The organism is Halomonas sp. AOP13-D3-9 (assembly GCF_052379125.1).
In the GTDB taxonomy this organism is placed as follows: domain Bacteria; phylum Pseudomonadota; class Gammaproteobacteria; order Pseudomonadales; family Halomonadaceae; genus Vreelandella.
Window position 1 is genome coordinate 54,894 of record NZ_JBQSYH010000010.1, and the last position, 56,585, is coordinate 111,478.

Below are 56,585 nucleotides of genomic sequence, written 5' to 3' on the forward strand. Positions count from 1 at the left end.
TGATCCGCGTCAGCCTTTTGAGCACATTGCCTATACCGTGCCGTGGAATATGGGCGAGCAGCCCGCTATTTCCCTTAACGCTGGGTTCAGTAGCGGCAATATGCATATGGGGGTGCAGTTGGTTGGCCCGCGTTTTGCGGATCATTTTGTACTCAAGCTGGCGCGACAGCTTGAAGAGCGCTTGGCGCTACCCATGCGCTGGCCAACGCTGCCAACGGATAAAGTGGAGGCACAATAATGCCGTTTTTAAAAACCGTTTAGAACAACCATCGTAAAAAACGGTTATTAAAAAACTGTTGTTAAAAACCGTCTTTAGAACCGTCTTTAGAACCGTCTTTAAAACCGTCTTTAGAACCGTCTTTAAAACCGTCTTTAAAACCGTCTTTAAAACTTAGGGGAATACTCATGGGACGATTATTGGTGCTGCCTACCTCTCGGACGGGCTGGGGGCTGTTAATCGCGTTCGTGGCGCTGGTGCTGGCGGGTACGTGGCCGGTGATTGGGTTAGTGAACCGGGCCACCTTGGTGATGGGCCTGCCGTTGATAGTGGTGTGGAGCTACCTGGTGATTTTTGCCTGCGTGGTGGTGATGCTGATCGGCAACCGCATTGTGGAGCGAGACGACCATGAGTAGCCCCTGGCCACTGTTGATTACCTTGACCTATGTTGCCATTGCGATGGTGATTGGCCTACGCGCCAGGGCAGGGCGCTCCATGAATAGCCTGGAAGAGTGGGGCGTGGCAGGACGCAGCATGGGGCCGGTGACGCTCTACCTGTTGATTGCCGCGGGCAGTGTGAGTGCTTACACCTTTATGGGTGCGCCCGGCTGGGCTTACTCCAAAGGCGTCGCAGTATTTTATGTAGCGATCTACCTTGCTTACCTGGCGTTGGTAGCGTGGTACTTTGGCCCCAAGGTGTGGCAGTTTGGTGAACAGTTTGGTCACGTGACTCAGGCAAGCGCCATTTCCGACCGCTACCAGAGCCCCGCGCTGGGCGCACTGGCGGCGCTCGTAATGGCGATCGGCTCTATTGCCTACGCGGTGCTGCAAACCATTGGCTCGGCGTATATTCTGTTTGTGATGAGCGGCGGTTTGATTCCGATTTGGCTAGGTGTCGTGCTGGTACTGGCTTGCATAGCCGTTTATCTCTACGCCAGCGGGCAGCGGGCGATTGGCCGTACCAATGCGTTTCAGGGCGTGTTAATGCTGATTGTGGCTTGGGCCGTTGGCCTCTGGGCCGTTCATAGCGCCACCGGCGGGTTGAGCTTTGCAGGCGTGTTCGAGCGTATCCAAGCCGAGCATAGCGAGTTTCTCACTCTGCCCGGCGCAGGCGGCGATATGAGCTTTAGCTTCTGGACGACCTCGATCATCGTTTCGATGTTTTCGTTTATGCCACCGGTATGGACCCAGTGGATGAGCGCCTCTTCGGCGCGCACTATTCGTCGCAGCGCTACTTGGTTGCCCACTTATTATATCGTCATTCTGCCGATGGTTGTTGTTGGTTTTATCGGCATTTTCTCCCTTCCGGAGCTGGCCCGGGCCGATACCGTGGTACTCGAATACGCCATGCAACACTTACCGGTGGCGCTGGTTGGACTGCTCGGCGCAGGCACTCTGGCAGCCTCAATGTCTTCTAGCGAGCCGTTTATTCACTCGGTATCGCTGTCGCTGAGCAAAGATGTGCTTCAGCCGGTGTTAAAACTCTCTGATGGTGTGACCGGCAAACTAGCCCGGCTGCTGATTCTGCCTATTATGTTCTTAGTGGTAGCGCCGTTGGCGATTGCCGAGCCCGGCAGTTTGGTAATGATTCTGTTGGTGGGGCTGGGGTTTGCTTCCCAGGTACTGCCTGCCTTTATCGGTATGTTCTTTTGGCCCCGCGCTTCTCGCTTAGGCGTGATGGCCGGTATCGTGGCGGGCTTTCTGATTACCGTGGCGTTTACTACCCTTTGGCCGCACCCGCTGGGGATACATGCGGGGTTCTGGGGGCTGATGCTCAACCTACCGGTGTTTGTGGCGGTCTCATTGATGACACCGGCTACCCACGAGGAGGTGGTCGAGCGATTTTTTCGTATTGCCGCCCCTCGTGGATTTACTCGCTTGAGTCAATAAGTGTAGGGCAGCCACTGACTTAATCTATTCATGGTTATCGACTACCTTTATAACAAAGTGTTTTTTTGCATCAATTTTTTTGCATTAACTTTTGTGCATTAACTAAGGTAATTCGATGAGTCATGCATTGACTGGACATAACCGCCCTCAGCGGGTAATTGAGGCAACCCATCAGGCGAATAAGACCTTGCCAGCGGCCACCCGCCAAGCCAAGTACGCCAAAATGGCTGCGTCGCCCTACCGCTTTTACCGCGGTAGCAACCATCTGTACTGGAATGATGTATGGCACGATTGGCGCTTTGCCCTGTTTGGCGGCTGGCCGGAAACTCAAACTTGGCTGCAAGGCGATGCTCATGTCTACAACTTCGGCGCCTATGGTCATCATGATGATCAAGTCCGCTATGGCATGGATGATTTCGACGATGCGTTGATTGGCGACTACCAATACGATCTGTGGCGACTGGCCATAAGTGCCGTGCTTGATGGTCGTGAAAACGCGGAGTTAGATCCAAAAGCGATCGATAAAGCGCTTAAAAAGTTAATAGAGGGCTATTGCCAAACGCTGGCTGACCACGTCGACGGCAAGCCGGTGGAAGCGGTCACGCTTGATAGCGCCAAAGGTCCACTAAAGCCCTTTATGAGTAAAGTGGCCGATAAACAGAGTCGTGCTCGCATGCTCGAAAAGTGGACGACACTTGATGAGCAGCAAGGCCGCCATTTCGCTGAGCGGCCTGGCAAGCTCGCTAACCTGCCGGCGGATGTGGCCAGCCAACTCCGCCGCTTAATTGAGCAGGAGTATCAGCAAACGCTGCAACACGCTATTAAAGAGAGCGATCCCCACCATTTCCGCGTCAAAGATACGGCACGACGCTTGGATGCAGGTACCGGTTCGTTAGGTGTGGAGCGCTATTACGTCTTGATTGAAGGTGGTGTTGAACACGAGCACGATGACATCATCCTGGATGTCAAAGAGCAGGTTCCCCCTGAAGCGTTTCGACTAATGGATAAAAACCAGCAGCAGGCGTGGCGTAAGTTGTTTCCCAACGAAGCCATCCGTCATGCAGCTGCCTTCCACGCCATTGCCGAGCACCCAGACGCCTATCTTGGTTGGCTAACCATGAACGGAAAGGTGTTTTCGGTGCGTGAGCGCTCGCCGTTCAAGAAAGACTTTCCGACCCATAAGCTCTCGGGAGCTAAGTCATATAGAAAACTGGCAAAGCAGTGGGGAGAAATTCTCGCCCGTGAACACCTGCGCGGTGCTAAGGCGCTTAACCAAGGTGACTCAACACGCTTTGCAAAGGCCGTTTGCCAACGATTAAAAGGTCGTGAAGACCTGTTTGTTGAGGTAGTGTCAACACTTGCGGTGGCCTACGCTGACTGCACAGAGCAGGATTATGCCGTGTTTATCGATCACTTTCTGGCGACGGGTTCTGCATAATCAAACCAATACCATGAGTGATTATTGAGGCTGCTGTTTACCGAGCATAAACCCCTGCTCTTCAAGTGTCTCTTCCCATACCACACAGCGGTTACGGCCGCTGTGCTTGGCTTGATAAAGCGCTTCATCAGCAAGGCGCAGTAATTTCTTAGGGTCTTGAGAGTGATCAGGATACGTTGCAACACCGCAAGAGAGCGTGATTGTACGTAGTGGGGTGCCTTGATGGACAAATGCCTGATGAGCAATGGATGTTAACAGCGCTTTGGCGCGTGATTCAGCAGCAACTCGAGAGGTCGCGGGCAGCAGGGCAATAAATTCTTCACCCCCAAAGCGACAGATCACGTCCATATCCCGTAGGTGGTGGCGCAGTAACAGAGCGATTTCGACCAGTACAGCGTCTCCTGCATCGTGACCAAAATCGTCGTTAATCTGTTTGAAATGATCCACATCCAGCATTAGCACGGAAAGTTGACTGGCATGCTGCTTAACTCGCTGACACTGGTGTTCAAATGCCATGTCGAAATGGCGTCGGTTATGCAGGCCTGTTAACGGGTCTTTGCGTGAGAGTCCTTCCAGTTCTTGAACTAGCCGGTCAAGGTCGGCGGTTCGCGCAGCCACTTGCTGCTCAAGGGTCTCATTGGCCATCGCAAGCTGTTGCTGTGTATGCCGGTAGTGCCACAGAAAAATAGCCGCGTTAGCCAAAGAAAAAGCCAGTGTGCCATAGCTCAAAGGCACACTACGCCAGCCTACAAAACCGTGGGCGACCGCCATGTCGGCCAACAGCAGCGGGGCAAAAAAGGTAAAACTCACTACTAAAAGCCGTTGTTCAAGGCTGAGCCTTTTAAAACGCATGAGCGCAAGCGCCAACATCACGGGAAGCGTAAAGGCTAGCATGACATCAAAGACCGGGAAGGTTAGTGAAAGGCTCAAGACCCCCAATTGAACCAAACCAATTGCAAGAATCAAGTACGCTAAGTGAATAACCCACAAGTGAGTAATCCAACGCTTAGCGGTGCCTTCCAGCCAGTGGCTGAGTAGCAAGCCTAATGCCACTGGCAAGGTGTAATAGCTACCTGCGCGCAGCGTGTCCCAGGCGAGTGGCCCATCGGCAATGAATTGACGAGCAGGCGTCTCAGCCAGCAGCATTAACCCCGAAGCGTAGGCAAACAAGGCAATTGACCCAAAGCCGCGTCGTTCGGGGCCTATTAGCGCGAAAATAGTGGCCAGGATAGCGAGTACCAATACCAACGCACTGACACCGAGATCCTGGGTGGAGTCGTGGATAACTTGTTTTAGAACCTCAATGCGCTCCATTATCTGAACTTGGCCCCATAAGCCAATACTGGTGTAGTAAGAGTAGAAGCGGAAGGTGAGCGTCTGACCGGCGGCATTCTCGGGTAGATCGATCATGTGCCAGGGCCAACCCGCAAAATCGCCTTTGCCTTGATCGTCAAATTCACCATATTGATAAATGAGCTCGTCGCCTAGATAAACTTGCCCAATCAAATTAATACTGGTGATAAAAAGGACAGGATCGCTCCAATCACCGGCGGGCACTGTAGTGCGTAGCCAGAGGTGTTCGTGCCCGTTGCGACCGGGTGGATTAGAAGGGGTATCGATCGCTTGCCACTCGGTTGAGTCGCTTTGCAGCCATTGGGGGAGGTTATCAGCATCGAAAGGAGAGTCACCCCAGCGATACTCCCAGCTTTGCAGTGGTTGAGAAGAGGTGTCGGCTTGAAGGCAAACAGAAAACACCAACAGCATGACAAAGGCCATCGTTAGCAGAATGCCATGGCGTAAGACTAACCCACAGGGCAGCATGGTGAGAGTCCTCATCTACGGGTAGCGTTCAATCTACTCATCAATGCAGTCACTTGGCTGATTACCTCGCGTGGATGCTGTGGAAGGTCTATAGGCTTGAACCACTAACAGTTTACCTAAAAACTTAGCTTAGGCGATGACATCTACTTCAACGTTGAGCCGCCCGGTTATTTGCCATCAGGGCAAAATAAAACCGAGCCACTCAGTGGCCCGGCCTATCGCTTTTTCAGCATACGCATTGCTAACGTGATTAGTGACCGCTGGCAGCACCGCCTACGATCCCGCTGCGAAAGTCGCTGTCGCTGCGGTTTTTAAGGTGGTTAGCCACGGTATCCTCAGGTGAGCCCGCCATTTCACGGAACATACCCATCGATCCCAGCAGAGCAGAGGACTCGTAAGGTACGAAAACGCGCTCGCCATTTTTTGCCATATTGGGTAACACCTTGATATAACTCTGGCCAAGCAGGTAGCCCACAACTGTGCGTTTATTCTCTTCGCTGTCGCCAATGGCACTAAGCACCAGCTTAATCGACTCTTGCTCGCCCTGAGCGCGCAGAATCGCCGACTCTTTATCACCTTGGGCATTTAGAATTGAAGATTCACGCTGCCCCTGGGCCATGGCAATCGCTGCTGATTTTTCACCTTCTGCTTCGGTAACGGTCGCACGGCGCTTACGCTCGGCAGCCATTTGTAGGCGCATAGCGGTTTCCACCTCTTCCGGCATAGCAATATCCTGCACCTCGACCCGCGAGATTTTGACCCCCCATTTGGAGGCTGGCTCTTCCATCGCCGCCTGGATCTCGTTATTCACTTCAGCCCGGGACTCAAACAGCTTATCCAGCTCCATCTTACCGACCACCGAACGCAGTGTGGTTTTGGCCAGTACTTCTACGGCTTGGCTCATATTTTCTACTTCATAAACGGCCCGCTTAGGGTCGATGATTTGGTAGTAGAGCGCACCGTTGATACGCACGGTGACGTTATCCGTGGTAACGACCGGCTGGCCTGGGAAATCCATTACCGTTTCGCGGCGGTCAATACGGGTTTCGTCTGTGGTGATGGCGGTATAGTCTTCCCCCATTTTGCGATAACGCAGCATGGTGATCGCGCGGGGCTGCTCGATAAACGGAATAATGATGTTAATACCGCTTTCTAGCACGCGGTGGAACGAGCCAAGACGCTCAACCACCATTACTTCAGATTGGCGGATAATGATCAGGCCTTTGGAGATGATCACTACCGCGATCACAACAATAATAAGGCTTATTATTAAGCCTGGGCTAATCGGTAAATCCATTTTTAGGGCTCCTTGCGTTGGGAATTGTCGTCTTGAGAGTCGACATCTGCGGGCTGATGTAGCGTGACCAGTGCAGTGGTGCCCTCAAAACGTCTAAATACGACTGGGGTGCCGCTGGGTAAAGCGGTTTCACCGTTCTCAAGTACACGTAAACGGTAGAAATCGCCGTTCACTTTAATGCCCGTGGCATCATCAAAATCGCGGCGAAGGGTAATGTAGTGATTGCCTTTCTCCACGCCTGTGCCCGTTGTGCCATAAGCCACTCCACGCGGAGAGAAGCGCGGACGAATCACCATGATGGATATCGGCAACAATATTCCGGTAAAAATCGCCATGCTGAGCAGTTGCCAGGGAAGCGTTAAACCAAGTGCAGTAACGGCCGCCGTTAGCGCCGCGGCAATACCCAGTGCGAGCAGCACCATCGCACCAGAAGTTAGCTCTGCCAAACTCAGCAATAAAGCGAGTACTAGCCAGCTATAAGCCGGATTCCAGTCCATGTGCTCTCCTATTTATAATGTTATCCACATCTAACGCTCAGCGTACCGCATTTAAACAGGCGGTGTTCTAAATAGCTGCTAAGCAGTGTTGGTCGAGGTACTGGTCAGTCAGGAGTGCTATCCTGCCTGCCTTCATAGATGCGAGCAAAAGGAGAAGGGCGTGTCGGGCGTGGTCTACTGGCTGGATATGGCGGGTGTCATCGTATTCGCGCTGTCGGGGGTGATTTTGGCGTGCCGGTCGCGCATGGATCCAATTGGTATGCTGGTGCTGGCCGCGGTGACCGGCATTGGCGGGGGCACGCTGCGGGACTTAGTGCTGGGCGTCAGGCCGGTGTTTTGGGTGACCGACCCGACCTACCTGTGGGTAATTTTAGCCACCGTGGGCGTGTCGTTGATGGGGTTTCACTATATCCACCGCTTGTCGCGGGGCTTTTTGCCCATCGCCGATGCGTTTGGGTTGGCGCTGTTTACGGTGATTGGTACGCATAAAGCCCTGCTGCTGGGAAGCTCGGGCACGGTGGCGGTATTGATGGGCATGATGACCGGGGTAGCCGGCGGCATGATCCGTGATGTGTTGGCCCAGCGAGTGCCCATGGTGCTGCGCGAAGAGGTGTACGCCACGGCGGCAATGGCCGGAGGAATTATTTACGTAGCGCTGCATGCGCTGGAAGCGCCACTGACGATAGCGATTGCTGCCTCACTCATCGTCACCCTTGGGTTGCGTTTGGCGGCGATCCATTGGCACTTAGCGTTGCCAGTGTTTGCCTGGGTGACGGTACCGCCGAAATCCCATGATGAGGTGGCAGCACCGCTCTCTACACCGCAAAAAGCCAAAGAGCGGGTAAAGATGATTCGCCGTGAGCGCAAAAAACGCTAGGCAGATTATGTGCATTACCTGCCACTGGCTTTCCGCCAGCGGTCAAACCAGCGGCGCGGTTGAATAATTCGCAAGCTTGGTTCGCTGTCGTTAAGTTCTACCCCCAACCCAAGCATGCCAAGGCGGGCATAGAGCGCGCCGTTGGCATTCCGGTCGGCCAGCGTGACATCCGAAAGGAGCAACAGTGGGCCGCCGGTGAGTGTTAAGTCACTCAGGCTAATTTGCTCGCCGCTGATCGCTAGTTGTGCCGTGCCCTCGATATCGTGAACATTCAACAGTCGCCCGAGCCAGTCGCTATCCCGGGCACGGGCTAGAAATAGCCGGGCCAGTAAGCCGGTATCGCGCATCTCAAGGCGCAGCTGGCTGGCGAGACGAATAGGGTCTTCCCAGTCCAAGGTGGCCTCATTCATTGAAAGCCGCACCCACCAACCAGCATCTGAAGAACCATCTTCACTCTGGCGATTAACGTTCTCCAGGCGTAAAAACGAGTCGTCGGCGGTAAATCGACGTGTTGCCAGGTCACCGTCGGTTAGCTGTAGATAGAGTTGTAAGTCGCCGCGAAGCCGCTGATCCAGCAACGCTAGCTCAGCGCCAAAGGCGCGCAGCGTGATTTCGCCCTGGGCGTTTAACCCCTCCAGCAACCACTCGCTTTCCAGGCTGGCCTGGCCATCCAGCAAGGTAATTCCCGCGCCTTCTGGCAGGTAGCGGTTGTAGCGGGTGAAATCGGGCACCCCGGTAATCGGCAGTGCAATGCGGGTGGTGAAATGCTCGGGCTGGGGGGATTCCAGTACATCGCTAAAGCGCTCAGTTTGCGTGGTGAGGGCAAAGTGGCGTCCTTCCAAGTGAGGGCTGTCATCGTCTTGACGCCTTAGCGAAAAGCGGGGGATGCCAAGTGAGAGTTGAGCCTGCTCGGGGCTATCCAATTGGGCGGTAAGCTCACCACGTCCGGTGGCGGTATAGTCTAAAAACGAGGCCTCTAGCTGGTTGGCGTTGACCCGCAGCCGAGTGGGTGCCAGCAAGCGGTTATCGCGAAAGGCTCCCTGAGCGGAGAGTTGGCCTTCTCCCGCGATACTCAAACCGTGCGCATCAGGTAAAAAAGCATTTAAAAAGCTAAGCCGTTGCACGCTGCCTTCAAGCGCAAACTGCCCGCTGGGTACGTTGTCGCGGCGTTGAAATCGGCCATCGGTCAATACCAACACGCTCTCTAAGCGCTCACCAGGTTGGTCGATATCGGCCACTTGCCAGCTTAATCGAGCGCCACTGATATTCAGCGCTGAGCCATCTATTGCCGCCTGCTCAATGGGCAGTAAAAGCTGCATATCGCTGGTTAAGGTGCCGCTTTCGTCGCCGTGCTGCCAGCGAGTGGTCAGCGCTTCTCCGGCTAAGCGTACCTCGCCGCTGAGCTGTTCTGAAGCGATATTGAGCTGGCCGTGACTGGCGGCTTGGCCGCTAAGCAATTGCAACGGCGCAGGGGCTGGCAGCATGGAACCCAAGTAAGTTTGTAGCACGCTGATATCAGGCAGCCGCGCGTCTTGCCAACTGAGCGTCGCGGATGCATCTTCACGGGCTCGTTGTGCATCGATGGGGCTCGTGGCGACGACATTAATGTCGGCATCGTCAAGCAGCAGGCGCTCTTGGTGATGCAGCGTGGCCTGGCTAAAACTTAGGGTTGCCTCAATCCTTTCTTGGGGGGTTAGCTGGGCGTTTAGTGAGCCGCTGCCTCGGGCTGTAAAACCAAGCGTGTCGGCTGCTAGTTCAGGGGCTTGAATACTCAGCTGGGCATCAAAAGGTCGCGACCCGCGAATGCTTGCATTGGCCTCGATTTGACCATGGCCGGAAAGACGAATGCCCTGTCCGTCCATACTCGTATCCAGGTAGCGGTTAAGCATATCCAAACGGGTAATATCGCCCCGGAGCGCAAGGGTTGCCGCTGTAGGAAGGTCGAGTTGATCCAAGCGCTGATTGGGAATTTGGCTGGCCAAGCGTAGCTCAGCGTGCTCTGCATAGGTGTGTGAGTCGGAGGATGAATCGACTAGCTCTTCTTCCGCTAATACGACATCGGTCAACTGCGTCGAAAAATACAGCTGATCGTTCTTAACCGCCAAGCGAACTTGGCCCTCACCGGTAGCCGTATGGCGTGGTGATGGGTTATCCGCCACTACCCAGCGCGGCGAGTCACTCGGTGCGCGTAAACGCTGCTCATCAACGGCTAAGCGTAGTTCAGGGGCGTTCAGCATAAGCTCGCTTCCGGGTTGTAACTTGCCTGCGGTTAGCTCCAGTTCCCCCGTCAGCGCCCCGCGCCCTTCCAAGGTTAGCCAGGGTAGGGCGTCTAGGTAGGGCATAAAGACATCCCAGGCATCCGCCTGGGCATCCAACTGAAGTTGTGCGGAGAGCGCTGCCAGTAGGTTGGGGTTCAACTCGCCGCTCTCAACATCGACAGGGGTTATCGTTTTGAGCGTGGCATCTGCGTTAAGATTGATAGCGCGCACTAAGGTGGCTTGATCGCTTAGGCGAACTAAACGACCATTAGTGATAGCGAGGGAAACCTGAGGGATCGCTAGGGTGTCGCGACTTAAGGTGGTCTCTGCGACCTGTAGCTCGCCGTCAGCTTCGAGGGCGATGTCACCAACGGTCAGGCGGCGTATACCCTCAGCATCCAGTGCATCGATATGCAGCTCGCCGCGCAGCAGGGCCAGTAGCGACAGCGAAAGGGTGGCGCGTTCGGCCTCAATCGAGATGGGCAGGGCTTTATCTTCACGGGCTAGATAAAGCCCCTCGACTTCCCAGCGGCCTGGGTGTCGGCTGGCGCCTGTTTCCCAGCGGATATCGACACCTTCGAATTGCGAAATGCGTGTCGGCAGCCATTGGCTATTGAGCAGCCAATAGCTGCCTACCACCCAGAACAGGATGAGAAACAGCAGGCCAATCAACACCCGCAGCAGCAGGCGGGGTAGGCGATTTTTAGCAGTGTTCGCGTCTGACATAGTGGCTTCCCTAGCAGAGAACTCCTGTTGGGGCGTGTTTTATGGCATTATGCGCGGCGTTGGGCAGTGACGGGTTTTCGATTTCAACGCTAGGCAGGCAACAAACGCCATGTTCAAGGATTTTTACGCGCAGCGCGGAGAGTATGTAGTGATCTCTGCAGAGCAGGCCAGTCGCTTCGCCAAAGGCGTGGCGGGTGACTACAACCCTATTCATAACCCGGATGCACGGCGCTTTTGTGTGCCCGGTGATCTACTGTTTGTGCTGATACTCACAAAGTTTGGGTTGTCGCGGCAAATGGAGTTTCGTTTCACCAACATGGTGGGCGCTGACACGCCGCTTAAGTTTAGCGAAGCAGACAACGGGGCACTTCACGTTTGCGATGAGAGCGGCAAATGCTACTTGCAGGTGGTGCGTAGTGGTGACATTACTCACGATCCCGCGGTAGTGGAAGCCTTTGCGCGTTGCTATGTCGCGTTTTCAGGCAAGAATTTTCCGCACTATCTCAAACCGCTGATGGAGCAACATGGGGTCATGTTTAACCCCAAACGCCCCTTGGTGATCTACGATAGCATGGGGTTTTCGCTTGAGCGTTTAGATGGCTTTTCGCCGGGTTTAATGCTGAACCACTCTTCGTTAGAGGTTCACGGGAAACGCGCCGATGCGCTGCTGGAATTCTCGATTGAATCCGCTGGGGAGGCGGTGGGCGTCGGATCCAAGAAGCTTGTGGTGAGTGGCCTGTGCGACTACGACGCCGATGAAATGGCCGCGATAGTCGAAGAGTTTTACCGTTTAAAGGCCGCCTACGAGTCGGCCTAGCGTCCCGTCGAGGCCATCGGCGGCATCATAGCCTGTGGCATCACATCGACTTCAACCTCCAATTGATGCTCGCCACCGCCATTCATGACGCCTTTGAGCGGGGCGACATCGGCGTAATCACGCCCCCAGGCCAGCACCGGATGCTGCTCGCCAGCCACGGTGCCGTTGGTGGGGTCGAGGGCCAGCCAACCCCATTCGGGAATCCAGGTTGCCAGCCATGCATGGGAAGCATCCGCGCCGATCAGGCGTGGCTGCCCTGGCGGCGGCTGGGTTTCTAAGTAGCCGCTGACATAGCGAGCGGCGAGACCCACCGAGCGCAATGCGCCAATCGCCAGATGAGCGAAGTCTTGGCACACGCCGCGGCGGTTGGCGAGCACTTCGCTTAGCGGTGTCGCCAGCGTGGTAAAGCTGGGGTCGTACTCAAAGGTTTGGTGAATCAGTTCATTAAGCGCTAATGCCGCTTCAACGATCGGTCTGCCTGGGGTGAAGCAGCTGTGAGCAAAGCTGGCTAGCTCAGCGTTTCGGCGGATAAACGGTGAGTCTAGGCGGTAGAGCTGAACGTCAAAGCTGTTTGCCTGGCTAAGCTGCTGAGCAACGCTTTCCCACGCTGAGGAAGTAGGCGGCAGCGCTGCCAAGGGCTGTGTGCTTAGCGGTGTTACCACCGTCACATCCAACGTTTGATGGACGTCCTCCATAGCGAAATAGAGTACCCGATTGCCAAATACATCGCGGCGCTCCATCTGCACCTGGGGCACGGGGCTGATCTGTAGTTCCGAGGCGCCACACTGCTGGTGCGGCGTTTTACGGGGCAGCACGCGTGCCTCGCTATGGCATAGCGTCACTGGGGCGCTGTAGTGGTAGCGAGTGGTATGGCGCAGCGTGTAGTTCATGTATCAGGCTCCATGCTGACTAACTGGCGTGGCCGTTCCACATGGCTGAAATGACTCTGGCTGATGGCTTCAGAAAGCGCGCTTAAAGGGTCAATCAGGGCATCCAGCAGTTGCTCTAACGCCTCTTGTGCCTCTGGCGTCTCGGCCAAGTGGCTTAAACGATCAATATCCGCCAGGTGCAGCGCCGCATTGGCTTGAATCAACAGCCGTCGCTCAGCGTTGCGGTAGGGCGATGTGCTGCCAGGCAGGCGATCCATCTGGCGCTCAATGCGCTTGAGCATATAGCCCACCGAGCGGGGATTGGTTTCATCAAACAGCAGTAGGTCAAGAATCGCCGCTGGGTGAAGCTCGCTGCGATAACGCCTTCGGTAGGCGGTAAAGTTATCGGTGGTGGCGAGCACCACTTCCCATAGCGCTAAGCCCGGTGTGTGCGGCGCATTGAGGGTGAGCTTGAGCAGTGAGAGCAAGCCCAGCACACGATCCAAAAAGCGACCAATATCCATAAACCGCCAGCCGTAGTGGTGGGGCATGGTTTCGTTGCACAGCCCAAAGAAGGCGGCTAGCTGGGCCGACAACCCTTCGCAGGCGCGCCTTGCAGCGCTGGCCCCTAAGCTGGGGTTAAAGGTGGCCATGCGCTGGCGCAACTGGTGGACTACCCGCCAGGAGTCGTCGCCTAAATGGTCGCGCACGCTGCGCGCATTGCGCATTAGTTGGGCAAACAGCGGCTGCAGTGCCTGGGGGTCCACATCGTCAAATTGGGCCAGCAGTGCGGCACGCTTTAGCTCAAAGCCCATCAGCGGCGCCTGTAGCCGCTGCTCGTCCTCTTCGTTTAGCGTGGTGATATCGAGCGCTAGCAGCAGTTCATCAAGCAGTTGGTCGGCGATCTCGTCTTGGTCGTACTCCAGCAGTCTCAGCAGCGCTTCACGTAGCAGTCGGGCGCGGGTATCTAAGCGCTCACCGTAGCGGCCTAGCCAAAACAGGCTTTCGGCTACTCGACTGGGTAGATCGGTGCCGTCACGGGTGGCCACCACCGGGCCGCGGGCCTGGCGCAACTGGCTAACATGGGGCTGGGGAGCGGCGGCGGTGACCCACACATCCTTAACGATAGTGCTGCTCAGCGATGGCAGACCAGGCTCTCCCACCCAGGCTAAACCACCGGGCATCACCTGGTACTCACTGGCTTCACTGCTTTTGGCAGTAGCGTTGCGGTGGATCGTGGCGCTGGCTGGCGTGCGCGTTATAAAGCAGCGTAGGTTGAGGGTAGTGGGCTCGAGCCGCTGTAGGTAGCTATCAAAAACCGGTGCGGTGGCGGACACCGTCGTGGCATCGGCGTTGGGTAACAGCAGGGTTTCACCCAGCAGGTGTTCGCACAGTATCGGTAAGTTATCGGCTAATACGGGGGCTTCCAAAATGCCCACCCCCAAGGCGTTGGATAGCGCCACGCCGCCTGCGCGCATGGCCTGCAGTAATCCGGGTACGCCTAGCTGCGAATCACCGCGTAGTTCCAGCGGGTCGCAGTAAGCGTCGTCGCAGTGGCGCAGTATCACGTCCACCGGCTGTAAACCGCCCAGCGTACGCAGCCACACTTGGGTATCGCGTACGACTAAATCCTGCCCCTCCACCAGCGCGATATTGAGATAGTTGGCCAGGTAGGCGTGCTCAAAGTAGCGTGGGCTGGCCGGCCCCGGCGTTAATAGAATAAGCGTGGGGTTATCGCGATGCTGATAGGCCATGGCGATCAGCGTACGGTGGTGCAAGTCGAGAAACCCCGCTAACCGTTTTAACGGTGCATTGCGGTACATATCCGGCAGGGCGCGGGCCATCAGGATGCGGTTTTCAAGCGCAAAACCGGTGCCTGATGGCGCCTGTAGGCGGTCTGTCATCACCCGCCACTGGCCATTTGCATCCAGAATGACATCCACACCGTGAAAGTTGATCGCTGCACGGTCATTGGGTAGCGACTGGTGGCAGGGCAAGAGCAAGTGCGGTGATGCAAGCAACGCTTGGGTTGGTAAGAGCCCCGCTTCAAAAAGCGTTTTGGGCCCATAAATATCATTATAAAGAGCGCTCAGCAGGCGACTGCGCTGGATTAGCCCCGCTTCTAGTGTCTGCCACTGTGCTTCATCGATCACCCAGGGCAGCGGATCAAGCCGCCACGAACGCCCCTGGGTGTCATCATGCATATTAAAAATCACGCCGTTTTCAGCCAGCAGCCGCTGTATTTCTTCATGCTGCTGTAAGCGCCCCGTAGGGCCCATGCCTTCCAGTGAGCTCAGTAAGCCCTGCCAACCGGGGCGTAGCTGCCCCTGGCCATCGAGCATGGCGTCAAACGTGCCGGGCTGTCCCTTGCCTAGCTGGTGTAAGTAATCCTCAACGAGCCCGTTAGCCACGGGCGCGAGAAGTGAGGGGGAGACAGGGGCCGTCATTATCCTTGTAATCCTGAGAAAGGTGGGCGGATTATCCTGCACTAGCCGCTAAGAGGAAAGCATTAGCTTGGTGTCCAGCGTAAGTCGAGGGTTTGCGGCAGTTCCAGGCTGGGTGTTTCCAGCTTGGGCACCTGATGACCATGGCGATGACCGCTGTCACTAAAACGCCCCAGTCGGCGCGCTTCCGCTTCAAACGCATTAACCGGGAAGGTGTCGAAATTGCGTCCGGTCGGGTGTACCACGTAGTAGGTGCATCCCGCCACGGAGCGCTGGTTCCAGGTGTCGATCACATCAAAGACCAGCGGCGCGTGAATGGGGATTTGCGGATGTAACGCCGAGGGCGGCTGCCAGGCACGGTAGCGCACCCCGGCCACCGCTTCGCCGTTTCTGCCGGTGGCTGAAAGCGGCACCCGACGACCGTTGCAGGTCACCACGTAGCGGTCGCCGCTCATGCCGCTGACCTTGACTTCCAGGCGCTCGACCGATGAGTCGACGTAGCGGGCGGTGCCCCCGGCAGAGGCTTCTTCGCCCAATACATGCCAGGGTTCGATAGCTTGACGCAGTTCGATATCCAGCATCGGCGTGTGCAAGCGCCCGTGGAGCGGAAAGCGGAACTCCAGGAAGGGGGCAAACCACTCCAAATCAAAATCAAAACCGTGGTGGCGTAAGTCGCTTAACACATCGTCAAGGTCATGCCACAGGTAGTGGGGCAGCATCCAGCGATCCTGCAAGGCGCTGCCCCAGCGCACCGGTTTGGCCCGGTAGGGTGTTTTCCAGCAGCGCGCAACAAGGGCGCGGATCAGCAGCATTTGCATCAGCCCCATGCGGGCATGGGGTGGCATCTCAAAGCCGCGTAGTTCCAGTAACCCTAGCCGCCCGCTATCGCTATCCGGCGAGTAGAGCTTGTCGATACAGAACTCGGCGCGGTGGGTGTTGCCGGTTAAGTCAGTCAGTAGGTGGCGCAGCAAGCGATCCACCAGCCAGGGCTGCACTACTTCGCCTTCGGGCATTTGCTGTAGGGCGATTTCCAGCTCGTAAAGTGCCTCGTGGCGCGCTTCATCTACCCGCGGGGCTTGGCTAGTGGGGCCAATAAACAGGCCTGAAAACAGGTAAGAGAGGCTAGGGTGGTGCTGCCAATAGGTAACCAGGCTGGCGAGCAGATCCGGGCGGCGCAGAAACGGTGAGTCCTCAGGTGTCAAGCCGCCCAGGGTGACATGATTTCCCCCACCGGTGCCGGTATGGCGGCCATCCAGCATGAATTTTTCAGTGCCTAGGCGGGTTTCACGTGCCTCGGCATACAGCCGTTCGGTTTGCGCGACCAGGGTTTGCCAACTGGCGGCGGGCATAATATTGACTTCGATCACGCCAGGGTCGGGGGTGATCATAAAGTTTTCCAGTCGCGGATCCCGCGGCGGTGAATAACCCTCTACCATCACCGGGCAGGCGAGCTCCTTGGCGCACTCCTCAACGGTGCTGAGTAGGTCGAGGTAGTGCTCCAAGCTGGTTAGCGGTGGCAGGAAAATATGCAGACGGCCATCCCGTGGCTCCACACATAGGCTGGTGTGAATAACACCACTTTCCGTGTCGATTTGCGCCCTTGGCTGCTGCTGAACAGCCTCGCCCTCGGGGTGTGATGGGCTTGGATGGCTGGTTCGACCCAAGCGTTCGGCATCGCTGAGGTGGTGTTGTTCGGCGTTGCGACGAGCAACTTCGCCGTGAATGTCGCCCAGCTCTGGGCGGGGCGCGAACAGCGATTCAGGCTGGGGCTGCTCTTCTGGGTCAGCCCAAGGCAGCGCCGAAAGCGGTAAACGCAAACCCATGGGCGAGTCACCGGGCACCAGGAACAGGTGTTCACGCTTGAGCGGCCAGCGGCCACTCTCCCAACGGTGAGCCTGGCTAAGCGAGTGGCGCAGCGGTAGGGCATAGCCAATCACTTCGTCCAACCCTTGTTCTAATAAGCGGGCTAAACGGTGTCGCTCGGCGTCATCTTTGAGATTGGCTTCCCGTGGGTCAACGTTGATTGGTAGCGACTGCTCTTTCCAAAGATAGTAGTAGGCATCCTCGAACGCCGGGATCCAGTAGCGTTCGGCCACACCCAGGCGTTCGCTTAGCGCCTTGGTAAAGCGCTGGGCCATTGCATCATCTGCATGGAGCTCTGGTGCGCCGTCTAGGCAGGCCAGCCATTGGGGATCGCGCCAGAGTGGCACGCCATCCTTACGCCAGTAGCAGGCGAGCGCCCAGCGGGGCAGTGGTTCCCCTGGGTACCACTTGCCTTGCTGTTGCTGAATAGCGCTGCCGGGGGCGTAAGCGGCCTGCAGCCGGGTTAGCAGTGCCTCAGCGCGTTCTCGTTTGTGCTCACCCAGGGCTTCGGTATTCCACTGTGGGCTCTCCATATCATCGACCGAGACAAAGGTGGGCTCGCCGCCCATGGTCAGGCGTACGTCCTGGTGGAGCAGTTCGGCATCTACCTCGTCACCCAGCGCGCAGATACGCTGCCACTGCTCATCGCTATAGGGCTTGGTGACCCGTGGATCTTCGTGGATACGCTCCACTTCCATGGTGACATCGAAAGTAACTTCACACTTATCCGAAAACCCGGTGATCGCGGCCGCACTGCCGGTCGTCGGGGTGGCGGCGAGGGGAATATGGCCTTCGCCAGCGAACAGTCCCGAGGTGGGGTCGAGCCCCACCCAGCCCGCGCCGGGTAGGAATACTTCGGTCCAGGCGTGTAGGTCGGTGAAATCTACTTCGCTCCCGCTGGGGCCATCCAGCGCTTTGACATCGGACTTGAGCTGAATGAGGTAGCCGGACACAAAGCGCGCAGCGAGGCCCAAATGGCGGAAAATTTGCACCAACAGCCAGGCGCTGTCGCGGCAGGAGCCGCTGGCGAACGTTAAGGTCTCTTCGCAGCTCTGTACGCCGGGCTCCATGCGTACCAGATAACCAATATCATCCTGCAGGCGTTGATTCAGCGCGACCAGGAAATCGACGGTGGTGGTGGGTTCGCGGGGAACAGCCTTGAGCCACTCCATCAACCGCGGCCCAGATTCCGTTATTTCCAGATAGGGGCTTAGTTCCTGGCGCAGCGCTTCGGGGTAGGCAAAGGGAATCGTTTGCGCAATGTCGTCCAAGAAGAAATCGAACGGGTTGATCACCGTCATCGGGGCGATGAGTTCGACAGCAATGGTTAACTCTTTACGCGGTTCGGGAAACACTACGCGGGCATTGAAGTTGCCGAACGGATCCTGTTGCCAGTTTAAAAAGTGGTCGTCGCCGGAGAGTTTGAGCGAGTAGGCCTCGATATGGGTGCGGCAGTGGGGCGCCGGACGCAGCCGAATAACATGGGGCGAAAGGCGCACCGGGCGGTCAAAGTGGTAGGTCGTGCGATGATACAAGGCAACGCGAATGGTCATGGGCCACCCTCAAAAGAACCGTTATCAACCGGTGGGTCGGTTGGGTTAAGGAATAACCGAACGTTTCGCAAGTATCGTTCCACTTTTACTTTTTTGCAGCCGCTATCTTAACTAAGGCGTTTAACTAAAGTGGAAATCGCTTAATGCACCAAAATGGCACTGCTTTACTGCACCGATATAGAGCATATAGTCGATTTAATTGGCTCGTGCTCCCTGTCAAGTAGCGTTTAAGTAAGCGAACGTTGAAATATCGCAAAAGATGGTACGTATTTTGCTCTCAATTGTTTGATTGTTTTGCGCGCGGCAGGCCTACACTGAGCATTGAGGAAGTTGCCGCTTCCACCCCAGCGCCAGGAGAGCGCCCATGAGCCAAGTGAATTGGAATAACTATGCGTGTCGTGATTACTACGATGAGCTGATGGCCGCACCCGGTCAGCCACGCGATTCAGCGGGTGAATTGTGCAACATGTTGGCAAGGTTTAGCGCAGAAGAGTTAGCCGAGCGGAAAACCGCCGCAGAGATCGCCATTCGTACCATGGGGATTACGTTCACCGTCTACTCTGAAGGCGCGATGATCGATCGTGCCTGGCCCTTTGATATTGTGCCGCGGATTATTCCCGCCAGCGAGTGGCGTAAAACCGAGGCAGGCCTCAAACAGCGCGTGCAGGCGCTGAATCTATTTATTGATGATCTCTACCACGATCAAAAAGTCATTAAGGACAAAGTGTTACCCGCCGAGGTGTTGGCGCAGTCGGTTAATTTTCGCCCCCAGTGTGTCGGCATTAATCCCCCTCACGGCGTGTGGGCCCACGTGTGCGGTTCAGATCTAGTGCGCGATGGGGATGGCACGCTGTATGTGTTGGAAGATAACTTACGCATTCCTTCCGGCGTCTCCTATATGTTGGAAAACCGCAACGTCACCAAGCGCGTACTGCCGGAGCTCTTTGCCTCAGGCAAAATCCTGCCTGTTGATGACTATGTGGCCAACCTCTACGACATGCTCGCTGCGATGTCGCCCCGGCCTGGGGATGATCCGCAGGTGGTGGTGCTGACGCCTGGAATCTATAACTCCGCCTACTTTGAGCACGCCTACCTTGCCCAGCAAATGGGTGTCGAGCTGGTGCAGGGCAGCGACCTGCTAGTCGATGACGATGATGTGGTGTACATGCGCACCGTGGAAGGACTGCGCCGAGTTGACGTTATCTACCGTCGCGTGGATGACGAGTTTCTCGACCCGGAAGCGTTTAATCCGGAATCCATGCTGGGAGTGGCGGGCCTAATGCGCGCTTGGCGGGCTGGGAAGGTCGCACTCGCCAATGCACCGGGTGCTGGCGTGGCGGATGACAAGGTTGTTTACGCCTTCGTGCCTGCGCTGATTCGCTACTATCTCGACCAGGAGCCGCTGTTGCCTAACGTGCCCAGCTACCTATGCATGTTCGAAGATGACCGCCGCTATGTACTTGACCATCTTGATGAATTGGTGGTGAAGCCGGCCAATGAGTCGGGGGGCTACGGCATGCTGATTGGCCCGCGCTCAACCAAAGAGACCCGCGAAGAGTTTGCCCGCTTGATTAAGGCGAACCCCCGCAACTACATGGCGCAGCCCACCCTGGCGCTGTCGACGACGCCTACGTTGGCGAATGGTTTACCACAGCCACGCCATGTGGATTTACGCCCTTTCATTCTCTCTGGGCCTGAAATCCACGTGACTACCGGTGGTCTCACCCGGGTGGCGTTAATTGAGGGTTCGTTGGTGGTGAACTCCTCTCAAGGCGGCGGCAGTAAAGATACCTGGATTGTAGAAACCGACGATAAGGCGGCAGTGGCCGCGGTGAAAGGAGCCTAACGCCATGCTGTCACGCGTTGCAGAGAACCTCTACTGGATGGCGCGCTATATTGAACGTGCGGAAGATACCGCACGTTTACTGAGCGTCAATAGTCACCTTATGCTCGATTTGCCAGGTCGTCTACCGCTGGGTTGGGCGCCGCTTATCGAAATGACTGGCAGCTTGGAAGCCTTTACCGCGCGCCATAACGACTTTGATGAACGCAACGTGGTGCACTTTTTATGCGCCGATACCGATAATGACATTTCGATTATTTCCGCTCTTGCCAGTGCCCGTGAGAACCTGAGAACCACCCGGGATGTGGTGCCCCGGGAGATTTGGGAAGAGGTTAACCAGCTCTATCTTAGCGTCGCCGACCATGCCGAAAACGGCGTGAGTCCACGCCGTCGCGATAGCTTTCTTAAAAGCGTTATTCGTGGTTGCCAGGCGTTAACGGGCCTGATTGAAGGCACGTTAAGCCATGGCCCCGCGCGTACTTTTATTGAGTTGGGCCGTCAGTTGGAACGGGCCGATATGACCACTCGCATTGTTGACGTGCGCTCCGCCAGCCTGCTGCCACAAAACCCTGAAGAGTTGCTGCCATTTGAGAACCTACAATGGATGAGCGTGCTCAAGTCACTGACTGCTTACCAGATGTATCGCCAACAGGTGCGCTTACGGGTGCGCGGGCCAGATGTGCTGCGCTTTTTGCTGCAAGACCCTAACCTGCCACGCTCGATTGCCTGCAGCCTTGAAACCCTGGGCCATGAGCTGACGCTACTGCCGCGCCAGGATCGTCCGGCGGCCACCGTCTCGCTGGTGCGCGCCGATGTAGTCGACGCCGATATTCAAGCGCTCGCCCATTCACCCAGTAAGCTGCACTTGTTTATCGATGAACTGCAGATCGGCTTTGCCGCCATCCACGATACGCTTAGCGCCACCTACTTTGTGAATGACGACAGCGTGCCCCGCGTGACGCAAACCCAGAGTCAGACTCAAAGCCAGAGCCACGCGGGGGACAACGATAACGACTAAAGCGTATAGGAATCGCTTTTTAACGGGCTGGCGGCCTGAATGATGTCATGCAGGTACGCCAGTTTTTCGCGCACCGCCGGGGCAATCACACCTGGCGCCAAATCGAGCAGTCCCATATCACGGTTGAGCTCGTTCACCGCCATGCCTACCTGGTGAAAGGCTATCAGCATGCTCTCAAGGCTGCCGTCGTACTCAACGTGGGTAATGCCCATGTGCAGTGCGGTATCCAGTACGGCGACCATATCCAAGTAATAAGCGAATGTTTCGGCAAAATCTTCCCAGGGGTGCATGGTGGCGTAGGCGGAGATGAAGCGGGTGGGCCAATCGCCGGGGGCTCCCTGCTGGTAGTAGCGCTCTAACGCTTCGGTATAGCTTGGCCGGTGGTGGTTGCCAAATACTGCGCGACACCTTTCTTCATCGCGATCCTTAACCAATACGTCCCAGTAGTAGTGGCCGATTTCATGGCGGAAGTGGCCAATCAAGGTGCGGTGGGACTCGTTCATATCGACCCGTAAACGCTCGCGCTCAACGTCGTCGGCCTCTTTGACGTTAATGGTGATATGGCCTGCCGCATGGCCGGTATACACTTTCTCCTGGTTGGCGGTAGAGCGCCATAGTCCTTGGTCAGGTAGGGCATCAGCCATAAACGAGAAACTTAACGGCACCGCAATAGCCTCCTCTTGGGTGCCGTGGGGTAGTTTCAGTAAATCAAGGGTATGAAACAGGCGCCGTTTTGCCGCCTCAAGTGCTGCCCAGCGCTCGCGGTTTCCATTAATGGTGAGATCGGGGATCATGGCGTTATAACGGCAGCAGTCGCATAGCGTATCCGCTTGGCCTTGTTCCATTACCACCATACGATTGCACACGTTCTCAACAGCGTAGTTGTGACACTTCATCAGCGCCGTATCACAACCTGGGTGGGTGCAGCGATAGCCGCCGTTATCCAAGGGGGCAACAGCAACGATATTACTGCAGGCAGGACACCAGCCGACCTCTGACTGGCAGCTAAGGCAGTGGGTGTTTTCATAGAACAGTGGATTGCCACAGCGGCAGTTGAAGGTCTGCATAGATAATTCCCTTTGTTTAAGCACGAACGCTCGCCATGTGCGATCCGCAATGCCGCGGCATGTTGATTAGGCGAAGCATAGCCAGCACGGCACCACAATGGAAAGACTAATTGACGTCCTGCTGAAGATTTTGTTTACTCATGGGATACTTGGTTGACGTTAACGTTAACTTACTGCTATACCCTGTGTACTTGCCTTACCGCGATGTGCTTTTAAAAACCGCTTTTCTATAACCATAACAACCACAATCATAAATAGGAGCAACGCTATGTCCGTTCGCGAAATTCCCATGTATATCGATGGTCAGCCTGTGCAGTCGCAAAGCCAGGAGTGGCGCGATGTGGTCAACCCCGCCACGCAAGAGGTGGTAGCGCGGGTGCCGTTCTGTACCGCTGACGAGGTGGAGCGCGCTATCAGCAGCGCTAAAGAGGCGTTTAAGGAGTGGCGTAAAGTGCCGCTGGGTAAACGCATGCGCATTATGCTCAAGCTTCAGGCACTGATTCGCGACAATACCGCAGAGTTGGCGGCGCTGATCACCGAAGAGCACGGCAAAACGCTTCCCGATGCGGAAGGGGAAGTTGGCCGGGGCTTGGAAGTGGTGGAGCACGCCTGTTCGATTACCTCGCTGCAGTTGGGTGAGCTGGCAGAAAACGCTGCCAACGAGGTGGACGTTTATACGATGCACCAACCGTTGGGGGTGGGCGCCGGTATTACCGCTTTTAATTTCCCGATTATGCTGCCGTGCTTTATGTTTCCGCTGGCGATTGCCACCGGTAACACCTTTGTTCTTAAACCATCAGAGCAAGACCCTAGCTCCACCATGCGCTTAGTGGAGCTAGCCCACGAAGCTGGCGTCCCTGCGGGTGTGCTCAATGTGGTGCACGGTGGCCCCGATGTGGCCAACCAAATTGCTGATCACCAGGATATCAGAGCGCTCTCGTTCATCGGCTCTACCCATGTGGGCTCGTTGCTGTATAACCGTGCAGCGGCGGCAGGCAAGCGTATGCAGGCGATGATGGGGGCCAAGAACCACTGCGTGGTGATGCCCGATGCTAACCGTAGCCAGGCGATCAACAACCTGCTGGGCTCAGCCTTTGGCGCGGCGGGCCAACGCTGCATGGCAAACTCTGTGGTGGTGCTGGTAGGCGAGGCGCGTGAGTGGCTGAGCGATATCGTTGATGCGGCGCGTGAAATGAAAGTCGGCCCGGGCACCCAACTCGATGCGGATTTAGGCCCGCTGGTATCACCAGCTGCTCGTGACCGCGTGCTGCGTTTAATCGATGCGGGGGAGAAAGAGGGTGCCAAACTGATGGTCGATGGGCGCAATGTTCAGGTAGAGGGCTATCCCAACGGCAACTTTGTTGGGCCGACTCTGTTTGCTGACGTAACGGCGGATATGACCATTTACCGGGAAGAGATTTTTGGTCCCGTGCTGTGCGTGGTGAGTGTTGAAACGCTGGATGAGGCGATTGCCTTTATCAATGCCAACCCTAACGGCAACGGCACCTCTATCTTTACTAACTTGGGTTGGGTAGCACGCCGCTTTGAAACCGATGTAGACGTTGGCCAAATTGGTATCAACGTACCGATTCCCGTACCAGTTGCCTATTTCAGTTTTACCGGTTCGAGGGCTTCGAAACTGGGTGATTTAGGCCCTAACGGCAAGCAGGCGATCGCGTTCTGGACACAAACCAAAACGGTGACGGCACGTTGGTTTGAGCCGGAGAACGTATCCAGCGGTATCAACAGCACCATCTCGCTGGGCTAATGAAAGCGACCTAAACTGCCGCACATCGGCCCGACTTTAAGCGGGCCGATGAATCATCCGACAGCGTAGGGCTAAAAATTATCAAACAGCGGCAGGCTCTCTTCAAGCAACTGCTCGATCGGATCAAGCTGGCTTTCGTGTAAAACTAGCAGTGACTGCCCGTGCATAAATTCATCAGCTGGCGGCACCAGAAGCGCAAACTCTCCCTCTTCAAGGTGAAACTCATGTATTTCGCGCATACCCAGCGGTGTCATGCATTGGGCGCAACGATAGTTGTCATCTTCACCGTAAATAAGGCGATGATACATTTTAAACAACGTATACAGGGCTAAACCGCCTTCAAATGCAGGCCAGCGCGCTGGGGCCTCGCGAATGTCGCTGGAGAGGTCTTGGCCCTCGGCTTCGGCGCCTGCAATCGCATCGGCTAGCGGGGCAGCAAGAATGGCGTTTTTGTCGGCAGGTAGCGGCGTGTTGTGCTTAGAGGCGTGTTCAAAATCCTGCACTGCACGTTTAAAGTCAGGCACCCCATCAAGGGGATAATCGACATGCTGGAGGTCTTCGGGTTCAAAACCGCCGTTTTCCCAGCCATGGATAACGCGGAGTGTCATTTGACCCCGTGTCATTGGGCGGGCAAGTAACATATGTAACATGATACGAATGTGCAGCTGACGCTCATCGGTATCATTTTCAAACGCTCGGTAGGGGTCAGCAAACAGCTCATTTAGACGACCGGGTGTATGTTCCTTGGCTTCGTTATGGCTCATAGCGGTTTCCCTTTGAACGAGCTATTTATATTTTTAGGAGTAGGTCGCGATTTTTCTTAGCTAATTAAGCCAGTATGGCGAGAGAAGCAGCTAAATAAAAGTTTCTTCATTTAGCTTTTTGTTACCTATCAGCTAAACCGTTTTTACTAGATGTTTAAATTTAACAATAAAGAGGTGAGTATGTCTGCATCATTGAGTCGCTTTAACGTTCCTGAAACATTGGATGATCTGCCAGAAGATATTCGCAGTTCCATTTTGGCCGTGCAGGAAAAAGCGGGGTTTGTGCCCAATGTCTTTCTGATGCTGGCCCATCGCCCTGCAGAGTTTCGGGCTTTTTTTGCCTATCACGATGCGTTAATGGAGCGCGAATCGGACACGCTCACCAAAGCCGAAAAAGAGATGATTGTAGTCGCTACTAGTGCGCGCAACCGCTGCTTGTATTGTGTAGTCGCTCACGGTGCACTGGTGCGTATTTACAGCAAAGACCCGCTGCTTGCAGATCAAGTGGCGATCAACCATCGCGTGGCGCCGATTAGTGAGCGCCACCGGGTGATGCTCGATTTCGCCATGCACTGTGCCATTGATGTCGGTGAAATGACCGACGAGTGGTTCACGCGCTTACGGGAAGTGGGCTTTAGCCAAGAGGACTGCTGGGATATAGGCGCCATAGCGGCATTTTTTGGTTTGTCGAATCGGTTGGTTACATTGGCGGGCACGCCGCCTAATGAGGAGTTTTACTTAATGGGGCGTGTGCCTCGCTAAGGTGCGAACATTGTATCTTAAACTTTACTAAGCCGTGAATCTGATTGAGAATAGTTCCTGAATCAGTGTTAACACCGTTCTTAAGCGTACCTACATTCACTGTCGCCAGGGGAGCCCCTGCTCAAAAGGGCTGAGATGCGCACTGCGCAGACCCTGGAACCTGATCCGGTTAGTACCGGCGGAGGAAGCGCGACATGCTTTACCTAACGTCAGCCGTGCTCGGCGCGGCGCTCTGCTGCTTTGCTTTTTTAGGCCTGCGTGCTCGCTGGGTGGACGGTCCACTTGACGACTACGTAACCGCACGCAACTCGCAAACAGCTTCTACCCTTGGGCTCTCCTTTCTTGCTTCTGGTATGGGCGCATGGATTCTCTTTGCGCCTCCCGAAATTGGTGCCTTCGTCGGCCCGCTAGCCCTTGTTGGTTATGCGCTAGGCTCTGCATTGCCATTTATTGTCTTGGGGCTGTATGGGCCGAAGATTCGCCGTGCGTTGCCGGAGGGGCGCAGTATCGCCGAGTTTGCTGAGGCGTGCTATGGCCCTGGTGTACGGCGCTGGGTAACCCTGGTCTCCATCGCCTATATGGCGTGTTTTTTAGCCGCTGAACTCACCGCCATTGGGGCCATCACCGCGCTGCTTTCCGATGTGCCGCCCGCGCTGGTGATTATTGGCGTGGCGCTTACTACGCTGGTGTATACCGCAGCGGGAGGCCTGAGAGCCAGCCTTGCCACTGACCGTTGGCAGGCGTGGCTGCTGCTGGTACTGCTGTGTGTGGTGGGTGGCATGGCACTATGGCGACTTCCCACTATTCCCAATGAGGCTGCGCTCCCGTCTATTCCCATCACCAGTGCGCTCAGCGTAGCGTTAACGCTAGTGATCGCGGTAACGGCAGCGAACCTTTTCCACCAAGGCTATTGGCAGCGTGTATGGGCCGCTCAAGATGATCAAAGCTTGGGGCGCGGCGCCTGGTTAGGCGGCGCAATGACCGTAGTGGTAGTGATGGTGATTGGCGGTCTGGGCGTGTTGGCGGCGATGAGCGGTGTGCCGCTCGGCGAGCCGCCAATGCCTTTCTTTGCCCTGTTAAGTGATGCTCCCGTTTGGCTGACGTTACCGGCTTTGGTGCTGGCGGTGACCTTGGTAGCCTCCAGCGTTGATACGCTACAAAACGGTATTGCTTCGCTCGTGGTGGCCCGCAGCGAACAGCAGGGCGTTTCACTGGTGGCTGCTCGTTGGGTGACGGTCGTCGTGATGATCCCGGTGGTAGTGATCGCCCTGCAGGGCCTGTCGGTACTGCGACTATTCTTGATTGCTGATTTGCTGTGTGCCGCCATTGTGGTGCCTGTGCTGCTCGGCTTATGGCAACGCATGACGCCAATTGCGGCCATTATGGGGGGTGTCGCCGGCCTGCTGGGTGCCATTCTCCCTGGTTGGTTAAGCCAAGGTAGCCTGGTCGCTGGGGTCGTGGCTGCAAGTTTTCCGGGCAGTATTCCCACCTTGGGGCCATTCGTCGGAGCGTTAATCGCCTCAACGCTCACTAGCGTCCTTCTCGCGGGTTTAATTAAGAAAAAGTGAGTATAAAGTGAGTATTAAGCAGTAAAGGGCTGATCGCGTTATGCTGGTAGAATAACACCTACCTCATGGTTGATATGACAATGAGCTATCCCATAGCGCCTGACGAAGAGGTTCGACTAGCAGCCCTTCATCAGATCGAACTGCTAGACACTCCTGACGAGCCTGCCTTCGACCGAGTCACCCGATTGGTGACCCAGTTGCTTAATGTGTCCATCTCAACGTTTACGCTGATGGATGCTAACCGGCAGTGGTTTAAGTCGCGAGTCGGCGTAGAGTTTCGCGAAACGCCACGCGACTTGGCTTTCTGTGCCTACACGGTGGCTACCTCTGAGCCGTTGATTGTTGAAGATGCCTGCCAGGATCCTCGCTTTGCCGATAACCCATTGGTGACTGGTTCCAGCAGCATTCGTTTCTATGTAGGTATTCCTCTACGCTCTTTGCAAGGTTTGGCATTAGGTTCACTCTGCGCGCTCGACACAAAGCCTCGCACGATTAGTGAGGATGAGCTAGCTGCCTTGCAAGACTTAGCCGCGATTATTACCGATGAGATTCACTTACGAGAGCGGCTGGTTATGGAGAAGAAACACGCCCAGGCCTCCCTGCAGGCGCTGAATGAGTTACACCACAGCATGGAGTGCCAAATCGAGCGGCGTACTAATGAGCTTAATCTCGTTATCGAATCAGCCTACGACGCTTATATCAGTCTTGATGCACACGACGTCATTTTGGATTGGAATAAAGCCGCTGAAATGATGTTTGGTTGGCCACGCAAACAAGCCCTGGCGAGACCAATCACGCAGCTCGTCTTTCCTGCTGGCTTGCCTAGCGCTAATGACAGCGCAGCTATTGAGTTTATGGCACACCGTTACGATGGCAACGCAATGCCCGTCGAGGTGCGCATCAAAAAACTGATAATTGACGGGCGCGAGCGGCGAAGCCTTTTTATCCACGACATAACCGAACGCCAACAGCTTGAGCGACTACGCGACCAGCAGGCCAGGGAAGATGTCTTAACCCAACTGCCCAACCGGCGAGCCCTGGATGAACGTTTGCCTGATGCCATGGCGCGTGCCCGGCGTGCCCAAAAGCCCCTGGCAGTGCTCTTCATGGATCTGGATGGTTTTAAAGCAATTAACGACGCTCATGGCCATGCCATGGGTGATGAGCTGCTACGTGTGATTGCTAAACGGTTGGCGCAAGCTGTCCGTGAAACTGATTATGTCGCGCGCTGGGCCGGGGATGAGTTTGTTTTACTATTGGAAGGCAGTGAGCCTACGGCCATTGAGCAGTTGGCTGATAAATTAATTCAGGTAGTTCAAGAGCCAATGGTCGCTGGCAAAGCAGCGCTAAACGTCAGTGTCAGCATTGGGGTTGCTTTGTATCTATCCGCCAGCGCCGAGACCGCCAACGAACTGCTAAAGCGTGCCGATGTGGCGATGTATGAAGCTAAACGTTCTGGAAAAGCCCAAGTCCGTATTGCCCAGCCTGTTGGTAGAGCTTGTTAAGCACCAGGGAAACCTTTCAAGGACGACCATGATTCGAACGATTTTGACCACCCCGGAAGGCGAAACTCACGAAAGCGATGAACGCCTAATGGACGTTTGGCACTCCACGCCTGGCAGCCATATCTGGATTGATATGGAAGGGGAGTCCCAACAAAGCGAGCGGACGATTTTAGAGGCGTTTGAGTTTCATCCGATGGCGATTCAAGATGCCCACAAAGAGCGCCATCCGCCTAAAATCGAAGAGTTTGATAATCACACCTTGATTATTTATCGCGGTATCTCCTCCTTTGATGCCGAACTAAACTACCTGCCTCAGCAGGTCTGCTTCTTTGTGGGCGAGCGATTTCTGGTTACCCTCCATCCCGGCCAAGCGCTCTCCATAGAACGGCTATTCAACGAGCACGGTAAAGCCCTACTGGCCCACTCGCCGGAACATGTCGCACTGCGGGTGATGTATATTTCAGCGGGCTTTTATATCGATAGCCTGCTTGAGTTTGAAACCGCATTAAGCGATCTGGAAGACGAGCTGCTGGAAAATGGTAATGATGTGCTAATGCGCAAGATCATCACCTATCGCTCGCGGCTGGTTAAAATGCGTCGCATCTTTAGCTACCACCAGGGGATTACCCAAGAACTCACCGCTTATGACTATGAGCATTTACCGCGGGAAGAGAGCGAAACCCTGCACGCGATCAACGATGTGGCGGATCGCTTCGAGCGCCTCTATACCTTGACCCAAATGTACTACGACATTTGCGGTGACCTAATCGATGGCTATATCTCTATTTCCTCCCACCAGCTAAATATCACCATGCGGGTGCTCACGGTGATTACCGCGATTTTTGTGCCTCTTACGTTTATTGCCGGAATTTACGGCATGAACTTCGAAAATATGCCCGAGCTGCGTTATCAGTACGGCTACTTTTTTGTCTGGGGAGCCATGCTGGGTATTGCGGGTGTCATGGTTTGGCTATTTAAGCGCAAGCATTGGTTTTAGGCTAGCCAGTGAGCGACTCGCCAGGAAACGAAAAATTGACGCATACATAGGTGGTCAGCGGTTGAGTGTGGCATCCTCTCCAGCGACCAAGACTATAAGGCATAAAGCCGTCGACTAGCGTTTTCACTGGGAGTTGTTCCATGACCATTATGATGATCGGGCTGCTGATTTTTTTAGGCAGCCACTCTGTACGTATTTTTGCTGAAAACTGGCGTCAGCAGCAGATTGCCAAACACGGTGAAACCACCTGGAAAGTCGCCTATTCGGCGGTCTCCATCGTTGGCCTGGCCATTGCGATTTATGGTTTCGGGCAGATGCGCCTCGACCCCCTCTATATCTGGCACCCGCCCATGGGCATGCGCCATGCGGTAGCACTGCTGATGGTACCTGCCTTTATTATGCTGGTGGCGGCCTATGTTCCAGGCAATGCCATCAAGGCCAAGCTGGGCCACCCGATGATGCTGTCAGTAAAAATCTGGGCGTTTGCTCATCTGCTGGCCAACGGTCGCTTGGGTGATATTATCTTTTTTGCTGCCTTTCTTATCTGGGCTATCCTGGCGTTTAAAACCGCTAAAAAGCGCGACCGCCTTACACCGCCTACGCCCGTAAGCACGCATAAAATGGCCACCATTGCTACCGTGCTCGTAGGCTTAGTAGCGTATGTTGTGTTCGCTTTTTATCTGCATACAGCGCTAATTGGCGTGCCTGTTTTTAGCTAATCTTTATTTAGTAATCGGGCGTTAGCCCAACCTAGGAGTCACTCCATGGTCGAGACGACACACACGGTGCCAACCACAATGGCCGCTATGTTATTAACTGGACATGGTGATATCGAAAAGCTGGAATATCATCAGGATGTCGCCACGCCGCAGCCCAAAGCGGGTGAAGTACTGGTGCAGGTGACCGCGACGGCGAAGAACAACACTGACCGTAAGGCCCGGGAAGGGCTTTATCCCACCAAGGACAAGGGCGATGTTACCTCCTTTGCCATGGGCGGCACCCCCACGTTAACCTTCCCACGGGTTCAAGGCGCCGACGTCGCTGGCCGTATAGTGGCGGTCGGCGAAGGCGTTGACATTGAGCGCATTGGTCAGCGCGGGCTGCTGGATTTCAATATTTACGCCGACGAGCGCCGCGATATTAATCTAACCCCGGATTACTACGGCCATGGAGCCGACGGCGGGTTTGCTGAGTATATTGCCGTGCCTGCTGATCAGTTTTATCATGTGCCCAACCCAGAGCTGCACGACGCCGAACTGGCTTCAATGGGCATGTGTTCTTATCAAACCGCTTACCACATGATGACTGCCGCCAATGTAAGTGCCGGCGAGCGTGTTTTGGTCAGTGGCGCCAGCGGTGGGGTGGGCACCGCGCTAATTCAGCTCTGTCGTATTGTGGGCGCTATCCCCTATGCGGTCAGTCAGTTAGACAAGGCCGAGGCGCTCAAAGCATTAGGTGCGGAAGCGGTGATTGATCGTGGCGACCTGCCCACCTTTGTTGAGCGGGTGCTGGAAACCACTGCTGGCCAACCGATTGATGCAGTGATGGATTTGGTTGGTGGTGAGATGACCAACCTGTTTATCGACACCATGATTGTCGATATGCAGGGCCGCAAGAGCTACCCGCGCCTTTCCATTGCCGGGGCTAGCGGTGGCAATCTTAGCGAAATGATGTGGACACGCGTGTATCTTTACCAAGTGCAGATATTTGGCGTTTCCCACGGCACCCGTGAAGAGGCCGAACAGCTGGTGGCGTGGATTCGCAGCGGGGAGTTAAAGCCAGTACTGCATGCGGCGTTTAAGCTTTCTGACCTGCACGCCGCCGAGCGCTATTTTGTTAACCGGGGCAGCAATTATCTGGGCAAAATTGTGCTTGTTCCCGATGCTCAGTGGGCCTCCCACGGTGCGCCGTTCGCCCTTGAAAATTCTTCTTCTGCCGTTCAGGAGCGCCGCTAGTGCATAACCTGCATACCATTCAGCTAATGGACACTCATGCCGGCGGCGATGTTAGTCGTATCGTCACGGGGGGGATTGATAGTCTGCCGGGCGCCACTGTGCGCGAGCAGATGGAGTACCTGCGCGATGACGCCGACGGTTTGCGTCGCCTGCTGCTCGAAGAGCCTTACGGTATTCCGGAAATGTCGGTTGATTTGCTAGTGCCCGCCACTCACCCAGAAGCGGTCGCGGGTTACATCATTATGGAAGTGATGGGCTACCCCATTTACTCCGGCTCCAACACGCTGTGTACCGCCACTGCAGTGTTGGAGAGTGGCATTGTGCCCAAGCAGGAAGGTATTCAGCGTTTTAAGCTGGAAGCGCCGGCGGGTCTAGTGCAAATCGAAGCAAAGGTGCATAACGGCGTGGTGGAGTCGGTGACCTGTGGCGGTCTGCCCAGCTATATCGATACCTATCGCGATACGATTCAAGTCCCGGGGGTTGGCGAAGTCACTTATTCGATTGCTTATAGCGGTGGTTTTTACGCTCTAGTCGATGCCACTGAGCTGGGCTTTAAGCTTTCCCGTGATGAAGAGCGCGCGCTTTCGGAGTGTGCCTACAAAATTGTCGAAGCGATAAAAGCGCAGCGAGGCTTTTCCCACTACACTCTGGGCGATGTTGGGCCGCTGCCATTTTTGCACTTTATGGGACCTGAAGAGCAGATAGGGGAGGGGTATACACGTTCACGGTCAACGACCTACGTTCATCCAGGCGTTATTTGCCGCAGCACAACGGGCACCGGCACCTCGGCACGTCTAGCGCTAATGCACTACGAAGGACGTTTGAATGTAGGTGATAAGCTAGAGACGGTGTCACTGCGTGAGACGGGGTTTATCGGCACCTTCATTGGCACCCATCAGGAAGGGGCTTACCAGGTAGTGGAAAATACCATTACCGGCCGCAGCTATGTACTGGCCCACTCGGATATTGTGATTAACTGTGATGACCCGATGGTCGCGTGTGGCGAGCTACACCATATCTTGCGCGACCGTCACTCGCCGGAAGCCCTGCCTTTAGAAACATAGCCCTTAGAAACATAGCCGTTAGAAACATGATCTTTGGAAACATAGCCTTCGGCGACTAAACGTTCCCATACCGGGGTCTTTTCGGCCTCGGTCATGCTGCCCCAAACCGCAATTTCATCCAGCGTGCGGCCACACCCTTCGCACACTGATTTTGTTGGTTCAATCTGACAGATTTGTATGCAGGGCGAAAGGGGGCGCTGAGCGGGAGGTGCGGTGTCTTTAGTCATTAAGAGGCCGACACCTTACCGCGCAGCGATTTAATTTTGCCCTTACGGGTTTTGTGATCGACGCGGCGGCGCTGCGAGCCTTTGGTAGGCTTAGTGGCACGGCGTACTTTCTGCTGCTTGGTGGCACTCTGTATCAGCTCTTTTAAACGCGCTAGCGCATCCTCTTTATTCAGCTCGAGCTTACGATGGCTCTGGGCTTTAATAATGACCACGCCCTCTTTGCTAATGCGCTGGTCGGACAGCGCCATTAAGCGCTCCTTGTACAGCGGGGGCAGCGTGGAACTCAGAATGTCGAAGCGCAGGTGTACCGCTGAAGCGACTTTATTGACGTTCTGGCCGCCCGCGCCTTGGGCGCGAATCTGGCTAATATCAATCTCCCAGTCAGCCAGGGTAACGTTACTTGAAATGGTGAGCATTAATGGCCTCTGTGTTACTCGTGAACCCATAAGGCTAGCACAATTGGCACAGAGGCAGTGGTCGCTACACGCTTATCACGCTCAATTAACTGGCTAGATTGTTGACCGGCTGACCATTGATATACGCCAGTAGATTGCTAAAGGCATCGCCAAAATAGAGCTCGTAGCTATCTTTCTCTACATAGCCAAGGTGTGGCGTGGCGACAAGGTTGGGCAGCTCTAGTAGCGAGTCAGCCAAGAGCGGTTCCGCGTCAAAAACGTCGACGGCGGCTTGGCCGGGCTGCCCGGCTTTTAGAGCCTGCTCCAGTGCCCCTGGCGCCACTAGCTGAGCACGGCTGGTATTTACCAACAAAGACGTCGGCTTCATTTGGGCGAGGGATTCAGCGCTGACAATACCGCGTGTTTCGTCGTTCAAACGCAGGTGCAGGCTGAGTACATCCGCACGCTGAAACAGATCGGCCTGACTTTCGGCCACTTCAAGACCGGCATCAGAGGCGCGCTGACGAGTGCCTTCCCGGCCCCACACCAACACCTTCATTTCAAATGCCTGACCGTAGCGTGCCACTAAACTGCCGATTTTTCCGTAGCCAAAAATGCCGAGTGTGCGACCTTTCAGACCTGTACCTAAGGTGCGTTGCCAACGGCCTGCTTTCAGGTTCTCAACCTCTGCCGGTATATGGCGCATCGCGGCCAGCACCAAACCCCAGGTTAATTCCGCTGCAGCGTAGGGCGAACCGGTGCCCGTCATTACCGTTATGCCATGACGGTGACAGGCCGCTATATCCACATGCGCGGCACCGCCACCGGTTTGGCTAATCACTTTCAGATTGGGCAAACGCTCAAGTAGGGCTGCGGTTATCGGTGTGCGTTCGCGAATAAGCACTAGCGCCTCGGCTGCCTGGAAACGCTCACTCAGCGCGTCCAGGTCGGTAAGGGTGTCGTGATAAACCGTTACATCATGGCCTTCGAGCTGTTTGAAGGCATCTAAATGGCGCACACAGTCCTGGTAATCATCGGCAATGACAATCTTCATTAAAAGGTCTCCTCAAACTGGCCTTATCGATAATGGCAAAACTGAGCGTCGTAGGCTGTGCTGTTATAGAGTGATACTAACCTGAAAACTCACCATCAAGGAGCCATCAATGAGTGATTACCTATTAGATGACGCGCCGCTAAGCCCAGGGGTTATTTATCGGCTGCTATCTGGCAGCGTTTGCCCCCGGCCAATTGCCTGGGTATCTACCCAGGATAAGCGGGGAAATACCAATTTGGCGCCGTTTTCCTTCTTTAACGTGGCCAGTGTGAATCCGCCTGTGCTGGCATTTTCGCCATTACTCAATGGCAGCGGCGAACTTAAAGACACGGTGCGCAATTTAAATGAAGTACCTGAATGCGTCGTGCATGTGGGTAGTGAAGGGTTAATTGAAGCGCTCAATACCACCAGCGCCAGCTTGCCGCCGGGGGAGGATGAGTTTGCCCTGGCGGAGCTTGAAAAAGCCGTGATGCCTGGCGTCAACGTACCGCGGATTGCCAATGCTCCTGTGGCGTTTGGCTGCAAACTTTTTGATATGATCCGGTTTGGTGACCAGCCTTTGGCAGGCACGTTAGTGCTGGCTCAAGTCGTCTCCATCCATATTGACGATTCGCTGTGGGACGGCCGCCATGTGGATATGGATTTGCTCAAGCCTGTTGGGCGTTTAGCTGGCAGTGATTACATTCGGATTAGCGACCGTTTTGCCATCGAAAGACCCGCATAAAACGCATAATTTAGAGCTTTTGGCGGGCTTGAAATTAATTGTTACATTCTAAGTAATATTTGTTACTTATTAATCAACGATAATTAATCTTTAGTCGTATATTCTCCTGCCGATAGTAATAACTAAAAGCTCGGTAATGTGGCGAAGGTGTGAGGGGGGCACGACATACCTTTGCCCATGCTATTTACGTGGGGAAGTGATCTAGCCATTAAGGAGCAGATCAATGCAACGATTGGGAACCTGGTTATTAAGAGAAGTCTTATTAAAAAGGATTGTATTAACAATAGCTTTATTAGGCGGGGTGTTTGCTCCACTGCTAGCGCAGGCGGAACTGACCTTTGGGATTGTTGCCCCTTCCAGCGGGGGGGCAGCACCGCTAGGGCTGGGCATGCAAAAAGGTATCGAGACCTACTTTGCCGAGGTCAATGCAGAGGGTGGGGTTAATGGCGAAACGCTTGCCTTGATTGCCCGCGATGATCAGTACAAACCGCTGCAAGCCGCCAGTAATACCCGAGAACTTATTCAAGAGGATGAAGTGCTGGCTGCGATTGGCAATGTCGGCACTCCGACGGCTACCGTTACCATTCCCATTTATAACGAATATGAAACGCTGCTTTATGGGGCGTTTACCGGTGCAGGCGTACTGCGTAAGACACCGCCAGACCGCTACGTGATTAACTATCGGGCCAGCTACGTACAAGAAACCGCCGCCATGGTGGATGGGCTGTTGGAAGCAGGGGTGTTGCCCGAGGAAATTGCCTTCTTCACCCAAAACGATAGCTTTGGCGATGCGGGATATAATGGTGCCTCACAAGCGTTAACTGCCCATGGCGTCGATAATATCGAGGCACTGGCCCATGGACGCTTTACCCGCGGAACTCGCAATATTCACCAGGGGCTAGCGACCATTCTGGAAGCGCCGGTGACGCCACGGGCGATTATTATTGTGGGCACCTACGGGCCTGCAGCGGACTTTATTCGTGAAGCGAAGAATGACCTTCCTGAGGCGGTATTTCTGAACGTCTCTTTTGTGGGCAGCCAAGCGCTTATAGATGAGCTCGGCGATCTGGCCGAAGGTGTCATCATTACCCAGGTCGTACCACCCTTGGATGCCGACTTGCCTGCTGTTGAGTCTTACCGCCAAGCGCTGGAAAGTCATGCCAATGGTAGTGAACCTGACTTTATCTCACTCGAAGGTTACCTGGCCGCGAAACTCTTTGTGGAGGGAGTGAGAGCCGCCGGAGCGAATCCAGACCGTGACGCCATTGTGGATGGTTTACTCGGTTTAGGCTCGGTTGATATTGGACTAGAAGAGCCGGTTAGCTTGGGGACGAACGACCATCAAGCCAGCGATGCGGTGTGGCCAACGATTATCACTAATGGCCGTTTTGAGTCCGTGGAATGGGCGAGCTTGTTGCCTTAAAGGTTTCATTCACAAAGCTTACGTTACCTGTAAGACCCTGACACAAGTGAAAACAGATAATGAAAAAAACCTTAAGTATTCGAGCGATGTTGATCAGCCTGTTCTTGGCTGCGGTGCTGGGCGCCGTCGTACTGGCAGCAACAGGCTGGACCACCAACCAACGGCTAATCGACTCACAGCGCTATATTACCGGTGAGGTGTTACCGCTTCAGGATGCCAGCATGGGCATGGTGCTCACCATGGGGGCATTTGGTCAACGCCATGCGGATTTGCTTGCCGCAGAAAGCATGGCGGGTCTAGATGCAGCCACCACTCAAGCGGAATTGAATAAGCGATTTAATGATGCACGGCAAGGCCTCCATGGGGTTGATAAAACGCAAGGATTGAGTGACCTGGATAGCCACTATCAGGCGTTGCTGGAAGGGGATACGGCGCTGGAGGCCGTACGCCGTGAAGAGTTGAGCCTGCAAACGCAGATGGCCGAGCGCATTAGTGCTATGCAAGCGCTCATTTCACAAGTGATGCTGAGCGCTGAAGATATTGCCGGTCGTACGGCGTTAGCGCAGGTTCGTAGTGATCGTGAACAGCGCGAGTTAATGGAGGCCTGGCGCGAAGATGGCATGACCACGCTGCCAACGCAGCTGCTTGACAACATGTTTACCGCGCAGGCGGATATCGGACGCCTAAGTGGCAATGCGCGCATGGCGTTGGCGGTGCTGTCTGACCTGGGGCGCCAGATGATGCAAACGGATAGCGCCGACGCGCTGGTCAACTTGCGCCACAATGAAATTGCCCAACAGGTGGGGCTGGCTCGCCAGTCACTCGCAGCGATCGCCAATGCGCCGAGTACTGAAGTAGAGCAGCGCGCGCTGATTAGTGATTTAGACGATGTTATTGTCGAACTGGAAGGACTGATGGTATCCGACGACGACGCCGTCTATGAGCTGCGTTTACAGCAGCTATCGCTTAACGAACAGGTGCAGGCGGCGCTGACAAATGTTGCGCAAGCTATGACACAGATGCGAGCAGCGCTAAGTGACGTGGAAGCGTATACCGTTGGGCAGGCGGATAGTGCCGCGACGCAAGCTGAGACGCTAGCCAACGCAGGTCGCTCGTTACTGATTATGGTGACTCTGGCGGTCATCGCACTGCTGGCGATTTTTGGTTGGCGTACCATGGTTCGCGTGCTGGGGCCGCTAGTGGCAATGCGCCAGCAAATGGAAAGCATCAGCGGCGCCGCAGGGGAAAATGCCGACCTCTCCAAGCGTCTTGAGCTTAAGCGCAACGATGAAGTGGGCCAAACTGCTCAAGCGTTCAATAACATGATGGATACCTTTGAAGGCATGGTGGCGCAAATACGCGAAAGCGCCGAATCCATTGCGGCCAGCAGCCGACAAATTGCCGCAGGTAATGAGAACCTCTCACAGCGTACTGACCAGCAGGCGGCCTCGTTGGCGGAAACGGCTTCAAGCCTTGAAGAGATTACTGCCACGGTGAAACAGACCGCTGAGTACGCTGACCAGGCCAAAGACGCCAGCGGCAATGTCGATCAACGCGCACGTGCAGCAGGCGATGTGTCAACGCGCACGACGGCGGCGATGAGTGATATTCGCGAGGCAAGCGAAAAAATCACCTCGATCATTAAAGCCATTGACGATATCGCCTTTCAAACCAACTTGCTGGCGCTCAATGCTTCCGTTGAAGCGGCGCGAGCCGGTGAGCAGGGGCGTGGGTTTGCCGTGGTGGCCCAGGAAGTACGCAAACTGGCCGGTCGTAGCGCCGAAGAAGCCGCCCAAATTCGTCATTTGGTAGACGACAGTGTCGCCAAAGTGAGTGAAGGCGAGCAGCTCGTGAACGCCTCTAGTCAGCACTTGCAGGAAATCATTGATAGCCTGAGTGAGGTGACCCGCTATGTTGTCGAGATTGCAGGGGCGACCCATGAGCAATCTGCGGGTATCGACCAGATCAATCAGGCAATTTCGCAGTTGGATCAAGTGACCCACCAGAATGCCCGGTTGGTACAAGAAGCGACGACCGCCAGCCATACCCTGGATGACCGCGCCGGGGATATGCATTCACTGGTAGGGCGATTCCGCGTCAGTGACACGGCAGGGCAGCAGCGTCTCTCTCTCCCACAGAAGGAAGAAGTTACTCAGTAGTAAGCAATTACTACCTGTTGTTGGAAAGCGCTTGCTAGTCTCATCTAACACGCCCCGCGTGTGCTCAAACACTCGATCAATAATCATAAGATAAACAGATAAGAGGAGCACGGAGATGAGCAGCAAGCGCATTTTAATGATCACCGGCGATTTCACTGAAGATTATGAAACCATGGTGCCGTTTCAGGCACTCATGGCCGTTGGCCACAGTGTCGATGCTGTCTGCCCTGGGAAAGCCTCAGGCGACACCGTGGCCACCGCGATTCATGACTTTGAAGGCGATCAAACCTATTCCGAAAAGCCCGGCCACCGCTTTGCACTGAACGCTGATTTCGCCAGCACTAATCCAGCCGATTATGATGCGCTGGTGGTGCCTGGTGGCCGTGCACCGGAGTATCTTCGCTTGAATAAAGAGGTGCTAACCATGGTTCAGCACTTTTTTGAGACTAATAAGCCCGTGGCTGCGATTTGTCACGGCGCCCAGCTGTTAGCTGCTGCCAACGTGTTGGAAGGCCGGCAGTGCTCTGCGTACCCTGCCTGCCAGCCGGAGGTAGAACTTGCGGGTGGCCACTTTGCCAACCTGGAAGTGACCGATGCGGTAACGGATGGCAATTTGGTCACTGCACCTGCTTGGCCTGCCCACCCGGCTTGGCTTGCCCAGTTTATGGCGTTACTGAATAAGTAAGTTTATCCGCAGTGATAACGACGTTTGCGCCCAGCACCCGCTGGGCGCTCTGCGCTTATGTCCGCTATGCTAATGACTCGTGTGGAGGCTAATAGGCCAAGAGACGATGTCTACCCAAAGAGACTACGCCCATGTGTAAACTGTTTATTCAAGCTGACCCCGAGCTGTGGCGCAGTGCGACACACTCGCTGCGTATCGATGGTATGGTCACCAGCGTGCGCATGGAGAATTATTTCTGGCACATTCTCGAAGAGATTGCCCAGCGAGATGGCATGAACACGGCCCAGATGATTACCCGGCTGTATCACGAATCCATCGACGCCGGGCATGATTTGGGCAACTTCACCTCGTTTTTGCGTGTTTGTGCGCTGCGTTATCAAGCGCTTCAATTGAGTGGGGATATCCCCGCCCAGCATCAAGTGCCTATCGCCACCCTGGACGCTGAGCGAATTTTAGCGCGCGAAGGTGGCAATAGGCGTGATCAAATACATTAACGAAAAAGGCCTATTCAAGTCGCGCATCCAGCGCCGCTAAAAACTGCTCGATACGCGCAGCATTGGTACCCACATCGCTGGCGCCAAGGCGTGATGCCGAGCGCATATCCACCTGCACGCCGTTTTCAACGTCGGTTAAGCGAATAACGACATCATCCTCAAAGCCAAACCAGCGCGTAGTCGCGGTAGCTTCTATATGATTGTCGGTAATGCGGGCGATACGCCAACCAGCTTCTTCGGCCTCTGCTTGCGCGGCAGCCAACACCGATTGCGGGGAGGCGGCCAAGACCAACGGCTGGATATTGGGATAAGCGGCTTGCTGTTGCTGCGCGGTGGCTGCGCCGGGATAGTCGACCCCGTTAGGCGCCGCTTCTCGCGCCTCGGCCAAGGCTTCAAAGGCAGGCGGGTTCTGCGTATCGGTGGTGATATCATGAATGGCGGGCACCTGCTGGGCGCGTTGCCAATGTTGCCAGGGTACATAAAGCAGCGCTGTAGCGGCGATGATCACCAGCGTGGCCATTAAAGCGGGCGTAGAACGGCGAGCCAGCATGCTCCATAGCAGCGCGATAATGCTCACGGCTACCGCCCCTCCGGCAGCATAGACGCCGTTGCGCAGTAAGTTGAACGCCTCGCCGAGGCTGATAAGTTCACCGCGATAAGCCGGCCCGGCGCCTGCCATCATCAGTGCCGCTGCGGCTATCAGTAGAATGGCTAAGACCGCCAGCACGTTTGGCCAGCGGCCACCGCGAGGGCGCGCCTGGGTTGGTCGCGTTACCATGTTCTCTCCTTAATACAGCGTATTTCGCTATTCTTAGCACACATACTTCTTAGCACAAACACGGCTTAGCAAAAACACGGCGCCACCAATGGGCAAAGTGAACGTGTTAGAACCTGACGATAAGCTATATATGACCGATAATGCCGCCGCTCTCCGCCAGCTACTTCTGAGCGCACCGCGTGACACCTTGCCAATGACGTATCAGCAGGCGGCTAGTGCGCTGGCCCTCACGCCGCCGCGAACCATCGCCCAGGTTACCCAGGCGTTAGAGCGGTTAATGCGCGAAGACGCCGCGCAGCAGAAGCCATTTATCTCTGCACTGGTCGTCAGCCGTCGCGGCGATGGTTTACCCGCAGCGGGCTTTTTTGAACTGGCAGTCGCTTTAGGCCGCTTTCCTGCGGATACTGCACAGCATGAGGCGGCTTACCGTGCTGAATTTCAGCGTGCTCTGAACGAGCGTTAGAGTGCTGATAAAAACACAAAGCCTTAGATTTCGCCACGTTGGCTGGGCGTTTTCCGCAATGGGTCAAGCAGCGGGCCAAGCCCATTGTGGTCTATTTCATGCATCAAATGCAGCAACTGGCCAATTTCCCCAGAGGGAAACCCTTCCCTAGCAAACCAGTTTAAATAGGGGCCGGGGAGATCGGCGATCAGGCGGCCCTCATAATTGCCAAAGGGCATGGTGCGAGTCACTAACTTTTCCAGATCCTCTGGTTTCATAGCTTAAATTCCATTCATTCTCATTTAAGTAAGATTGCATATTTCCGGCTTGACGTATTTTTGTTAGACTTTAGTCGACAAATAATACCCCCCTCGATGCCGGAGACCTAGTGTTCCGGCGCGTCCTTTCTGTATCGTCAGGGACATGACATGCAAAAACGTTTTAGCCTATTACTCTGTTCTCCGCTGTTGGCGTTGGCAGCCATGCCGCTTGCCGCCGATGAGCCTGTTGATGTGGTACTGATTGGCGGCGGCATTATGAGCGCCACGCTGGGTACCTACCTGCAAGAGCTTGAGCCTGAGTGGAATATCCACCTTTATGAGCGCTTGGACCAAGTGGCGGAGGAGAGTTCCAACGCCTGGAACAATGCCGGTAGCGGGCACTCAGCCTTTATGGAGCTCAATTATACGCCGGAAGTTGATGGCCAAGTTAAAATTGAGCGTGCCACTAAGGTAACCGAACAGTTTGAAGTCTCCCGTCAGTTTTGGTCTCACCAGGTAGAGGCTGGCATTCTGGGTGATCCAGATTCGTTTATCCAAAGTGTGCCGCACATTGCGGTGGTTTGGGGGGAGGACGACGTCAACTTCCTGCGTGAGCGCCACCAGGCGATGACACAAAACCCGCTGTATGAGGGTATGGAGTACTCTGAAGATCGCTCGGAACTGGCCGAGTGGATGCCGCTGGTGATGGCAGGCCGTGAAGGCAGCGACACCCCCGTTGCAGCAACACGCATGCAGATGGGCACCGAAGTTAACTATGGTGCGCAAACGCGCCAAATGGTTGAGTCGCTGGCGCAAAGCGACCACTTTACGCTGGGCCTTAGCAGTGAAGTGCGTGGTCTAGAGCGCAATGATGACAGTACCTGGAAAGTGACCGTGGCAGATCGCGCCAACGGTGGGGAAACTACCGTCGATTCCCGCTATGTCTTTATCGGCGCGGGTGGGGCTGCGCTATTGTTGCTGCAGGAGTCGGGCATTCCTGAAGCCGAAGCTTACGCAGGCTTCCCGGTAAGTGGCCAGTTCCTTTATACCACTAATCCAGACGTGGTGGCCCAGCACGACGTTAAGGCCTATGGTAAAGCGGGCGAAGGTTCTCCGCCGATGTCCGTGCCGCACTTGGACCGGCGCAACCTGGACGGTGAGCCAGCGCTGTTTTTTGGCCCCTTTGCGGCGGTCTCCACCAAGTTCCTGAAAGAGGGTTCCTGGACGGATCTATTTAGCTCGCTGACGCTGCATAACACTTGGCCGGTAGCTGAAGTTGGGATGGATAACTTTAATCTGGTGCGTTACTTGGTTGGCCAGGTACTGATGTCTGACGATGATCGCTTTGAAGCACTACAGAAGTACTACCCTGAAGCAAACCAAGACGATTGGACACTGTGGACAGCAGGTCAACGGGTACAAATTATCAAAGAAGATCCTGAAAAGGGTGGTGTGTTGCAGTTCGGTACCGAAGTCGTGACGTCGCAAGATGGCACCATGTCGGCACTGCTGGGCGCATCGCCGGGAGCCTCAACAGCCCCGTCTATTATGCTAAACCTGCTTGACCGCGTTTTCCCCGAGCAGGTTGCCAGCGCAGAGTGGCAGCAAACGCTGACCGACATCGTGCCTTCTTATGGACAGCGCTTGGCGGAAAATCCTGATCTACTTAGCGAAGTACGTGCCTTTACCGCGCAAACCTTGCAGCTAGATGAGCCACTGAATCTTGCTGCCGATAGCGACGCAGAGCAGGCGAACGAGGTAAATAACGCGCAAGACCAGCAGGACGAAGAGGCAGTTAGCGATACTCCGGCAAGCGAGACGCAAGAAGAAGCTGACAGCGAAGTGTAAAACTGAGTCAACCGCACTTTAATGTTGCTAGCTAAAACGCTATCCCGAACAACAGGGGTAGCGTTTTTTATTGCCTCCATAATGGCTGAGAGGGGGCTATTAAAGCTTCGCCCGCTGGGCGATCTCGCTAATCAATTGGGCAAGCGCCCGGGCGGGTTCGCTCAAGTGGCCACTGGTCGGATGAATCAGCCCTATATCGCGGTGAAACGTACGCTCGCCCAAATCAATCGCTCGCACTCCCGGTGGCCAGCGTTGCTGCGCAATCGCCTGGGGCACCAACGCAACGCCTACCCCTTTGGCGACCAGTTTAACGATGGCCTCCAGTTCATCGACTTCGCACACCTCGCGTACGTTGCAGTGATTGTCGCGTAGGAAGCGGTCTACTTGCCGTCCACCAAAGGAGGCGCGGTCGTAGCGCACGAACGGCTGGCGGGTGATCAGTTCCTGCCACTGGTCACCATCAATATGGCAAGGCAAGATTAGCCGAAACGGCTCATGGGCAAGGGGCGTCCAGCGCAAATCGCTGTGCAGGGTAAAGGGGGGGCGAATAATCACCGCCATATCCAGCTCGCCGGCATCGACTTGATTCACCAATTCCATGGAGAGCCCAGGCACCACGCGGGTACGGCACTCGCTATGGGCGTGATGAAAACGCGCCAGCGCATCGGGTAGTAGCGAGCGCTGTATCGATGCAATGGCGCCAATATTGACCCGCTGTGTCGCTGGCTGGCCCGCCGTAGCAGCACCCAGCGTGCTGTAGAGGGTGAGCAGGGCGTGGGCTTGCTTTAACGTCTCTTGGCCCCGCGGGGTCAAGATAGCGGCACGCCCTTTACGTTCAAACAGGGCGATACCCAGCTCTTCCTCAAGGCGCTTCATTTGTGCGCTTACCGCCGCTTGGGTGAGGCCAATTTTGTTGCCCGCTGCGGCAAAGGTGCCTTCCTGAGCGACCGCTATCAGCGTTTTGAGCTCGCGGATCATTGATCAATCCTTTTTGTGAATCAGCCAAATAGTTATTGATTTTATTTTCCCATGGGCGGCCCTAGGATGAACACAGCGAGGCTGCATAAAGTGCCCGCGAACCTCACAAAACCCAATAATGTGGAGAATGATCATGAGTCTTTCACCCTTCCATCTGGCGATTCCTGTCTATGATGTAGCGCTCGCAAGAGCGTTTTATAACGATGTGTTTGGTTTGGAAGAGGGGCGTTCCAGCGAACAGTGGGTCGACTTTAATTTCTTCGGCCACCAGCTAGTTATTCATGAGCAGCCTAAAACGCCAGGGCAAGAGAGCGCCCACTCGAATCCGGTAGATGGGCACAACGTACCGGTGCCGCACTTTGGGGTCATCTTGGCGTGGGACGAGTGGGAAGCCTTGGCTGAGCGCTTGAAAGCGCGGGATACTCAGTTTGTGATTGAGCCGTATATTCGTTTTAAAGGTGAAGTCGGCGAGCAGGCCACCATGTTCCTGCTCGACCCATGCGGAAACGCCCTGGAGTTCAAGGCGTTTAAAGATATGAGTCAGGTGTTTGCCAAATAGGCACTGCATTGAGTCTCGTTTTAAGCGCGTAACGCCTGCTCCTGACGGCGATGCTGAAGCGGCGGCTCGCCAAAGTAGCGCTTATAGTCGCGGCTAAACTGAGGCACGCTGCGGTAACCTACCGCCGCAGCGGCCTGATTAACATTGTGATTATCCTGCAGCAGCAACTGCTGCGCTTTGATTAAACGCAGCCGTTTTAAGTACTGGGCCGGGGACGAGCGGGTAATCTGCTTAAAGTGCTGGTGAAACGTCGACGGACTCATATTGGCCTGGGCGGCCAGCTGTTCCACGCTAAAGTCGTCGGCAAAATGTCGGTGTAACTTAGATAGCACCTGCACGATGCGTGAATAGTTTCCATGCCCCAGTACCAGCGCCCGTAAAGCGGGACCCTGTTCGCCCTTTAGCGCTTCAAAGACCACATCGCGAATGCGGGCTGTGCCCATGGTGCTACACTCCACCGCTTCATTTAGCGTGCGCGCCAAGCGTAGTACAGCGTCCTGCATGCCGTCTGTCATCGCCACCGAGGCCATCGGCAGCGGTGCCTGGGCGTGACCACCAGTATCGCCCATCGCCGTTACCATTTCGCTTAATAGCGCGGGATCCAGGCGTACCGATATGCCTAACAGCGGCGCTTCCGGTGAGCCGTAGGTTTCGCACTCAAAGGGCAGTGGTAGCGTTTGAACCAAGTAGTGGCCGGGGTCGTAATAGATTTCGCGATCACCGAGATAGCCCATTTTGCGCCCTTGGGCAATGATGGTCAGGCTCGGTTCATAAAGCAGCGGCGTGCGCACCTGGTGGCGGCTTAAACAGAGTAACGACACGCCGGGTAGCGGGGTGCCATTGATACCGTCGCCTTTAATCAGTGGCGCGATAACGGCAGCCAGCGCATTGCCAGCCTGGGCGGTGGAGGTCATGGTTGCTTCTCTCCATTTTCTGGTGGCTTTTGCATAATCATAACCATTTATACTGGTTTTTTGTTATTTTATTACGTGGTATCGGAGTAATGGGCAAAAATGGCGTAGCTTCGTTCATCGCTATCATCACGGAATAGGCCAATACTGTTGGCATGCCTCGCACGCGGGGGAAATGCCTGCTGATTTATACGGCAGTCTTTTGATGATAAGGAGTTTCACCGATGAGCCAAGCATTATCCTACGCCGCATTTGCTAACGATAAGCCCTTAGCACCCTTTACGTTTGATCGTCGTCAGCCGCGCCCTGATGACGTTGCGATTGAGATTCTCTACTGTGGTGTCTGCCACAGTGACTTGCATTTTGCCCGCAATGACTGGGGCATGAGCCAATACCCCGTGGTTCCTGGCCATGAAATAGTCGGCCGGGTGACCTCTGTTGGCGATAAAGTCTCGCGTTTTAAAGCCGGTGACTTGGTAGGCGTTGGTTGCATGGTGGATTCATGCCGTACCTGCGCGGCCTGTAAAGACGGTGTAGAGCAGTACTGTCTGGAAGGTTTCACCATGACCTACGGCAGCGAAGACCGCAAAGATGGCACCATGACCCAGGGCGGCTACTCTGACTCTATCGTGGTGAGCGAGCACTTTGTGCTGCAAATGCCTGATGGCATCGATTTAGCCTCAGCAGCGCCGATTCTGTGCGCCGGTGTGACGACTTATTCCCCGCTTAAGCATCACGGCGTGGGTAAAGGCCATAAAGTCGGTGTGATTGGTATGGGCGGCTTAGGCCATATGGGCGTTAAACTGGCTAAAGCATTGGGCGCTGAAGTCACCGTTTTCACCCGCTCCGACGCCAAAGTTGACGAAGCGAAGCGTAACGGTGCTGACCACGTAGTCGTCTCTAGCGATCAGGCGCAGATGGACGCCGTTGCTGAAACCTTCGACTTTATGCTCGACACCGTGCCAGTCCAGCACGATCTAAACCCTTACCTAACATCGCTGAAGTATGATGGAACGCACATCATTGTCGGCTTGCTAGAGCCCATTGAGCCTGCCATTGAAGCCTTTAACCTGGTCTTTAAGCGCCGTGTGGTTGCCGGTTCATTAATCGGTGGTATTGCGGAGACCGAAGAGCTGCTCAAGCTGTGCGCCGATCAAGGCATTACTTGTGATATCGAAATGCTCGATATCAACAACATTAATGAAGGCTTTGAGCGCATGGAAAAAGGCGATGTTCGCTACCGTTTCGTGATTGATATGGCGACGCTGAAAAATAGCGCCGCTTAAATTGCCGAACGCCCGCCTAGGCAGGCGTGTTTAACTGAGCAGTCACTTAATAAAAAAAATGGCCCGCGTCCTCTTCAGGACGTGGGCCATTTTGTACGCGGTTGTATCAGCTGCGCGCCTGACGTGTGCCTCGTGCGGCGACTACGCCCGGTATCAGCATCAAGCCTGCCAGCAACCAAGCAGGCCAACTACCCAAACGTGTGAACGGTGTCAGGCCCTCCATTGCATAGAACTCGCCGGTCAGCGCTGTGGTTTCAAACTGGGGTGCACGTTCAACAATTTGCCCATTAGGGTCGATAATCGCAGTAATCCCGTTACTGGTAGCGCGCACCACATAGCGACCGTTCTCTAACGCCCGCAGCCGTGCCATCTGCAGGTGCTGGTGGGGGCCGATAGAGGCGCCAAACCAGGTGTCGTTAGAGACCGTCATAATTACCCCGCTGTCTTGAGCGCGGCGGGCAACCAACTGTGGGTAAATAATCTCGTAGCAGATTGCATTGCCAATATTTATCCCGGCGGCCTGCATCGGTGTTTGTTCTGTTTCACCTTTGGTGAATGTCGACATAGGTAAATCGAAAAAATTAATTGCTCCTCGTAGCACGCTCTCCAGCGGCAGGTACTCGCCAAAGGGCACCAGGTGCTCTTTCTGGTAGCTGCCTTCTACGTCGCCTATGCCAATCACGCTATTGAAGTAGCGTTCTTGTTCGTCGCGCTGAACAATGCCGGTGAGTAGGGCGACGTCAGGCGGCAGGTTAGCTTGCACCCGCTCTAATACCGGGCGGGCCTGAGTCTCCATCATCGGTAGGGCGGTTTCTGGCCATATGATCAGATCGACCTCGTCGGCGACTTCGCGGGTGAGTTCGCTATAAGTATTGGCGGCTTCACGCTGGCCTTCTGGCGTCCACTTAGACAGCTGAGGCAAGTTGCCCTGCAGCAAGGCGACACGGGTGGGGTCGCTGACGGGTGTGGTCCAAAGCTGCGGCAATGCCAGCGGAATTAACCAAATAGCCGCGAGAGGAGCAAGCGCCCACCACTGGCGACGAAGCAATAGCTCAGCGCCAAGCACGCCGCTAAGCGCGACCAGCAGCGAAAGCAAGTAGACGCCGCCAACGGGCGCCCAGGCGGCGAGCGGTGAGTCGACATAGCCCGAGCCCAGCAACAGCCAAGGAAAGCCGGTAAACAGATAGGTACGCAGCACCTCGCCCAGTACCCAGGCACCGGCAAAACTGATAAACGCCAGCCGGGCAGAGGTGAAGCGCCGGTATAGCCAGAAGGTGCCGGCAAAAAACAGTGCCAGAACAGTGACAAACAGCGCGGTTAGAAATACCGCTAGCGGTACGCCGGTATAGCCATAGTCGTGGATAGAGACATACACCCAGGAGGTGCCGCTGGCAAATAGCGCCACGCCGTATAGCCACCCTTTAAGGACCGCCTGGGCGGGGGTTAAGGTATGCAGGCCAACATAGAGCAAACCAATCGCCACCGGGCCTAGCCACCAAAGTTCAAAAGGGGAAGCCGTTAGGGTGGTGAAGCCGCCCGCCACCAGGGCGGCAAGCAGCTGTAACAAAAACGCGGGGGGGAAACCCATAGCGATAAACCTGTCGTCGGTAAGGTACGAGGGGGTGGGGTAGCGATCAGCGTGGCGCCATGCGCTTAGGCTGGCTTGTTCTCCTGGTCATCATCTTCTTCGTCATCACCACGGGTGTCGCGGTAGGCTTCGAGCAGACGAATGCGCCGGGTGTCGGCATTGAGGATCACAAACCGCCAGCCGCCAAGCACGGTGTGTTCACCGCGCCGAGGTAGATGGCCGAACTGCTGCATCACCAGGCCGCCAACGGTATCAAACTCTTCGTCAGAGAACTCGGTGTCAAAGCGTTCATTGAAGTCTTCGATGGGGGTTAGCGCGCGAATGGCAAAGCGGCCATTTTCAATCTCGCGGATATCGTCCTCTTCGTCGGTATCGTGCTCATCTTCGATGTCACCGACGATCTGTTCAAGAATATCTTCGATGGTGATAATACCAGCAGTACCGCCGTATTCATCCACCACCACCGCCATATGATTATGAGTGTCACGAAACTCTTTGAGCAGGCTGTTAAGGCGTTTTGATTCGGGGATAAACATCGCCGGGCGCAAAATGTCATCGAGTTTGAAGGCGTCACGCTGGGCCTGGGTTTGCGAGAGCAGTGGTAGCAGGTCTTTGACCAGCAGAATGCCTTTAATATCATCCAGGTTTTCGCCAATCACCGGGTAGCGGGAGTGGCCGGTCTCCTGAATCAGCGGTAGGTAGCCGTCGCTGGTTTGATCCAGGGCGATGGCTGAGACCTGTGAGCGGGGTATCAGCACTTCACGAACCTGCTGATCGCTGATCTCAAGCGCCCCTTCAATGATCATGATGGCGTCCTGATCCAGCTTTAATTTCCCTGCGGTATGGCGTAAAAACGTCATCAGCTCATCCCGCGAGCTGGGTTCGTCATTATCTCCGGAAAGGGCGCCAAAGAGTTTCTCGAGCCAGGATTTTTGATTAGGGTTGCTCGATCGGTCTTCGCTCATGCGTCAATTCTCTCGTTTGCGGGCAGACAAGTAGCTGTTTTATCACTGAAGCGGGGGATAGTACCAGATTCATTGTTACCTGATTTAACGCAGCCGCTAACAAATAATAAAGTTGTAGGCGCTTAGACGTCGTCAGAGTAGGGATCAGGGATGTTCAGTTCGGCCAATAGTTCGCGCTCGAATTGCTCCATCTCTTCGGCTTCCTCATCGTCAATATGATCGTAGCCCATTAAATGCAGGATGCCATGCACGACCATATGGGCGTAGTGGTGCTCAATTGGCTTGCTTTGCTCGCTGGCTTCTTTGGCCACGACAGCATGACAAATCACCAGGTCGCCCAGTAGCGGTAAATCAACACCCGGTGGGCCTTCAAAGGGAAATGACAGCACGTTGGTCGTGCTATCTTTACCGCGATAGTCACGGTTGAGGGTTTGGCTTTCACGCTCATCCACAAAGCGAATCGTCACTTCAAGGCGCTGATCGTCAGGGTGGTGGGCAAACACGCAGCCCACCCAGTGGGTGAGCTGTGCCAAGCTGGGTAGCAGGGGTTCGTTGATGGCCGCCTGACGATCAACGATGACCTCCGTGGCATCGCCCATCGTAGCGTCGTTCACAGGCACGCTCATCGCGAGCTATCCCAGGAACCTTCCCGTGCCTGCATGCGTGCATCACGCTCTTGCTGGCGCACTTCGCGGCGGGCGCGCTCTTCCACTTCCTGCTGGGATTCAAACATATCGTAGGCTTCGATAATGCGCTGAACCAGCGGGTGGCGTACCACGTCCTTGGCGGCAAAGTGGGTGACACCGATGCCTTGAGTATCTTTCAGTACGTCGAGCACCTGAATCAGCCCCGAGCGTTGGCCTTTGGGCAGATCGACCTGGGTGACGTCGCCGGTAATCACTGCAGTAGAGCCAAAGCCAATCCGGGTCAGGAACATTTTCATCTGCTCCGGGGTGGTGTTTTGGCTCTCATCCAGAATGATGTAGGCGTTATTGAGCGTACGGCCACGCATATAAGCCAGCGGGGCGATTTCAATCACCTGCCGCTCAATCAGTTTTGCTACCTGCTCAAAACCGATCATTTCATACAGGGCGTCGTAAAGAGGGCGCAGGTAGGGATCGATCTTCTGGGCCAGGTCGCCGGGTAGGAAGCCCAGCTTTTCACCCGCTTCAACCGCCGGGCGCACGAGCAGGATGCGGCGCACTTCCTGCTGATTGAGTGCTTCGACTGCGGCAGCAACGGCAAGGTAGGTTTTACCCGTGCCCGCCGGCCCAATGCCGAAATTGATATCGTGTTCGCGGATGCTGGAGACGTAGCGTTGCTGGTTAAGCCCGCGTGGTTTGATCATGGTGCGCGGTGTGCGCATGATCACTTCATCACCGCTGCCGGTGCCGTCCTCTTCCTCTTCCAGGGCTTCAAGCCCGGACTCTTGCAGGAACAGGTGCACGGTATCGGCCTCGAGTTCGCTCGCCGCTGTTTCGCGATAGAGGTGTTCCAACACATTTGCCGCTGCCTTAATGCGGTTGGCGGGGCCCGCCAGTTGAAACACATTGCCCCGGTTGCGCAGCGTCACATCTAGGCGGCTTTCAATCAGCTTCAAATGCTCGTCCTGCTGGCCGCAAAGGCTAGCAAGGCGCTGCGGATCATTGGGTTCAAGGCTTAAGGTGATGATGCGATTGGCCTGAGGTGTTGGCTGGCTCAAGAGTGGGGAACCCCTCGTTAGTGTGTGTATCGTTCAGCTTACTGCCCCGCCAGAAGCGGGGCAATGATCTGTGATAAGAGAACGATCAATAGCGCTCGGGTGAGGCAAGCTCACCGCGCAGCGAATTGGGAAATGCCTCGGTGATCTCTACATCGACAAAGTAGCCGATCAGCTCGGTGGGGTTGGCAGCGCGGAAGTTAACCACGCGGTTATTTTCGGTGCGCCCTGAGAGCTGGCCGGGGTCTCGCGGCGAAAAGCCGTTAACCAGTACGCGCTGTGTGCTACCTACCATGCGACGGCTAATTTGCGCGGTTTGCTGAATAATCCGCTCTTGTAGAATCGCCAGGCGCTGCTTTTTAACACTTTCCGGCGTTTCATCCGGCAGGCCGGAGGCAGGAGTGCCGGGGCGTGGGGAGTAAACGAAGCTAAACGAATGATCGAAGCCGATTTGATGAATTAAATTCATCGTCGCTTCGAAGTCCTCTTCTGTTTCGCCGGGGAAGCCGATGATGAAGTCAGAAGAGAAGCTGATGTCCGGGCGATTGGCGCGGATGCGCTCCATCTTTTCGATGTATTCGGCCGCCGTATGCCCACGCTTCATGGCAGTAAGAATACGGTCTGAACCCGACTGTACCGGTAGGTGTAGGTGGCTTACCAGCTCAGGGATATCAGCATAAGCATCGACCAGGCTGTCGGTAAATTCCACCGGGTGTGAGGTAGTAAAGCGGATGCGGTCAATGCCCTCTACTGCCGCCACGCAGGCAATCAGTTCGGCCAGGTCGATCTCATCGCCAAGCTGGTTCTCACCGCAGTAGGCGTTGACGTTCTGGCCCAGCAGGTTGATCTCACGTACGCCCTGGTCGGAAAGATGGATGACTTCATCCATTACCGCCTCAAAGGGGCGCGAGACCTCTTCGCCACGGGTGTAGGGCACCACGCAGAAGGTACAGTACTTGGAACAGCCTTCCATGATCGATACAAACGCCGTCGCGCCGTCGGAGGTGGGCTTGGGCAGATGGTCGAACTTTTCGATTTCGGGAAAAGTGACATCCACCGCGGCAATCTGATTGTTGCCGCGGGCATCCAGCATTGAGGGTACGCGGTGCAGGGTTTGCGGCCCGAACACCATGTCCACGTGAGGGGCCCGTTTGCGAATCGCTTCGCCTTCCTGGCTTGCCACGCAGCCACCCACGCCAATCACTAAGTTCGGGTTGGCGTCCTTGAGTTTTTTCCAGCGTCCCAGCTGATGAAAAACTTTCTCCTGCGCTTTTTCGCGAATCGAGCAGGTGTTTAACAGAATAACATCGGCTTCACGCTCATTATCAGTGAGTTCGAGCTGGTGAGATTCGCCGAGTAGGTCCGCCATACGGGAGGAGTCGTACTCGTTCATTTGGCAGCCGTGCGTTTTGATGAAGAGCTTCTTCGCCATCGGTACCTGTCATCTATGAGTCGTCGGGGGACGAGGATGAATGGAGTATTGTCGCGCGGTCAGCAATGCTGGTGTCCGAACCGCTATCGTTAGTCGCTGCATTATACGGATTGAAGAAACCAGCGGCTAGCGTTCATCCATAATCGATACTTGACCCTCACGTTTCTATGGGTATACTACGCACCGTGTTTGAGCAGTTCCTCGATAGCTCAGTTGGTAGAGCAAATGACTGTTAATCATTGGGTCGCAGGTTCGAGTCCTGCTCGAGGAGCCAATCACTTGCTGATGTTTATCAGTAGGCTGGCTTCGCTTTAAACACCACAACGTTCCTCGATAGCTCAGTTGGTAGAGCAAATGACTGTTAATCATTGGGTCGCAGGTTCGAGTCCTGCTCGAGGAGCCAAGTTGTACTGCTAGTGTTTGTTTAGCTGCCTTTTCGGTACGCCGATTCAGGTAGTGCGTTGTTCCTCGATAGCTCAGTTGGTAGAGCAAATGACTGTTAATCATTGGGTCGCAGGTTCGAGTCCTGCTCGAGGAGCCATTTCGTTTTCCCCTCTTTTTTCTCCCTCGCTTTATATCGCCAGTCAGCTAAACGCTAATGTTCGCCCTATGTTTCGAGCTAATTTGATTGACGCTTATCGTTAGTCTCTCCAGTGACGTAAACTACACGGATCATCCATTGGTTTGGGAAGTTCATGGTGGGCAACGTCAACGCGCCCGAGGCGCTGCAAGTATTTAAATGTTTAAGTGATGAGACCCGTTTGATGCTGGTGCTCCTGGTTGCTCAAGAGCAAGAGCTGTGCGTGTGTGAAATGACCCATGCACTACAGGAGTCGCAGCCTAAAGTGTCGCGCCACCTGGCTCAATTGCGCCAGTGTGGGCTGTTAAGTGATCAGCGCGAAGGGCAGTGGGTCTACTACCGGCTTGCTCCCAAGTTGCCTGCCTGGGCGCTTGAGATTATTCGCGCGGGTGGTCAGGGCAGTGCCGTTCAGTTGGCAGCGCTCACTAAACGCTTAACCAAAATGGGCGATCGGCCTGCCCGCCTTGCTGCACTATGTTGAGCCTAGAACAGTTGAAACTAAAACGCCGACCCCTAGAAAGGGCCGGCGCTTTTGAACTCAGCGTATTGTTTAATGGAGCGCCATTAGCGTTTGGCTGCTAGCCGCCGAGTGTCTTGCAAGTGGGCGTAGTCAAGTAAGACTTCAGCAGATTCAAGCACGTAGGCACGATCAACAGCGAGTGCTTCGTCCTCTTCGTTGTCAGCCGATGCCTCTGTGTCATCTGTCTCTTCCGTTAGCCCTGCGGTGGCATCTGTGCGGGCGTCCATCCACTCATCCAGCTCTTCAAGGCCCAGCGCGCGGCGGCGTTGGTTTTCCAGCGAGAGCTGCTCGGCTTCCTGGGCTTCCATTTCGCGCTTACGCTGCTCGCGATTGAGACTCACGCTGGTGTGCTGCTCGCGTAGCTGACGGGCTAGCGCTGATTGGCGCTCCAGGTAGCGGAAGTTGGGATTGTCCTCGGCGCGCGCGTCGTGCTGGGTAATCAGTTTGTCCAGTACGGTTTCCGGCTCGCCATAGCGACGGTACTGAACGTTCTGGACGGTGTCCCAGGCGAGCGCATTATCCAGACTGCTTTCGCCAATGCGTTCGGGGTCAATCAGCGTCGGGAAATGAATGTCCGGCTCAACGCCACGGTTCTGGGTGCTGTCGCCAGAGATGCGATAGAACTTGGCGCGGGTCAGTTTAATCTGCCCATGGCTCAAATCATTCAGGGTTTGCACGGTGCCTTTGCCGAAGGTTTGCGTACCCAGAACGAGGCCGCGCCCGTAGTCTTGAATCGCACCCGCAAAAATCTCAGAAGCAGAAGCGGAGAGGCGGTTGACCAGCACGCCTAGTGGGCCGTCATAGAGCGTACCTGCTTCGCTGTCGCCATAGAGTTGAATACGCCCCTGGGCATCGCGCACCTGTACGGTAGGGCCGCGGTCAATAAACAGGCCGATGAGCGAATTGGCTTCCTGCAGCGCGCCGCCGCCGTTATTGCGCAGGTCAAGCACGATACCTTCCACGCCCTCTTCTTTAAGGCGCTCGACTTCTTTGCCGACATCGCGGGTAGTGCTGCGATACTCCTCTTCACCCGCTTGCCAGGCGTCAAAATCGACGTAGAACGTTGGAATGTTAATCACCCCTAGGCGATGAGGTTCGCCGTTGCGTTCAACTTCAATAACTTCGCTGCTGGCCGCCTGGTCTTCAAGACTGACGGTATCGCGGGTGATCTCAACTATCTGCGACCGTGTTGTATCCACCGCTTGGGCGGGTACCACATCCAAGCGGACAACCGAGTCTTTGGGGCCGCGAATCAAGTCCACCACGTTATCCAGGCGCATGCCCACCACATTGACCATCTCGCCCTCTTCCTGGCCCACGGCGATAATGCGGTCAGCGGGTTCTAAAACCCCGGCGCGCTCTGCGGGGCCGCCAGGCACAAGGCTTGATACTTTAACGTACTCGCCGTCTGACTGGAGCAGGGCGCCAATGCCCTCGAGGGAAAGGCTCATCTGGATATCAAACGATTCGCTCTGGCGGGGGGAGAGATAACCAGTGTGTGGGTCGATGCTGCCGGTGACTGCTGCCATCAACACGCCAAACACGTCTTCAGATTCGGTTTGCTCCAGCCGTGTCAGTTGGCCTTCGTAGCGCTGGCGCAGATTGGTTTCAATCTGTTCGTTATCCAGGTCGGTTAAGGCCAGCGTTAAAGCGTCGTTTTTGAGCCGTTTGCGCCATAACTCATCGAGCTCGCTTTGCCGGGATGCCCAGGGGGCCTCCTCACGATCAATTTCTAAGCGCTCGTTGCTATCAAAGACAAAGTTCAGGCCTTCATCAAGCTGCGCAAGTAGTGACTCAAGGCGCGCCCGCTGTCGGTCACTAAATGTGTTGTAGAGGCTGAAGGCAGCATCCAGCTCGCCATTGAAAAGGGCGTCGGCCATGCCTGTCTCTAAGTGACGATAGGGTTCGATATCGCTGCGCAGCAGGTAGGCGCGCTGGCCGTCAAGAATGTCCAAGTAGCGTTGGAAAACATTCTTAGACCACGCTTCGTCAAAAGTAATATCAGCATAATGTCCGTAGCGGAGCGAGTCCGCAATTTCCACTGCCGCCTGGCGTTGTTCATCGGTAGGTTCAAGTTGCGCGAAGGCGGCTGGGCTGGTAATGACCAGCATGACAGCCAGGGCGACCGAACGCGTAAGCGTTGCAAACAAGCTCATCAGTCAAGCTCTCCCGGATTTGTGTACACTCATTCTTCCCTAGACTCGCATATGACCCATGAGTTGCGTAGGTCGAAGGAGTATTGTAGCAGGTCACCTGCGTTCTGAGGCTCAATCATTACTGTTATGAGGATTTCCATGTCGGAGACTTTCAACGCTGATCGTTTAACGCGGTTGTGCGATTTTCTGCGTCAATCACCCACTCCGTGGCATGCGGCAAGCAATATGGCTGCGCGGTTGGAGCAAGCCGGTTTTCAGCGGCTGGAAGAGAAGGCCAGTTGGCAGCTAACGCCGGGCAAACGCTACTACGTCACCCGTAATGACTCAGCGATTATTGCCTTTCAGCTGCCAAAGTCTGAATTAACGGCGCTGCGTATGATCGGTGCCCACACTGATAGCCCAGGACTGCATCTAAAGCCTAATGCCACTCAGTGCTCAGCGGGTTGGTTGCAGTTAGGCGTGCAGGTATACGGCGGTGTTTTGTTAGCGCCGTGGTTTGACCGTGACCTGGGGTTGGCAGGGCGTGTCCATGTGCGCCATGCCG

Annotated in this window: 49 protein-coding genes, 3 tRNA genes and 1 riboswitch (2 of these 53 cut by a window edge); of the genes, 30 read left to right on the forward strand and 22 right to left on the reverse strand. The window is 55.3% G+C overall.

Annotated elements, in window-relative coordinates; all coding sequences use genetic code 11:
• From ACT3UM_RS12455 to ACT3UM_RS12470, 4 genes are all read left to right on the forward strand, one after another.
• Positions 1–238, forward strand: partial view of an amidase gene (locus tag ACT3UM_RS12455; protein ID WP_498899206.1) — the 3' portion only. It extends 1,172 nt beyond the left edge of the window; the window shows 238 of its 1,410 coding nt (coding positions 1,173–1,410); its start codon lies off the left edge, out of view; its stop codon occupies positions 236–238.
• Positions 239–405: 167 nt separating this feature from the next.
• Positions 406–633, forward strand: coding sequence for a hypothetical protein (locus ACT3UM_RS12460; protein WP_498899208.1), 228 nt, complete (start codon positions 406–408; stop codon positions 631–633).
• Positions 626–2,107 carry a sodium:solute symporter family protein gene (locus ACT3UM_RS12465; protein ID WP_498899210.1) on the forward strand — a complete coding sequence of 494 codons (1,482 nt, stop codon included), beginning with the start codon at positions 626–628 and terminating at the stop codon, positions 2,105–2,107. Before ACT3UM_RS12460 ends, ACT3UM_RS12465 begins: the two co-directional genes overlap by 8 nt.
• A 115-nt stretch (positions 2,108–2,222) precedes the next feature.
• On the forward strand, positions 2,223–3,545 hold the full coding sequence (locus ACT3UM_RS12470; protein ID WP_035584702.1) for a DUF2252 domain-containing protein: 1,323 nt from the start codon (positions 2,223–2,225) through the stop codon (positions 3,543–3,545).
• Between the two features lie 21 nt (positions 3,546–3,566).
• On the opposite strand, the gene ACT3UM_RS12475 is transcribed toward ACT3UM_RS12470, so the two are convergent.
• The 3 genes from ACT3UM_RS12475 to ACT3UM_RS12485 form a co-directional block, all read right to left on the reverse strand.
• Positions 3,567–5,381, reverse strand: a complete 1,815-nt coding sequence (locus ACT3UM_RS12475; RefSeq protein WP_498899212.1) for a GGDEF domain-containing protein — start codon at positions 5,379–5,381, stop codon at positions 3,567–3,569.
• Positions 5,382–5,616: 235 nt separating this feature from the next.
• Positions 5,617–6,663, reverse strand: coding sequence for an SPFH domain-containing protein (locus ACT3UM_RS12480; RefSeq protein ID WP_035584696.1), 1,047 nt, complete (start codon positions 6,661–6,663; stop codon positions 5,617–5,619).
• Positions 6,664–6,665: 2 nt separating this feature from the next.
• The gene (locus tag ACT3UM_RS12485) at positions 6,666–7,160 is read right to left on the reverse strand and encodes a nodulation efficiency, NfeD-like protein (RefSeq protein WP_498899214.1); all 495 of its coding nucleotides are present in this window, start codon (positions 7,158–7,160) and stop codon (positions 6,666–6,668) included.
• A 160-nt stretch (positions 7,161–7,320) separates the two neighbouring features.
• Between ACT3UM_RS12485 and ACT3UM_RS12490 the strand changes: the two genes are divergently transcribed.
• A complete protein-coding gene (locus ACT3UM_RS12490; RefSeq protein ID WP_498899216.1) occupies positions 7,321–8,037 on the forward strand; it encodes a trimeric intracellular cation channel family protein in 717 nt (238 codons plus the stop codon).
• A 14-nt stretch (positions 8,038–8,051) separates the two neighbouring features.
• On the opposite strand, the gene ACT3UM_RS12495 is transcribed toward ACT3UM_RS12490, so the two are convergent.
• The gene (locus tag ACT3UM_RS12495; RefSeq protein ID WP_498899218.1) at positions 8,052–11,021 is read right to left on the reverse strand and encodes a translocation/assembly module TamB domain-containing protein; all 2,970 of its coding nucleotides are present in this window, start codon (positions 11,019–11,021) and stop codon (positions 8,052–8,054) included.
• 109 nt (positions 11,022–11,130) lie between these two features.
• On the opposite strand from ACT3UM_RS12495, the gene ACT3UM_RS12500 reads away from it, so the two are divergent.
• A complete protein-coding gene (locus tag ACT3UM_RS12500) occupies positions 11,131–11,838 on the forward strand; it encodes a DUF3581 family protein (RefSeq protein ID WP_498899220.1) in 708 nt (235 codons plus the stop codon).
• Here the strand turns inward: ACT3UM_RS12500 and ACT3UM_RS12505 are convergent.
• The 3 genes from ACT3UM_RS12505 to ACT3UM_RS12515 form a co-directional block, all read right to left on the reverse strand.
• Positions 11,835–12,728 carry a transglutaminase family protein gene (locus tag ACT3UM_RS12505; RefSeq protein WP_498899222.1) on the reverse strand — a complete coding sequence of 298 codons (894 nt, stop codon included), beginning with the start codon at positions 12,726–12,728 and terminating at the stop codon, positions 11,835–11,837. The genes ACT3UM_RS12500 and ACT3UM_RS12505 overlap by 4 nt on opposite strands.
• Complete coding sequence (locus ACT3UM_RS12510; RefSeq protein ID WP_498899224.1) at positions 12,725–15,154, reverse strand: circularly permuted type 2 ATP-grasp protein; 2,430 nt, start codon at positions 15,152–15,154, stop codon at positions 12,725–12,727. The genes ACT3UM_RS12505 and ACT3UM_RS12510 overlap by 4 nt, the downstream gene beginning before the upstream one ends.
• 62 nt (positions 15,155–15,216) lie before the next feature.
• Positions 15,217–18,567 (reverse strand): transglutaminase family protein, encoded by a 3,351-nt coding sequence (locus ACT3UM_RS12515; protein ID WP_498899226.1) that lies wholly within the window; start codon positions 18,565–18,567, stop codon positions 15,217–15,219.
• A 364-nt stretch (positions 18,568–18,931) separates the two neighbouring features.
• Between ACT3UM_RS12515 and ACT3UM_RS12520 the strand changes: the two genes are divergently transcribed.
• The gene (locus ACT3UM_RS12520; protein WP_498899228.1) at positions 18,932–20,413 is read left to right on the forward strand and encodes a circularly permuted type 2 ATP-grasp protein; all 1,482 of its coding nucleotides are present in this window, start codon (positions 18,932–18,934) and stop codon (positions 20,411–20,413) included.
• Between the two features lie 4 nt (positions 20,414–20,417).
• Positions 20,418–21,428: an alpha-E domain-containing protein gene (locus ACT3UM_RS12525; RefSeq protein WP_498899230.1), complete on the forward strand. Its 1,011-nt coding sequence runs from the start codon at positions 20,418–20,420 to the stop codon at positions 21,426–21,428.
• On the opposite strand, the gene ACT3UM_RS12530 is transcribed toward ACT3UM_RS12525, so the two are convergent.
• On the reverse strand, positions 21,425–22,495 hold the full coding sequence (locus ACT3UM_RS12530) for a zinc-binding metallopeptidase family protein (RefSeq protein ID WP_498899232.1): 1,071 nt from the start codon (positions 22,493–22,495) through the stop codon (positions 21,425–21,427). The genes ACT3UM_RS12525 and ACT3UM_RS12530 overlap by 4 nt on opposite strands.
• 268 nt (positions 22,496–22,763) lie before the next feature.
• Between ACT3UM_RS12530 and ACT3UM_RS12535 the strand changes: the two genes are divergently transcribed.
• A complete protein-coding gene (locus ACT3UM_RS12535; protein WP_498899234.1) occupies positions 22,764–24,263 on the forward strand; it encodes a CoA-acylating methylmalonate-semialdehyde dehydrogenase in 1,500 nt (499 codons plus the stop codon).
• A 71-nt stretch (positions 24,264–24,334) separates the two neighbouring features.
• Here ACT3UM_RS12535 and ACT3UM_RS12540 read toward each other — a convergent pair whose 3' ends face one another.
• Positions 24,335–25,027, reverse strand: a complete 693-nt coding sequence (locus tag ACT3UM_RS12540; RefSeq protein ID WP_498899236.1) for a hypothetical protein — start codon at positions 25,025–25,027, stop codon at positions 24,335–24,337.
• A gap of 180 nt (positions 25,028–25,207) precedes the next feature.
• Here ACT3UM_RS12540 and ACT3UM_RS12545 point away from each other — a divergent pair, with 180 nt between their 5' ends.
• The 7 genes from ACT3UM_RS12545 (at position 25,208) to ACT3UM_RS12575 (ending at position 32,878) form a co-directional block, all read left to right on the forward strand.
• Positions 25,208–25,789: a peroxidase-related enzyme gene (locus ACT3UM_RS12545; RefSeq protein WP_498899238.1), complete on the forward strand. Its 582-nt coding sequence runs from the start codon at positions 25,208–25,210 to the stop codon at positions 25,787–25,789.
• A 97-nt stretch (positions 25,790–25,886) separates the two neighbouring features.
• A riboswitch (TPP riboswitch) is annotated at positions 25,887–25,994 on the forward strand.
• Positions 25,984–27,357, forward strand: coding sequence for an SLC5/6 family protein (locus ACT3UM_RS12550; protein WP_498899240.1), 1,374 nt, complete (start codon positions 25,984–25,986; stop codon positions 27,355–27,357). Its footprint overlaps the riboswitch before it by 11 nt.
• Positions 27,358–27,437: 80 nt before the next feature.
• Positions 27,438–28,862, forward strand: a complete 1,425-nt coding sequence (locus ACT3UM_RS12555) for a diguanylate cyclase domain-containing protein (RefSeq protein ID WP_498899242.1) — start codon at positions 27,438–27,440, stop codon at positions 28,860–28,862.
• Between the two features lie 28 nt (positions 28,863–28,890).
• Positions 28,891–29,859, forward strand: a complete 969-nt coding sequence (gene corA, locus ACT3UM_RS12560; RefSeq protein WP_498899244.1) for a magnesium/cobalt transporter CorA — start codon at positions 28,891–28,893, stop codon at positions 29,857–29,859.
• 140 nt (positions 29,860–29,999) lie between these two features.
• On the forward strand, positions 30,000–30,578 hold the full coding sequence (locus ACT3UM_RS12565) for an NnrU family protein (RefSeq protein ID WP_498899246.1): 579 nt from the start codon (positions 30,000–30,002) through the stop codon (positions 30,576–30,578).
• 45 nt (positions 30,579–30,623) lie between these two features.
• The gene (locus tag ACT3UM_RS12570) at positions 30,624–31,814 is read left to right on the forward strand and encodes a zinc-binding dehydrogenase (protein ID WP_498899248.1); all 1,191 of its coding nucleotides are present in this window, start codon (positions 30,624–30,626) and stop codon (positions 31,812–31,814) included.
• Positions 31,814–32,878, forward strand: coding sequence for a proline racemase family protein (locus ACT3UM_RS12575; RefSeq protein WP_172821663.1), 1,065 nt, complete (start codon positions 31,814–31,816; stop codon positions 32,876–32,878). Before ACT3UM_RS12570 ends, ACT3UM_RS12575 begins: the two co-directional genes overlap by 1 nt.
• Here the strand turns inward: ACT3UM_RS12575 and ACT3UM_RS12580 are convergent.
• The 3 genes from ACT3UM_RS12580 to ACT3UM_RS12590 all read right to left on the reverse strand — a co-directional run bounded on the left by ACT3UM_RS12580 (position 32,845) and on the right by ACT3UM_RS12590 (position 34,554).
• Positions 32,845–33,105: a DUF1289 domain-containing protein gene (locus tag ACT3UM_RS12580; RefSeq protein WP_498899250.1), complete on the reverse strand. Its 261-nt coding sequence runs from the start codon at positions 33,103–33,105 to the stop codon at positions 32,845–32,847. The two genes, ACT3UM_RS12575 and ACT3UM_RS12580, sit on opposite strands and share 34 nt — an antisense overlap.
• Positions 33,105–33,521, reverse strand: a complete 417-nt coding sequence (arfB, locus tag ACT3UM_RS12585) for an alternative ribosome rescue aminoacyl-tRNA hydrolase ArfB (RefSeq protein ID WP_064234834.1) — start codon at positions 33,519–33,521, stop codon at positions 33,105–33,107. Before arfB ends, ACT3UM_RS12580 begins: the two co-directional genes overlap by 1 nt.
• 85 nt (positions 33,522–33,606) lie before the next feature.
• Positions 33,607–34,554, reverse strand: coding sequence for a D-2-hydroxyacid dehydrogenase family protein (locus ACT3UM_RS12590; protein ID WP_498899253.1), 948 nt, complete (start codon positions 34,552–34,554; stop codon positions 33,607–33,609).
• Between the two features lie 109 nt (positions 34,555–34,663).
• On the opposite strand from ACT3UM_RS12590, the gene ACT3UM_RS12595 reads away from it, so the two are divergent.
• From ACT3UM_RS12595 to ACT3UM_RS12615, 5 genes are all read left to right on the forward strand, one after another.
• Positions 34,664–35,278 carry a flavin reductase family protein gene (locus tag ACT3UM_RS12595; RefSeq protein WP_035584595.1) on the forward strand — a complete coding sequence of 205 codons (615 nt, stop codon included), beginning with the start codon at positions 34,664–34,666 and terminating at the stop codon, positions 35,276–35,278.
• 223 nt (positions 35,279–35,501) lie between these two features.
• The gene (locus ACT3UM_RS12600) at positions 35,502–36,701 is read left to right on the forward strand and encodes an ABC transporter substrate-binding protein (protein WP_498899256.1); all 1,200 of its coding nucleotides are present in this window, start codon (positions 35,502–35,504) and stop codon (positions 36,699–36,701) included.
• A 59-nt stretch (positions 36,702–36,760) separates the two neighbouring features.
• Complete coding sequence (locus ACT3UM_RS12605) at positions 36,761–38,860, forward strand: methyl-accepting chemotaxis protein (protein ID WP_498899258.1); 2,100 nt, start codon at positions 36,761–36,763, stop codon at positions 38,858–38,860.
• A gap of 115 nt (positions 38,861–38,975) precedes the next feature.
• Complete coding sequence (locus ACT3UM_RS12610; RefSeq protein WP_498899260.1) at positions 38,976–39,545, forward strand: DJ-1/PfpI family protein; 570 nt, start codon at positions 38,976–38,978, stop codon at positions 39,543–39,545.
• A gap of 131 nt (positions 39,546–39,676) precedes the next feature.
• Positions 39,677–40,039, forward strand: coding sequence for a ribbon-helix-helix domain-containing protein (locus ACT3UM_RS12615; protein ID WP_035584583.1), 363 nt, complete (start codon positions 39,677–39,679; stop codon positions 40,037–40,039).
• Between the two features lie 10 nt (positions 40,040–40,049).
• Here the strand turns inward: ACT3UM_RS12615 and ACT3UM_RS12620 are convergent, their stop codons facing one another.
• Complete coding sequence (locus tag ACT3UM_RS12620) at positions 40,050–40,817, reverse strand: DUF1499 domain-containing protein (protein WP_498899262.1); 768 nt, start codon at positions 40,815–40,817, stop codon at positions 40,050–40,052.
• A gap of 130 nt (positions 40,818–40,947) precedes the next feature.
• On the opposite strand from ACT3UM_RS12620, the gene ACT3UM_RS12625 reads away from it, so the two are divergent.
• The gene (locus ACT3UM_RS12625) at positions 40,948–41,280 is read left to right on the forward strand and encodes a hypothetical protein (protein WP_498899462.1); all 333 of its coding nucleotides are present in this window, start codon (positions 40,948–40,950) and stop codon (positions 41,278–41,280) included.
• Between the two features lie 23 nt (positions 41,281–41,303).
• Here ACT3UM_RS12625 and ACT3UM_RS12630 read toward each other — a convergent pair whose 3' ends face one another.
• Positions 41,304–41,537: a DUF3820 family protein gene (locus ACT3UM_RS12630; RefSeq protein WP_498899264.1), complete on the reverse strand. Its 234-nt coding sequence runs from the start codon at positions 41,535–41,537 to the stop codon at positions 41,304–41,306.
• A 150-nt stretch (positions 41,538–41,687) separates the two neighbouring features.
• Here ACT3UM_RS12630 and mqo point away from each other — a divergent pair, with 150 nt between their 5' ends.
• A complete protein-coding gene (gene mqo / locus ACT3UM_RS12635; RefSeq protein ID WP_498899266.1) occupies positions 41,688–43,367 on the forward strand; it encodes a malate dehydrogenase (quinone) in 1,680 nt (559 codons plus the stop codon).
• A gap of 99 nt (positions 43,368–43,466) precedes the next feature.
• Here the strand turns inward: mqo and ACT3UM_RS12640 are convergent, their stop codons facing one another.
• Positions 43,467–44,345 carry a LysR family transcriptional regulator gene (locus tag ACT3UM_RS12640; RefSeq protein ID WP_498899268.1) on the reverse strand — a complete coding sequence of 293 codons (879 nt, stop codon included), beginning with the start codon at positions 44,343–44,345 and terminating at the stop codon, positions 43,467–43,469.
• Between the two features lie 133 nt (positions 44,346–44,478).
• On the opposite strand from ACT3UM_RS12640, the gene ACT3UM_RS12645 reads away from it, so the two are divergent.
• Complete coding sequence (locus ACT3UM_RS12645) at positions 44,479–44,904, forward strand: VOC family protein (protein ID WP_035584565.1); 426 nt, start codon at positions 44,479–44,481, stop codon at positions 44,902–44,904.
• A gap of 20 nt (positions 44,905–44,924) precedes the next feature.
• Here the strand turns inward: ACT3UM_RS12645 and ACT3UM_RS12650 are convergent, their stop codons facing one another.
• Positions 44,925–45,818, reverse strand: a complete 894-nt coding sequence (locus ACT3UM_RS12650; protein ID WP_498899270.1) for an AraC family transcriptional regulator — start codon at positions 45,816–45,818, stop codon at positions 44,925–44,927.
• Between the two features lie 221 nt (positions 45,819–46,039).
• Here ACT3UM_RS12650 and ACT3UM_RS12655 point away from each other — a divergent pair, with 221 nt between their 5' ends.
• Positions 46,040–47,101, forward strand: coding sequence for an NAD(P)-dependent alcohol dehydrogenase (locus ACT3UM_RS12655; protein WP_498899272.1), 1,062 nt, complete (start codon positions 46,040–46,042; stop codon positions 47,099–47,101).
• A 106-nt stretch (positions 47,102–47,207) separates the two neighbouring features.
• On the opposite strand, the gene lnt is transcribed toward ACT3UM_RS12655, so the two are convergent.
• The 5 genes from lnt to miaB all read right to left on the reverse strand — a co-directional run bounded on the left by lnt (position 47,208) and on the right by miaB (position 52,785).
• A complete protein-coding gene (gene lnt / locus ACT3UM_RS12660) occupies positions 47,208–48,689 on the reverse strand; it encodes an apolipoprotein N-acyltransferase (protein WP_498899274.1) in 1,482 nt (493 codons plus the stop codon).
• A 65-nt stretch (positions 48,690–48,754) separates the two neighbouring features.
• Positions 48,755–49,654: a CorC family transporter gene (locus tag ACT3UM_RS12665; RefSeq protein WP_144810856.1), complete on the reverse strand. Its 900-nt coding sequence runs from the start codon at positions 49,652–49,654 to the stop codon at positions 48,755–48,757.
• Positions 49,655–49,776: 122 nt separating this feature from the next.
• On the reverse strand, positions 49,777–50,253 hold the full coding sequence (gene ybeY, locus ACT3UM_RS12670; RefSeq protein ID WP_498899464.1) for an rRNA maturation RNase YbeY: 477 nt from the start codon (positions 50,251–50,253) through the stop codon (positions 49,777–49,779).
• Between the two features lie 23 nt (positions 50,254–50,276).
• The gene (locus tag ACT3UM_RS12675; RefSeq protein WP_498899277.1) at positions 50,277–51,356 is read right to left on the reverse strand and encodes a PhoH family protein; all 1,080 of its coding nucleotides are present in this window, start codon (positions 51,354–51,356) and stop codon (positions 50,277–50,279) included.
• A gap of 85 nt (positions 51,357–51,441) precedes the next feature.
• Entirely contained in the window at positions 51,442–52,785 is a 1,344-nt protein-coding gene (gene miaB, locus ACT3UM_RS12680; protein WP_498899279.1) for a tRNA (N6-isopentenyl adenosine(37)-C2)-methylthiotransferase MiaB, read from the reverse strand.
• Between the two features lie 198 nt (positions 52,786–52,983).
• Between miaB and ACT3UM_RS12685 the strand changes: the two genes are divergently transcribed.
• The 4 genes from ACT3UM_RS12685 (at position 52,984) to ACT3UM_RS12700 (ending at position 53,846) form a co-directional block, all read left to right on the forward strand.
• Positions 52,984–53,059: transfer RNA gene (locus ACT3UM_RS12685), tRNA-Asn, on the forward strand.
• 53 nt (positions 53,060–53,112) lie between these two features.
• Positions 53,113–53,188, forward strand: a tRNA-Asn gene (locus tag ACT3UM_RS12690).
• Positions 53,189–53,250: 62 nt separating this feature from the next.
• Positions 53,251–53,326, forward strand: a tRNA-Asn gene (locus ACT3UM_RS12695).
• A gap of 154 nt (positions 53,327–53,480) precedes the next feature.
• On the forward strand, positions 53,481–53,846 hold the full coding sequence (locus ACT3UM_RS12700) for a metalloregulator ArsR/SmtB family transcription factor (RefSeq protein WP_498899281.1): 366 nt from the start codon (positions 53,481–53,483) through the stop codon (positions 53,844–53,846).
• 83 nt (positions 53,847–53,929) lie between these two features.
• On the opposite strand, the gene ACT3UM_RS12705 is transcribed toward ACT3UM_RS12700, so the two are convergent.
• Entirely contained in the window at positions 53,930–56,041 is a 2,112-nt protein-coding gene (locus ACT3UM_RS12705; protein ID WP_498899283.1) for a carboxy terminal-processing peptidase, read from the reverse strand.
• A gap of 138 nt (positions 56,042–56,179) precedes the next feature.
• On the opposite strand from ACT3UM_RS12705, the gene ACT3UM_RS12710 reads away from it, so the two are divergent.
• On the forward strand, positions 56,180–56,585 hold the 5' end (the start) of the coding sequence (locus ACT3UM_RS12710) for a M18 family aminopeptidase (protein ID WP_498899285.1). Its footprint extends 914 nt past the window's final position; only the first 406 of its 1,320 coding nucleotides appear in the window; the start codon lies at positions 56,180–56,182; its stop codon lies beyond the right edge, outside the window.

Excerpts from the sequence above, each read along its gene's own strand:
- ybeY (WP_498899464.1), bottom strand. The coding sequence starts at position 50,253 with ATGGGCGATGCCACGGAGGTCATCGTTGATCGTCAGGCGGCCATCAAC.
- ACT3UM_RS12580 (WP_498899250.1), bottom strand. The coding sequence starts at position 33,105 with ATGACTAAAGACACCGCACCTCCCGCTCAGCGCCCCCTTTCGCCCTGC.
- ACT3UM_RS12600 (WP_498899256.1), top strand. The coding sequence starts at position 35,502 with ATGCAACGATTGGGAACCTGGTTATTAAGAGAAGTCTTATTAAAAAGG.
- ACT3UM_RS12460 (WP_498899208.1), top strand. The coding sequence starts at position 406 with ATGGGACGATTATTGGTGCTGCCTACCTCTCGGACGGGCTGGGGGCTG.
- arfB (WP_064234834.1), bottom strand. The coding sequence starts at position 33,521 with ATGCTCACCATTTCAAGTAACGTTACCCTGGCTGACTGGGAGATTGAT.
- ACT3UM_RS12480 (WP_035584696.1), bottom strand. The coding sequence starts at position 6,663 with ATGGATTTACCGATTAGCCCAGGCTTAATAATAAGCCTTATTATTGTT.
- ACT3UM_RS12610 (WP_498899260.1), top strand. The coding sequence starts at position 38,976 with ATGAGCAGCAAGCGCATTTTAATGATCACCGGCGATTTCACTGAAGAT.
- ACT3UM_RS12665 (WP_144810856.1), bottom strand. The coding sequence starts at position 49,654 with ATGAGCGAAGACCGATCGAGCAACCCTAATCAAAAATCCTGGCTCGAG.
- ACT3UM_RS12470 (WP_035584702.1), top strand. The coding sequence starts at position 2,223 with ATGAGTCATGCATTGACTGGACATAACCGCCCTCAGCGGGTAATTGAG.
- ACT3UM_RS12510 (WP_498899224.1), bottom strand. The coding sequence starts at position 15,154 with ATGACGGCCCCTGTCTCCCCCTCACTTCTCGCGCCCGTGGCTAACGGG.
- ACT3UM_RS12515 (WP_498899226.1), bottom strand. The coding sequence starts at position 18,567 with ATGACCATTCGCGTTGCCTTGTATCATCGCACGACCTACCACTTTGAC.
- ACT3UM_RS12525 (WP_498899230.1), top strand. The coding sequence starts at position 20,418 with ATGCTGTCACGCGTTGCAGAGAACCTCTACTGGATGGCGCGCTATATT.
- lnt (WP_498899274.1), bottom strand. The coding sequence starts at position 48,689 with ATGGGTTTCCCCCCCGCGTTTTTGTTACAGCTGCTTGCCGCCCTGGTG.
- ACT3UM_RS12700 (WP_498899281.1), top strand. The coding sequence starts at position 53,481 with ATGGTGGGCAACGTCAACGCGCCCGAGGCGCTGCAAGTATTTAAATGT.
- ACT3UM_RS12640 (WP_498899268.1), bottom strand. The coding sequence starts at position 44,345 with ATGATCCGCGAGCTCAAAACGCTGATAGCGGTCGCTCAGGAAGGCACC.
- corA (WP_498899244.1), top strand. The coding sequence starts at position 28,891 with ATGATTCGAACGATTTTGACCACCCCGGAAGGCGAAACTCACGAAAGC.
- ACT3UM_RS12615 (WP_035584583.1), top strand. The coding sequence starts at position 39,677 with ATGTGTAAACTGTTTATTCAAGCTGACCCCGAGCTGTGGCGCAGTGCG.
- ACT3UM_RS12590 (WP_498899253.1), bottom strand. The coding sequence starts at position 34,554 with ATGAAGATTGTCATTGCCGATGATTACCAGGACTGTGTGCGCCATTTA.
- ACT3UM_RS12565 (WP_498899246.1), top strand. The coding sequence starts at position 30,000 with ATGACCATTATGATGATCGGGCTGCTGATTTTTTTAGGCAGCCACTCT.
- ACT3UM_RS12545 (WP_498899238.1), top strand. The coding sequence starts at position 25,208 with ATGTCTGCATCATTGAGTCGCTTTAACGTTCCTGAAACATTGGATGAT.
- ACT3UM_RS12540 (WP_498899236.1), bottom strand. The coding sequence starts at position 25,027 with ATGAGCCATAACGAAGCCAAGGAACATACACCCGGTCGTCTAAATGAG.
- ACT3UM_RS12570 (WP_498899248.1), top strand. The coding sequence starts at position 30,624 with ATGGTCGAGACGACACACACGGTGCCAACCACAATGGCCGCTATGTTA.
- ACT3UM_RS12500 (WP_498899220.1), top strand. The coding sequence starts at position 11,131 with ATGTTCAAGGATTTTTACGCGCAGCGCGGAGAGTATGTAGTGATCTCT.
- ACT3UM_RS12605 (WP_498899258.1), top strand. The coding sequence starts at position 36,761 with ATGAAAAAAACCTTAAGTATTCGAGCGATGTTGATCAGCCTGTTCTTG.
- ACT3UM_RS12465 (WP_498899210.1), top strand. The coding sequence starts at position 626 with ATGAGTAGCCCCTGGCCACTGTTGATTACCTTGACCTATGTTGCCATT.
- ACT3UM_RS12655 (WP_498899272.1), top strand. The coding sequence starts at position 46,040 with ATGAGCCAAGCATTATCCTACGCCGCATTTGCTAACGATAAGCCCTTA.
- ACT3UM_RS12555 (WP_498899242.1), top strand. The coding sequence starts at position 27,438 with ATGAGCTATCCCATAGCGCCTGACGAAGAGGTTCGACTAGCAGCCCTT.
- ACT3UM_RS12505 (WP_498899222.1), bottom strand. The coding sequence starts at position 12,728 with ATGAACTACACGCTGCGCCATACCACTCGCTACCACTACAGCGCCCCA.
- ACT3UM_RS12485 (WP_498899214.1), bottom strand. The coding sequence starts at position 7,160 with ATGGACTGGAATCCGGCTTATAGCTGGCTAGTACTCGCTTTATTGCTG.
- ACT3UM_RS12705 (WP_498899283.1), bottom strand. The coding sequence starts at position 56,041 with ATGAGCTTGTTTGCAACGCTTACGCGTTCGGTCGCCCTGGCTGTCATG.
- ACT3UM_RS12595 (WP_035584595.1), top strand. The coding sequence starts at position 34,664 with ATGAGTGATTACCTATTAGATGACGCGCCGCTAAGCCCAGGGGTTATT.
- ACT3UM_RS12625 (WP_498899462.1), top strand. The coding sequence starts at position 40,948 with ATGACCGATAATGCCGCCGCTCTCCGCCAGCTACTTCTGAGCGCACCG.
- ACT3UM_RS12620 (WP_498899262.1), bottom strand. The coding sequence starts at position 40,817 with ATGGTAACGCGACCAACCCAGGCGCGCCCTCGCGGTGGCCGCTGGCCA.
- ACT3UM_RS12630 (WP_498899264.1), bottom strand. The coding sequence starts at position 41,537 with ATGAAACCAGAGGATCTGGAAAAGTTAGTGACTCGCACCATGCCCTTT.
- ACT3UM_RS12530 (WP_498899232.1), bottom strand. The coding sequence starts at position 22,495 with ATGCAGACCTTCAACTGCCGCTGTGGCAATCCACTGTTCTATGAAAAC.
- ACT3UM_RS12520 (WP_498899228.1), top strand. The coding sequence starts at position 18,932 with ATGAGCCAAGTGAATTGGAATAACTATGCGTGTCGTGATTACTACGAT.
- ACT3UM_RS12550 (WP_498899240.1), top strand. The coding sequence starts at position 25,984 with ATGCTTTACCTAACGTCAGCCGTGCTCGGCGCGGCGCTCTGCTGCTTT.
- miaB (WP_498899279.1), bottom strand. The coding sequence starts at position 52,785 with ATGGCGAAGAAGCTCTTCATCAAAACGCACGGCTGCCAAATGAACGAG.
- ACT3UM_RS12650 (WP_498899270.1), bottom strand. The coding sequence starts at position 45,818 with ATGACCTCCACCGCCCAGGCTGGCAATGCGCTGGCTGCCGTTATCGCG.
- ACT3UM_RS12535 (WP_498899234.1), top strand. The coding sequence starts at position 22,764 with ATGTCCGTTCGCGAAATTCCCATGTATATCGATGGTCAGCCTGTGCAG.
- mqo (WP_498899266.1), top strand. The coding sequence starts at position 41,688 with ATGCAAAAACGTTTTAGCCTATTACTCTGTTCTCCGCTGTTGGCGTTG.
- ACT3UM_RS12495 (WP_498899218.1), bottom strand. The coding sequence starts at position 11,021 with ATGTCAGACGCGAACACTGCTAAAAATCGCCTACCCCGCCTGCTGCTG.
- ACT3UM_RS12645 (WP_035584565.1), top strand. The coding sequence starts at position 44,479 with ATGAGTCTTTCACCCTTCCATCTGGCGATTCCTGTCTATGATGTAGCG.
- ACT3UM_RS12475 (WP_498899212.1), bottom strand. The coding sequence starts at position 5,381 with ATGAGGACTCTCACCATGCTGCCCTGTGGGTTAGTCTTACGCCATGGC.